Annotated in this window: 61 protein-coding genes; 45 read left to right on the top strand and 16 right to left on the bottom strand. The window is 49.7% G+C overall.

Annotated features, from left to right (window positions below; genetic code table 11):
• The first annotated feature begins 100 nt into the window (after positions 1 to 100).
• From AC5JLB_RS25450 to AC5JLB_RS25420, 7 genes are all read left to right on the top strand, one after another.
• Positions 101 to 2,005, top strand: coding sequence for a hypothetical protein (locus AC5JLB_RS25450; protein ID WP_495876626.1), 1,905 nt, complete (start codon positions 101 to 103; stop codon positions 2,003 to 2,005).
• Between the two features lie 79 nt (positions 2,006 to 2,084).
• Positions 2,085 to 2,348, top strand: coding sequence for a hypothetical protein (locus tag AC5JLB_RS25445; RefSeq protein ID WP_495876625.1), 264 nt, complete (start codon positions 2,085 to 2,087; stop codon positions 2,346 to 2,348).
• Positions 2,345 to 2,818, top strand: a complete 474-nt coding sequence (locus tag AC5JLB_RS25440) for a hypothetical protein (RefSeq protein ID WP_495876624.1) — start codon at positions 2,345 to 2,347, stop codon at positions 2,816 to 2,818. Before AC5JLB_RS25445 ends, AC5JLB_RS25440 begins: the two co-directional genes overlap by 4 nt.
• Positions 2,819 to 2,821: 3 nt before the next feature.
• Positions 2,822 to 3,214 carry a hypothetical protein gene (locus AC5JLB_RS25435; protein ID WP_495876623.1) on the top strand — a complete coding sequence of 131 codons (393 nt, stop codon included), beginning with the start codon at positions 2,822 to 2,824 and terminating at the stop codon, positions 3,212 to 3,214.
• Positions 3,211 to 3,957 (top strand): hypothetical protein, encoded by a 747-nt coding sequence (locus tag AC5JLB_RS25430; protein ID WP_495876622.1) that lies wholly within the window; start codon positions 3,211 to 3,213, stop codon positions 3,955 to 3,957. The genes AC5JLB_RS25435 and AC5JLB_RS25430 overlap by 4 nt, the downstream gene beginning before the upstream one ends.
• Entirely contained in the window at positions 3,947 to 4,345 is a 399-nt protein-coding gene (locus AC5JLB_RS25425; protein WP_495876621.1) for a hypothetical protein, read from the top strand. Before AC5JLB_RS25430 ends, AC5JLB_RS25425 begins: the two co-directional genes overlap by 11 nt.
• 181 nt (positions 4,346 to 4,526) lie before the next feature.
• Positions 4,527 to 4,928, top strand: a complete 402-nt coding sequence (locus AC5JLB_RS25420; protein ID WP_495876620.1) for a hypothetical protein — start codon at positions 4,527 to 4,529, stop codon at positions 4,926 to 4,928.
• Here AC5JLB_RS25420 and AC5JLB_RS25415 read toward each other — a convergent pair.
• On the bottom strand, positions 4,925 to 5,329 hold the full coding sequence (locus AC5JLB_RS25415; protein WP_495876619.1) for a hypothetical protein: 405 nt from the start codon (positions 5,327 to 5,329) through the stop codon (positions 4,925 to 4,927). The genes AC5JLB_RS25420 and AC5JLB_RS25415 overlap by 4 nt on opposite strands.
• Before the next feature lie 98 nt (positions 5,330 to 5,427).
• Between AC5JLB_RS25415 and AC5JLB_RS25410 the strand changes: the two genes are divergently transcribed.
• The 8 genes from AC5JLB_RS25410 to AC5JLB_RS25375 all read left to right on the top strand — a co-directional run bounded on the left by AC5JLB_RS25410 (position 5,428) and on the right by AC5JLB_RS25375 (position 19,671).
• A complete protein-coding gene (locus tag AC5JLB_RS25410; RefSeq protein ID WP_495876618.1) occupies positions 5,428 to 6,135 on the top strand; it encodes a hypothetical protein in 708 nt (235 codons plus the stop codon).
• Positions 6,136 to 6,206: 71 nt separating this feature from the next.
• Positions 6,207 to 6,374 carry a hypothetical protein gene (locus AC5JLB_RS25405; protein WP_495876617.1) on the top strand — a complete coding sequence of 56 codons (168 nt, stop codon included), beginning with the start codon at positions 6,207 to 6,209 and terminating at the stop codon, positions 6,372 to 6,374.
• Positions 6,375 to 6,424: 50 nt separating this feature from the next.
• Positions 6,425 to 7,216, top strand: coding sequence for a hypothetical protein (locus AC5JLB_RS25400; RefSeq protein WP_495876616.1), 792 nt, complete (start codon positions 6,425 to 6,427; stop codon positions 7,214 to 7,216).
• An 83-nt stretch (positions 7,217 to 7,299) separates the two neighbouring features.
• On the top strand, positions 7,300 to 7,740 hold the full coding sequence (locus AC5JLB_RS25395) for a hypothetical protein (RefSeq protein WP_495876615.1): 441 nt from the start codon (positions 7,300 to 7,302) through the stop codon (positions 7,738 to 7,740).
• A gap of 33 nt (positions 7,741 to 7,773) precedes the next feature.
• Positions 7,774 to 8,208 carry a D-Ala-D-Ala carboxypeptidase family metallohydrolase gene (locus AC5JLB_RS25390; protein ID WP_495876614.1) on the top strand — a complete coding sequence of 145 codons (435 nt, stop codon included), beginning with the start codon at positions 7,774 to 7,776 and terminating at the stop codon, positions 8,206 to 8,208.
• Between the two features lie 97 nt (positions 8,209 to 8,305).
• Positions 8,306 to 18,835: a tape measure protein gene (locus tag AC5JLB_RS25385; RefSeq protein WP_495876613.1), complete on the top strand. Its 10,530-nt coding sequence runs from the start codon at positions 8,306 to 8,308 to the stop codon at positions 18,833 to 18,835.
• A 160-nt stretch (positions 18,836 to 18,995) separates the two neighbouring features.
• Positions 18,996 to 19,289 (top strand): type II toxin-antitoxin system HigB family toxin, encoded by a 294-nt coding sequence (locus AC5JLB_RS25380; protein ID WP_495876612.1) that lies wholly within the window; start codon positions 18,996 to 18,998, stop codon positions 19,287 to 19,289.
• Entirely contained in the window at positions 19,273 to 19,671 is a 399-nt protein-coding gene (locus AC5JLB_RS25375; protein ID WP_495876611.1) for a helix-turn-helix domain-containing protein, read from the top strand. Before AC5JLB_RS25380 ends, AC5JLB_RS25375 begins: the two co-directional genes overlap by 17 nt.
• A 70-nt stretch (positions 19,672 to 19,741) precedes the next feature.
• Here the strand turns inward: AC5JLB_RS25375 and AC5JLB_RS25370 are convergent, their stop codons facing one another.
• The 4 genes from AC5JLB_RS25370 to AC5JLB_RS25355 all read right to left on the bottom strand — a co-directional run bounded on the left by AC5JLB_RS25370 (position 19,742) and on the right by AC5JLB_RS25355 (position 22,002).
• A complete protein-coding gene (locus tag AC5JLB_RS25370; RefSeq protein ID WP_495876610.1) occupies positions 19,742 to 20,206 on the bottom strand; it encodes a ribbon-helix-helix domain-containing protein in 465 nt (154 codons plus the stop codon).
• Positions 20,203 to 20,652 carry a DUF6932 family protein gene (locus AC5JLB_RS25365; protein WP_495876609.1) on the bottom strand — a complete coding sequence of 150 codons (450 nt, stop codon included), beginning with the start codon at positions 20,650 to 20,652 and terminating at the stop codon, positions 20,203 to 20,205. Before AC5JLB_RS25365 ends, AC5JLB_RS25370 begins: the two co-directional genes overlap by 4 nt.
• A 199-nt stretch (positions 20,653 to 20,851) precedes the next feature.
• Complete coding sequence (locus AC5JLB_RS25360; protein ID WP_495876608.1) at positions 20,852 to 21,658, bottom strand: DUF3800 domain-containing protein; 807 nt, start codon at positions 21,656 to 21,658, stop codon at positions 20,852 to 20,854.
• Between the two features lie 101 nt (positions 21,659 to 21,759).
• Positions 21,760 to 22,002: a helix-turn-helix domain-containing protein gene (locus AC5JLB_RS25355; protein ID WP_495876607.1), complete on the bottom strand. Its 243-nt coding sequence runs from the start codon at positions 22,000 to 22,002 to the stop codon at positions 21,760 to 21,762.
• A gap of 167 nt (positions 22,003 to 22,169) precedes the next feature.
• On the opposite strand from AC5JLB_RS25355, the gene AC5JLB_RS25350 reads away from it, so the two are divergent.
• The 7 genes from AC5JLB_RS25350 to AC5JLB_RS25320 all read left to right on the top strand — a co-directional run bounded on the left by AC5JLB_RS25350 (position 22,170) and on the right by AC5JLB_RS25320 (position 25,984).
• Entirely contained in the window at positions 22,170 to 22,421 is a 252-nt protein-coding gene (locus tag AC5JLB_RS25350) for a hypothetical protein (protein WP_495876606.1), read from the top strand.
• 80 nt (positions 22,422 to 22,501) lie between these two features.
• On the top strand, positions 22,502 to 22,966 hold the full coding sequence (locus AC5JLB_RS25345; RefSeq protein ID WP_495876605.1) for a hypothetical protein: 465 nt from the start codon (positions 22,502 to 22,504) through the stop codon (positions 22,964 to 22,966).
• 11 nt (positions 22,967 to 22,977) lie between these two features.
• On the top strand, positions 22,978 to 23,265 hold the full coding sequence (locus tag AC5JLB_RS25340; RefSeq protein WP_495876604.1) for a hypothetical protein: 288 nt from the start codon (positions 22,978 to 22,980) through the stop codon (positions 23,263 to 23,265).
• Positions 23,265 to 23,501: a hypothetical protein gene (locus tag AC5JLB_RS25335; RefSeq protein ID WP_495876603.1), complete on the top strand. Its 237-nt coding sequence runs from the start codon at positions 23,265 to 23,267 to the stop codon at positions 23,499 to 23,501. The genes AC5JLB_RS25340 and AC5JLB_RS25335 overlap by 1 nt, the downstream gene beginning before the upstream one ends.
• A 139-nt stretch (positions 23,502 to 23,640) precedes the next feature.
• A complete protein-coding gene (locus AC5JLB_RS25330) occupies positions 23,641 to 24,258 on the top strand; it encodes a hypothetical protein (RefSeq protein WP_495876602.1) in 618 nt (205 codons plus the stop codon).
• A gap of 215 nt (positions 24,259 to 24,473) precedes the next feature.
• On the top strand, positions 24,474 to 24,773 hold the full coding sequence (locus AC5JLB_RS25325) for an HNH endonuclease (protein ID WP_495876601.1): 300 nt from the start codon (positions 24,474 to 24,476) through the stop codon (positions 24,771 to 24,773).
• 284 nt (positions 24,774 to 25,057) lie between these two features.
• Positions 25,058 to 25,984 (top strand): pentapeptide repeat-containing protein, encoded by a 927-nt coding sequence (locus tag AC5JLB_RS25320; protein ID WP_495876600.1) that lies wholly within the window; start codon positions 25,058 to 25,060, stop codon positions 25,982 to 25,984.
• Between the two features lie 25 nt (positions 25,985 to 26,009).
• Here AC5JLB_RS25320 and AC5JLB_RS25315 read toward each other — a convergent pair whose 3' ends face one another.
• Complete coding sequence (locus AC5JLB_RS25315; RefSeq protein ID WP_495876599.1) at positions 26,010 to 26,576, bottom strand: Uma2 family endonuclease; 567 nt, start codon at positions 26,574 to 26,576, stop codon at positions 26,010 to 26,012.
• Positions 26,577 to 26,947: 371 nt separating this feature from the next.
• Between AC5JLB_RS25315 and AC5JLB_RS25310 the strand changes: the two genes are divergently transcribed.
• The 16 genes from AC5JLB_RS25310 (at position 26,948) to AC5JLB_RS25235 (ending at position 40,017) form a co-directional block, all read left to right on the top strand.
• Positions 26,948 to 27,442, top strand: a complete 495-nt coding sequence (locus AC5JLB_RS25310; protein WP_495876598.1) for a hypothetical protein — start codon at positions 26,948 to 26,950, stop codon at positions 27,440 to 27,442.
• Positions 27,439 to 29,817, top strand: coding sequence for a hypothetical protein (locus tag AC5JLB_RS25305; protein WP_495876597.1), 2,379 nt, complete (start codon positions 27,439 to 27,441; stop codon positions 29,815 to 29,817). Before AC5JLB_RS25310 ends, AC5JLB_RS25305 begins: the two co-directional genes overlap by 4 nt.
• 32 nt (positions 29,818 to 29,849) lie before the next feature.
• A complete protein-coding gene (locus AC5JLB_RS25300; protein WP_495876596.1) occupies positions 29,850 to 30,551 on the top strand; it encodes a hypothetical protein in 702 nt (233 codons plus the stop codon).
• Complete coding sequence (locus AC5JLB_RS25295) at positions 30,551 to 31,168, top strand: hypothetical protein (RefSeq protein ID WP_495876595.1); 618 nt, start codon at positions 30,551 to 30,553, stop codon at positions 31,166 to 31,168. The genes AC5JLB_RS25300 and AC5JLB_RS25295 overlap by 1 nt, the downstream gene beginning before the upstream one ends.
• Positions 31,169 to 31,173: 5 nt before the next feature.
• Positions 31,174 to 32,625 carry a hypothetical protein gene (locus AC5JLB_RS25290; protein WP_495876594.1) on the top strand — a complete coding sequence of 484 codons (1,452 nt, stop codon included), beginning with the start codon at positions 31,174 to 31,176 and terminating at the stop codon, positions 32,623 to 32,625.
• A gap of 5 nt (positions 32,626 to 32,630) precedes the next feature.
• On the top strand, positions 32,631 to 32,909 hold the full coding sequence (locus AC5JLB_RS25285; RefSeq protein ID WP_495876593.1) for a hypothetical protein: 279 nt from the start codon (positions 32,631 to 32,633) through the stop codon (positions 32,907 to 32,909).
• A gap of 61 nt (positions 32,910 to 32,970) precedes the next feature.
• Positions 32,971 to 33,423, top strand: a complete 453-nt coding sequence (locus tag AC5JLB_RS25280; RefSeq protein WP_495876592.1) for a hypothetical protein — start codon at positions 32,971 to 32,973, stop codon at positions 33,421 to 33,423.
• Complete coding sequence (locus tag AC5JLB_RS25275) at positions 33,414 to 33,923, top strand: hypothetical protein (protein WP_495876591.1); 510 nt, start codon at positions 33,414 to 33,416, stop codon at positions 33,921 to 33,923. The genes AC5JLB_RS25280 and AC5JLB_RS25275 overlap by 10 nt, the downstream gene beginning before the upstream one ends.
• Positions 33,923 to 34,978: a hypothetical protein gene (locus AC5JLB_RS25270; RefSeq protein WP_495876590.1), complete on the top strand. Its 1,056-nt coding sequence runs from the start codon at positions 33,923 to 33,925 to the stop codon at positions 34,976 to 34,978. Before AC5JLB_RS25275 ends, AC5JLB_RS25270 begins: the two co-directional genes overlap by 1 nt.
• 4 nt (positions 34,979 to 34,982) lie before the next feature.
• A complete protein-coding gene (locus tag AC5JLB_RS25265; RefSeq protein WP_495876589.1) occupies positions 34,983 to 35,567 on the top strand; it encodes a hypothetical protein in 585 nt (194 codons plus the stop codon).
• 390 nt (positions 35,568 to 35,957) lie between these two features.
• The gene (locus AC5JLB_RS25260; RefSeq protein ID WP_495876588.1) at positions 35,958 to 36,227 is read left to right on the top strand and encodes a hypothetical protein; all 270 of its coding nucleotides are present in this window, start codon (positions 35,958 to 35,960) and stop codon (positions 36,225 to 36,227) included.
• Positions 36,228 to 36,280: 53 nt separating this feature from the next.
• Positions 36,281 to 36,466 carry a hypothetical protein gene (locus AC5JLB_RS25255; protein ID WP_495876587.1) on the top strand — a complete coding sequence of 62 codons (186 nt, stop codon included), beginning with the start codon at positions 36,281 to 36,283 and terminating at the stop codon, positions 36,464 to 36,466.
• Positions 36,467 to 36,529: 63 nt separating this feature from the next.
• Entirely contained in the window at positions 36,530 to 38,164 is a 1,635-nt protein-coding gene (locus tag AC5JLB_RS25250) for a cryptochrome/photolyase family protein (protein ID WP_495876586.1), read from the top strand.
• A 156-nt stretch (positions 38,165 to 38,320) separates the two neighbouring features.
• Complete coding sequence (locus AC5JLB_RS25245; RefSeq protein ID WP_495876585.1) at positions 38,321 to 38,644, top strand: hypothetical protein; 324 nt, start codon at positions 38,321 to 38,323, stop codon at positions 38,642 to 38,644.
• 271 nt (positions 38,645 to 38,915) lie between these two features.
• Positions 38,916 to 39,593: a hypothetical protein gene (locus AC5JLB_RS25240; protein WP_495876584.1), complete on the top strand. Its 678-nt coding sequence runs from the start codon at positions 38,916 to 38,918 to the stop codon at positions 39,591 to 39,593.
• On the top strand, positions 39,580 to 40,017 hold the full coding sequence (locus AC5JLB_RS25235; protein ID WP_495876583.1) for a DUF6884 domain-containing protein: 438 nt from the start codon (positions 39,580 to 39,582) through the stop codon (positions 40,015 to 40,017). Before AC5JLB_RS25240 ends, AC5JLB_RS25235 begins: the two co-directional genes overlap by 14 nt.
• Before the next feature lie 43 nt (positions 40,018 to 40,060).
• Here the strand turns inward: AC5JLB_RS25235 and AC5JLB_RS25230 are convergent, their stop codons facing one another.
• The 4 genes from AC5JLB_RS25230 to AC5JLB_RS25215 form a co-directional block, all read right to left on the bottom strand.
• Positions 40,061 to 40,648, bottom strand: a complete 588-nt coding sequence (locus AC5JLB_RS25230; RefSeq protein WP_495876582.1) for a class I SAM-dependent methyltransferase — start codon at positions 40,646 to 40,648, stop codon at positions 40,061 to 40,063.
• Positions 40,649 to 40,650: 2 nt separating this feature from the next.
• Positions 40,651 to 41,739, bottom strand: a complete 1,089-nt coding sequence (locus AC5JLB_RS25225; protein WP_495876581.1) for an HNH endonuclease family protein — start codon at positions 41,737 to 41,739, stop codon at positions 40,651 to 40,653.
• A 41-nt stretch (positions 41,740 to 41,780) separates the two neighbouring features.
• Entirely contained in the window at positions 41,781 to 42,149 is a 369-nt protein-coding gene (locus AC5JLB_RS25220) for a hypothetical protein (RefSeq protein ID WP_495876580.1), read from the bottom strand.
• Positions 42,150 to 42,343: 194 nt separating this feature from the next.
• Positions 42,344 to 42,559, bottom strand: a complete 216-nt coding sequence (locus tag AC5JLB_RS25215) for a hypothetical protein (protein WP_495876579.1) — start codon at positions 42,557 to 42,559, stop codon at positions 42,344 to 42,346.
• A 172-nt stretch (positions 42,560 to 42,731) separates the two neighbouring features.
• Between AC5JLB_RS25215 and AC5JLB_RS25210 the strand changes: the two genes are divergently transcribed.
• A complete protein-coding gene (locus AC5JLB_RS25210) occupies positions 42,732 to 43,349 on the top strand; it encodes a GIY-YIG nuclease family protein (protein WP_495876578.1) in 618 nt (205 codons plus the stop codon).
• A gap of 75 nt (positions 43,350 to 43,424) precedes the next feature.
• Here the strand turns inward: AC5JLB_RS25210 and AC5JLB_RS25205 are convergent, their stop codons facing one another.
• Entirely contained in the window at positions 43,425 to 44,246 is an 822-nt protein-coding gene (locus AC5JLB_RS25205) for an endonuclease domain-containing protein (RefSeq protein ID WP_495876577.1), read from the bottom strand.
• A gap of 47 nt (positions 44,247 to 44,293) precedes the next feature.
• Entirely contained in the window at positions 44,294 to 44,476 is a 183-nt protein-coding gene (locus AC5JLB_RS25200; RefSeq protein ID WP_495876576.1) for a hypothetical protein, read from the bottom strand.
• A gap of 186 nt (positions 44,477 to 44,662) precedes the next feature.
• Here AC5JLB_RS25200 and AC5JLB_RS25195 point away from each other — a divergent pair, with 186 nt between their 5' ends.
• Complete coding sequence (locus AC5JLB_RS25195) at positions 44,663 to 45,451, top strand: hypothetical protein (protein ID WP_495876575.1); 789 nt, start codon at positions 44,663 to 44,665, stop codon at positions 45,449 to 45,451.
• 83 nt (positions 45,452 to 45,534) lie between these two features.
• Positions 45,535 to 45,720, top strand: coding sequence for a hypothetical protein (locus AC5JLB_RS25190; RefSeq protein ID WP_495876574.1), 186 nt, complete (start codon positions 45,535 to 45,537; stop codon positions 45,718 to 45,720).
• 365 nt (positions 45,721 to 46,085) lie between these two features.
• Here AC5JLB_RS25190 and AC5JLB_RS25185 read toward each other — a convergent pair whose 3' ends face one another.
• Together AC5JLB_RS25185 and AC5JLB_RS25180 are read right to left on the bottom strand one after the other, a co-directional pair.
• Positions 46,086 to 46,697, bottom strand: a complete 612-nt coding sequence (locus tag AC5JLB_RS25185; RefSeq protein ID WP_495876573.1) for a thermonuclease family protein — start codon at positions 46,695 to 46,697, stop codon at positions 46,086 to 46,088.
• A 145-nt stretch (positions 46,698 to 46,842) separates the two neighbouring features.
• Positions 46,843 to 47,130, bottom strand: coding sequence for a Mo-dependent nitrogenase C-terminal domain-containing protein (locus tag AC5JLB_RS25180; protein ID WP_495876572.1), 288 nt, complete (start codon positions 47,128 to 47,130; stop codon positions 46,843 to 46,845).
• A 500-nt stretch (positions 47,131 to 47,630) separates the two neighbouring features.
• On the opposite strand from AC5JLB_RS25180, the gene AC5JLB_RS25175 reads away from it, so the two are divergent.
• The 3 genes from AC5JLB_RS25175 (at position 47,631) to AC5JLB_RS25165 (ending at position 49,729) form a co-directional block, all read left to right on the top strand.
• Complete coding sequence (locus AC5JLB_RS25175) at positions 47,631 to 48,533, top strand: GIY-YIG nuclease family protein (protein WP_495876571.1); 903 nt, start codon at positions 47,631 to 47,633, stop codon at positions 48,531 to 48,533.
• A gap of 163 nt (positions 48,534 to 48,696) precedes the next feature.
• Positions 48,697 to 49,053: a tetratricopeptide repeat protein gene (locus AC5JLB_RS25170; RefSeq protein ID WP_495876570.1), complete on the top strand. Its 357-nt coding sequence runs from the start codon at positions 48,697 to 48,699 to the stop codon at positions 49,051 to 49,053.
• 157 nt (positions 49,054 to 49,210) lie between these two features.
• Positions 49,211 to 49,729, top strand: a complete 519-nt coding sequence (locus AC5JLB_RS25165; protein ID WP_495876569.1) for a hypothetical protein — start codon at positions 49,211 to 49,213, stop codon at positions 49,727 to 49,729.
• A gap of 318 nt (positions 49,730 to 50,047) precedes the next feature.
• Here the strand turns inward: AC5JLB_RS25165 and AC5JLB_RS25160 are convergent, their stop codons facing one another.
• Both AC5JLB_RS25160 and AC5JLB_RS25155 read right to left on the bottom strand, forming a co-directional pair.
• On the bottom strand, positions 50,048 to 50,212 hold the full coding sequence (locus AC5JLB_RS25160) for a hypothetical protein (RefSeq protein WP_495876568.1): 165 nt from the start codon (positions 50,210 to 50,212) through the stop codon (positions 50,048 to 50,050).
• Between the two features lie 75 nt (positions 50,213 to 50,287).
• On the bottom strand, positions 50,288 to 50,686 hold the full coding sequence (locus AC5JLB_RS25155) for a hypothetical protein (protein ID WP_495876567.1): 399 nt from the start codon (positions 50,684 to 50,686) through the stop codon (positions 50,288 to 50,290).
• A gap of 452 nt (positions 50,687 to 51,138) precedes the next feature.
• Here AC5JLB_RS25155 and AC5JLB_RS25150 point away from each other — a divergent pair, with 452 nt between their 5' ends.
• Complete coding sequence (locus tag AC5JLB_RS25150) at positions 51,139 to 52,572, top strand: thiol-activated cytolysin C-terminal domain-containing protein (protein ID WP_495876566.1); 1,434 nt, start codon at positions 51,139 to 51,141, stop codon at positions 52,570 to 52,572.
• The last annotated feature ends 354 nt before the right edge of the window (positions 52,573 to 52,926 follow it).

The raw sequence follows: 52,926 nt of genomic DNA, 5'->3' as shown, positions 1-52,926 counted from the left end.
TGGGATGGGCAATGCAATCGTCGATTGGGCCAATATGATTGTCGCTCAACAAGGGGTAATTCACGCTCGGTAAAGGGCAGAGACAGCATCTCTAAACCTTGTGGGAATTCCAACAGCGAACAGCCGCCGCCTGCATTCGCGGGTGCCAGTGGCGACGCTCATTCCCACGGTAGATATGAAACTAAGAAAATCTAGAGAACGCTTTGCAGTCGGAAATGACGCGACCGCTGGCGGAGTGTCCGAAAAAGATGCCATTGCTGCCATTAATCAAGCAAAAGGTTACGGCAAAGACAGCAAGTCCAATGCTGAGAAGCCTGCTGAGTCGGTTCCTCAAACCATTGCAGGCAGTGATACTGCGACCCAACCTGAAGAAGCGCAGCCGGAAGCTGTAGCAGACAGCCAACCCGCTCCAGTTGTCACACTTCAACCTGAAGAACTCAAAGCACTCATTGGTGACGCTGTTTTAACAGCACTTTCTCCAGTGCAAGAGCAACTCGATGCTACCCAAACGCAGCTAGGCGCTACGACTCAAGATCTTGCTGTCACTAAACAGGAATTGCAAACCACACAGACGGACCTACAAACCGCCAAACAAGAACGAGATCGCCTCGCTGGAGTATTTCAAGTGATGGGTAAAGCGACTCCAGTCAATGGTGTAGATCGTGGATTTCCGATGGTGAACAAAGTGACGAGCACTCGAAGCGATCGCGCGATCGGTGCGGCGGCTGACTTCCTGAACATCTACGAGGACTCTAGCCAAACACCAAAATACGCACACGAGAATAGCCAAGGAAATGTTGTTGTCTCCAAAGATTTCACCAACCTGAAACGATTTCTACGCGAGGGAGACAGCCTGCAACATGTTCGCAATGACATGGAAGCCTATGCGAAGGCAAATGGTTTGCTACGGGCTTCCCTTGGCAGAGACAACACGACCAAAGTCACCATTCCTGATGGCTTTTTAGCGTATCTCAGTACTGTCATGCGGATGACACATAACCCCTCGTTCATCTTCTGGCAGTTCATCAAAGTGAAGCTAGACATGGGTAGAGGGCAAGGCGACGCAATCAAGGTGCCTCGCTTTGCCTACAACTCTGCCCCCACAAACAGCAGTGCTCGCTTGCTGAGCGGCAACGGCACCTATGCCCGGATCACAAACTCTCGTCAAGGTCTAACACAGGGCAGTGTTTCGTGCTTGCTGCAAGAGTGGGGTCTAGGTCTAGATGCAAACTCTCCCCCAATTTTGATTCCTCAGTTTGTTTCGGCAAACTCGATTATCGAATTGGAGTCGATTCTGCAACGCAACCTCAACTACGACTACGAATACTGGGAGGATATGAAGATTCGCGAGCTGTGGGCACCCAGCAGCCGCGTGGTCTACAACAGCAAAGGATTTGTGACGGCAACGCCTGCTGATCTCGTTGCGAGTAGCGATGGCACCCTCACTGAATCGTTCATGGACGATCTTTACGGCTACATGCGCGGTTTGCAAATCCCCACCTACGAAGATGGCTGCTATGGTCTAGCCACTCATTCCAAGGGACGCTCTCAAATTCGCAAGAGCTTGAACAATAAGTTCCAGTACACGGGCGAGCAGGGCTTGGAAGAGTTGGTCAACACGCTCAGCGTGGCCACTAACCAAGAAATGGGCAAAGTGTCTGGCTACTTGGGTAAGATCAGCAACTTCCACGTATTTGAAACCAACGCCACCTCAATGGGCGCAGCAGGAACTGAAGGGGTCCAAAACGAAACGTTGGGTGCAGGCAGCAAACTGACTCGGACTTCTTATGCGTTTGGGGCAGATACGATCGGGCGGGGTGTGGGCAGCGAAATGGAAATTCGCCGCTCGAACGATGATGACTTCCAGCGCTCTGACTCCTACATCTGGAGAAGCGAAGAAGGTTTCTGCCCTCTAGATGTTGATCCCACGGGCTACAGCGACGCCAGCACCGTTCCTCAGCAACTCCGCGTGATTAAGGTCAACACCACAGACGTTGCTCTCTAGTTGACTGTATGGAAAATCGGTAGAGGTAGTTATGTCACCTCTGCCGCTCCGCTCCTCTTTTATAGACTGGACCTAAATCATGCCTGAACCCACCAAAGACAAGCCAACTGCTAAGCCCGAAGCTCCTGCACCTGTTGAAGCAGCGAAACAGCCTGAAGTGGATAAAACAGGTTCTGCGCCTGTAGAACCCGAAGTCGTAGAACTCCCTGTCTACCAAACCGAACGCTTTATTGCCTTGGGTATCCCTTACTGCCAGACTTGTGGAGAGCAGTTTCGCACCGGAATGCATGGGGAACGCCTCTGCCCGATCGCAAAAGCTGATTGCGATCGTCATGGAGCATGATGCTCACCTCCGCTGATAAAGCACTCTATTTCCCAGATTTGAACTTATCTGGGAGCTATCTCAATGCCGCGCTCCTGAGAGCACAAGTCATGGCAGAAGGCGCGCTGGGGGCAAATCGTCCTCTATCATTGCAGCAATATACCGAAGTTAAGCCGCTCAATCAACGGCTGCAAACCTGCCAGTTAAGCCGATGCCCGATCGCGGCTGATCCAACTCCCACGATCGAAGCACGGTATGGAAATACGGTTGATGGCTGGGGTCGAACTCATCTGGCAACCCGTTGGCAACTGCTAGAGGCAACGCAGTACACAATTGAGTTTGAAACGGGACGGTTGATGCTGAACGGCAACTTCACGGAAATTCGAGCAACGTATACAAGCGGATTTGACTTCACTCAGGATGACGATCCAAAGGTGCAGGCAATCAAGACGGCTGTGGCGTCAATTCTGCTCTATCAGGCGGGGGTGTAGACTATGTTTACCGATCTGCAAACGGCTTTGGTTCGTGCTCGTGAACGTGCGGCTGCTACAAGCGCAGATGACATATTTCTGACTGAACTACTCGAGCTCTCTGCTGGAACAAGTAGAGCAACAGCCGAAAAAATCTATCGTCCGTTCTATGTGGCGGCTCGGTATCTGCAGCAATCACGCCGTGACCAAACGATTAAACAAGCAGATGGTGCGACGTTTACGGGCCAAGCGATTCCGATCGCGTCACTGCTCGACCTGCAGCGATCGCTCGATGAGTCGCTATTGGTGCCCATTGGGTTTGAGGCGATCGGGCGAATTGAACCGGATGCCAAAGCGCTGAAAGCAACGTATGACGCGGCATTACTCACTTTGAAAAAGTACTCTCCACGGGTATGACCAGCGTATTTCCCACCAACGCGAAGCTCACCTTCCATCTCCCCACAGGACAAACTGTGACTGACCCTGAAACAGGCAATGTCATCTCTGTGCTAGGGGATTTGGATATTGAGTGCTATCTCAAACCGGATGGGGTTCAGTCGAATCGAGGGATCGATGCCTCGCCTGGGGTGCAAACTCCCTCTGAAACCATGAGCGGGCGCATGACGAACCCGATCTATGTGCCTGCCTCGATTCCGGTTTTGGCTGAGGCAGATGCGATCGTGGGGGGACAAGTTGGGAAGTTTCTGATGCGAATCCCGACCCAAGATGTGTGGGGTATTCGCGATGTGTTGGGCGATAAAATCTATGGCACGTTCACTGAGCTTAAGGAGACAACGCCGGTGCCAGTGATTGATAGCGGGTTAGTGTCTGCGATCGCACTTGAGGCAAATCGGCTCGTTGCCGTGGTGAATGGATTGCTGGTCTATGCCGATCAGTCAATTCTCAGTCATGCCTATGCGATCGTCGGGATGACCAAAGCCCCCACCAATCCGAGCCAAGCGGTGGTGTTGCTCTCAGAAGGCGTGATTAGCAGTTCCGGGTGGAATTGGACGCCGGGAGAGCCGTTATTTGTGGGCACAAACGGGCAACTGACCCAAGATGCAGATTCAATTACAACTGGGTTTCTGGCTTCAGCAGGGCGCGTGATTACACCGCAGCAGATTTATCTTGATGTGGAGGAAGATCCTCTTGAGCTTTAAACTAAATGCGGCTGGAATGAAGAAATTGAATGGTGCGATCGCAAAAGCATTTGAAGCAGCCGTCGAAGCATACGGGGATGAATGCAAAGATGCAATTGAGTCTCCGATTTGGAAGTGGGATGGCTACACACTGCGAAAAAACGGAGATTTTATTGGGTCACCACGGGATATTGTTGACACGGGTGAATTACGCGATTCTCAGCAAGAACCCGAATTTGAGGGCAACAAGGCAACCATTGAATGGACGGCTGAACATGCTGGAAACGTCCATGAAGGCTTAGACAGTAATGGCAACCCCATGCCTGCCCGCCCGTGGACAGAAGAAGCTGCACGAAACACCGATTTCGAGGGCATCATGGGCGAAGTCCTGAAACGAGAATTGTCTTGAGCAAGAAACACACCTACGAACTTCAAGGCTCGTCTGATACTATCAGTTTTGAGTTTGACAGCCTGGAAGAGCGCGATTGCTTCCGAGAGAAGCTGAATCGATTGCTAACAATTTATCGGAAACAACTCCTTCAAGAGTTGCAGGGAAAGATGAATGAGCTTGAAGCAATAGAGACACGCTTGTGAACGTTGTAGAACTCCGCACCCAAGTCCAAGAATTGTTAATCGATGAAGTAGGCACTTATGCGCTCACAGGTGGCGTTACAACACCAGCGGTGATTGTGCTCGATAGCGCGGATGTAGTCAGCGATCGCACCGTAACAGGATTAGAGGTGGTCATTCGTCGCAGCCCAATTTCTGATGAAGGCAAACCAACATTCGACTCGGTGAGAGCCGCTAAGGTGTGGCAGATTTTCTTGGTGCAGTGGGGTGGAGCGTATACCCTGGAATCCGCTAAGGACAAGCTGAGACGAAAATTCCCTAACACCCGCGCCATGACCGTAAAGGTCGAGAAAGGCAGCGGGGTTAGGGAACAAGTGTCAATCAGAATTCCAGACGTTGCAGATTTTGACGATTGGCTCTAGAGATTGTCTAGGGTGTCATCTTCTGTTTTGTCTGCCCACGGATCTTCGACAGGCTCAGCTTCAGGAGCAGGCGCTGCTTCAGTAGGGACTTCAGGAGCCGGGGTAGTTGGAGCAACGATCGCGCTAATTTCGTCGTTTAGTGCCTCAACTTGGTGAGCCAGCTCCACAAGGGCAGCTTGCTCTTCGGTTTCTAACCCAGTCTGAAGTTGGGAAATTTGCCCATTCAGGTTCGCGATCGTGGCATCTTTGGATGCTAACAAATCGTTTGCCTCAGCCAGTTGCACCTTGAGTTCTGTCTTCTCAGCTTCCTTGCGATCGACCAAACCCCGAAGGGACTGAACGCTCTTGAGCATCGACGACAAAAGCTGATTGTAAAACTGAATATTGAGTGTGTTCGCCATAGCGATCGACATCCTGTAAAGGTCACCGTTAGCTTTCCCGTTCCTTTCCCGTTCGTAGGAATTCTGGGGCTGATCATCCAGATCTGGAGAGAATTTCAATGGGTAAGAAGTTTCAAGTTGGCAGTGGCGACAAGGTGAAAGTGTATGTTGCACTTTTGCCACTAGGCGATCGCACCGAACCCATCACAATCAATGGCATTGCAACTGCTAGCGGTGGCATTACAGCGAATGCTGTCACAATCAACCTCGGCTCAGCGGTTGGTGGTGTGGGCATTGCTGGAGGCACTCCGCTATTGTTCGCTAACTCAGGCGGTACGAAGGTTAAGGTTTATCTGACTGCTGACGCGAAAGCCGATGACACGGTGCTGCAAATTGAGGCGGCGGCTGCAACCGTTGCTGGAATCTGCACAGCAACTTACGTTCCCAAGCTTCGCCTTTTGGGTGGTACGTCTTCTAGCCCGAAGATTTCCAACAAAACCCAAGAATCCTTGGTGTTTGAAGATGAGCTAGGGTTTGAAGATGGCGTGGTGACATCTGCAAACTGGGAGATTCCGTGGACGGCGAATCTACTGGCTGATGACGATGCTTATCGTCGGATTTATTTTGCCGCCACACACGGCACAAGTGGCCGCGAAGCTTATATCTGGCAGTACGATCCTCCACCTCCTGGCTTCACCACAGGCGATGGCTTGAAGGGCGCGTGTATCGTCGCAGATTTTAGCAAAGATCTTAAGAGCGATGGCATACTCTCGTTCCAAACCAGCTTTAAGGGACAGGGAACGCCGGGAATTCTGCGCTACAGCTAACAAGAAAGCCGAACAGCCTAGAGGAGTTGAGCGAGTAGGCTGTTCGGTCACACAATAGGGATTCCTACGTTATGCCTCGAATTGATTTATTCTCGATCGTCGACTCAATTAAGGGCATTAGTATTTTTCTTGCCCTTCACGCTGACGTTTGCGCCTTCATTTGGGTTTTGATTCACGGGCAGAGCAGAGATGCGATCGCACTGGTGGTGATTTGTTTTTATCTTGGCATCAAGCAGTAACCCCGCGTCGGTGGGAACCTCTAAGGCGATGTTGAGCGAGAAGAACGCCCATGCTACCGTTTAAAACTGCACCGACACGCCAGTACGAAACCGTTGAGGTTGGCAACTCTGAGATTGGAGTTTTAGAGATCAAGAAGTACGAAAACCTCACTCGTGCTGAGTACGGCTTCATTAAAGAGCAAGAATTATTCAACTATCAGTTTCAGCTTGCCACCCTAGCCAAGCGGGTTTCACGGGAGACGGGTGCTCATTTTGCCTACGTCAACGATCGCATCAGTGCTTACGTCTTCGGCGGGGTGATTCAGAACGACATCGTACTAGTTGATGGCGAACAAGGTAAGGTGGTCAAGGTTGAAACGGTTGAAGATACCGAAGGTAAAAAGACCGAATTGATTACGGTTGCGTTTGGTGACGTTGAGGCAATGACCTCGATCGACGACATTGATATTGTCAGCCCCGAGTGGTACGCAGATTACTACGCGGATATCACCGCTTTTATCAATGAGTATGTTGATTCGCTGGCCTACCAAAATTATGTTTATGCCACCGCGATCGTCAGGTTCCGGCTTGACCCCAGTTGGAAGCTCGAAGACACGCAGAACCCAGAGCTAATGGACTATGAGCTAGTCCGTGAAGTGGCATCGTTTGCCTACAAAGAGAAAAACGGCTGGAAGACCGAGGAAGAAGCCGCGAAAGAGCCTTCTACCGATGAAGAATTGGGAAAATCCTCGACGGAGAGCCAGACCCCGACTGGGAAGGCATCTTCTGGCGGATCCAGCGCTACTGGGGACACGACCCCAGATTCAATCACAGAAACTTCGCCTTCCAGCCCATCAGCTTAATTTTCCAAGCCCTAGAGTGGGGGGCAAAGCTGCATCATGAAGAACTGCATCTGCATGAGTTAGGCATTGCTACCCTCTCTAGTTTGTTTGTCAATGCCAACCGAGGCAAAGACAGCGAACCAGCTCAGCCATCTGATTTCTACTATTTCCAGTCTGCGAGCGGGGAGAATATCTCGATTCCTGCTGCTGCGTGTGATGCCTTCTTTAGCTGCGTGCGGGATGGCTTGATGCCTGCGTGGGCAGTGCCGTTATGTCCGATCGATAAACTTCAGTCGGGCAGAGCTAATGGTAGGGTGACTCATCCGAGGGTGTGGGTAGGCGATGGAGTTGTGCTGCTGTTGCCTCGGATTGAGGGCAAACAAGTGATTGCTCCGTTTGCTGTGATTGAAGGGGCAGACGGTGTTGTGGATGTGAATGACCCGGACAGCGACACGTGGTTTGCGATCGATGTTCCGGGTGAAGATTGTTGGATGCTAGAGGCTGAGTTCGCGATCGTGGAGTCGAAAATTATTTTGATCAAGTAGGAATGGTTTGAGTGATGTTTCGCTCATGCGGATATGACTCAAACCATTGACTGGAATAATCCTTCGGCTTCAGTTGGCAAACATTTCACCGTGGCAGAAGTGACCCAAAACGACGATCACAGAATCCCTGCGAGGGGGTCAGATGAGGAAGTCGCCATCCTCAAACTAGCAGTGGAGCTAGACAAAATTCGAGACGCATGGGGCAGCGCGATTGGGGTTACGTCGTGGTATCGCCCCTATGCGATTAATCAAGCTGTGGGCGGCGTTTCTAACTCACAGCACATCTACGGTTCTGCGGCTGATATCTATACGATGGACGATCGCAATGAGGAGTTTGAAGCCTTTCTCGATCGAAATTGGGGCGGCGGACTTGGTTACGGAATTGCCAGCGGTAGGGGCTTCACGCACTTGGATTTGAGAGAAGGCGGCTGGAAATACGGTCCTGGTGAGATTCGCTGGACATACTGAAAACAACCCCTGTTCTCATGGTGAGAGGCGGGGTTACTGTATGACTGCGGCAATTCTAGCTCATAGGAACTCTAGCCCAGATTTTCTGGGTTAGAGCATGACTGAGATTGTAGGGTCGCTTGGGATTGAGCTTGTTCTTGAGCGCGAGACGTTCGATCGCGACCTGAAACAGTTGCAATCCCTCAAGGGTGGTCAGATTGCGTTTGCAGCAACCCTCGACACACGGGCACTGCGACAACAGGTCAACAACCTCTCCCAAATCAAGCCAGTTATTGGGGTTCAAGTTGCGATCGCAAACCTGAACGCAGTTGAATCACAACTCAAAACCCTGACCCGCGATCGCAGCGTTAATCTATCCATCAATCTCAACACGAATGGACTAGAGCAGAAGCTAGGAACGTTAGGGCAAAATCGCACGATTGGGCTAGCGGTTAGCGCTAATTTCAACCCAGTCGAATCACAACTCAAAACCTTAACCCGCGATCGCAGCGTTAACCTTAGCATTGCTCTAAGCGATAACGGCATTGAGCAAAAGTTAGAGAGATTGACCCGCGATCGCACGGTTCGATTTGCGGTTGAGCTGGATAACAATGGCATTGACCAAAAGCTTGCCATCTATCGCAATCGCAGCTTTACGGTGTCGGCAAAGGCTGACGTTTCTGGACTGGACGCGCTCGACAAACGGCTAGCTCAGGTTACGAATCGGACGGTTAATGTTTCTGTGCAGGCGACGGGTACAGGACTGAATGCGCTCGACAGACAGCTTCAGGGGTTTGGAGACCGCACCTTTAAGCTGAGCGCCATTGTCGATGATTCACGACTTACCGATCTCAACAAACATTTAGACCTAAAGCAACGGCACTGGACAGAGACGGTCAATCTATTCCGCTCCAAACCGATTAGCCCAACAGTTGATGATTCAGGACTTACGGCGCTAAATGGGCAGCTTGATAGGACGCAGAAAAACCTGCAAGACACGAGTGCCGCTGCTGCCATCCCGATCGCCGTTCAGACCGACATTTCCCAACTGCTGACAGCGAGAGAGCAAGCCCAAGGGTTCCAATCTGACTTAACCAACATTCAAGCGTTTGCAGGCGCAACGATTCGATTAGAGGCACAACATTTAGTTGATACCTCCAATCTGCAAAATGTCTTCCAGCAGGCAACGAGCGAATTTAGCTCAACTGGGAAACAGATTGGAGAAGACATCTCCAAACAGGTTTCTAACTCTAAGGTCAAAGTTGCCAGCAGTGGGGCGGTATTTTCACCTCTGACCAATATCGTCGGTAGTTTGGGGCAAGGGATCAGCCTTGCGATCGGGCAGAAAATCAGTGCTGGGTTCTCGCAGCAAGCCAATGGGTTTCTCGAAAAAATTGGAGCCAAATCTGAGCAGTATGTGGTTAGCAAAGCCCAATCCTTTGAACGGGTGGCGGCTAAGGATTTTGGGTATGAAGGGGTAGAGGCTCTCCGAAAAGACATCGCTCGCTTGGGTCAGTTTGCCGATGGGTTTATCGACCCAGAGAAGGTAAGGTCGGCGGGTCAACAGTTTGAGCAGCAGCTTTCTAAAATTGCGGTTGACTTCTTCGTTAACCAGAAAGGCGCAAAGCAGATCTTCCAAGAGTTTAGTGCTGAGAATCCGTTGCCACGCGGGGCGTCTGAAGCGGCATTTCGTGTAGCAGGGTATGGATTGCAGCAAGTTGCGCCTGCACTGCGAATCAACAAAGATGTGCAGTTGGCAAAAGCGGCAAAACAAGTTGAAGAACTCGTTCCAACCATCACGATCGACCCGGTTCGCAAACGGGAGATTGAGCGATCGAATGCGGTTCTCTATGCCACTGGAGGATTGAACAACGCAGGCGGCAAATCCGGCGCTCAACTGCTCAAACCTCAATTAGAGCGGATTGCACCGGGTGCATTCATTCAACCACTCTCAAACGAGTATCGCGATTCTAACGCGCCGTTGCTCTCTAAGACGTTTGAGGCACTGCTGCAAAAATCGGGACTTCAGAATGCTATTCCCCAGGACTATCTCAAGTTCATTGATACAGGCGTCTTCTCCGGCGCAACTCCGGAAGTAATCCGGGCAGCAGCAGAGGCAAAAGCCTATCAGCAAGCGACGAACAAGCCCGTCTACAGTGTGGGCTACTCAGCAGGCGGAGCAGATGTTGCTGATTTAGTGCGACTCGGTGAGTTGACCGGAACCAACATCAAAGGCGTCGGCCTGGGCGCTCCAATCACGGGTCTGACGCAGCGACCGAGCGAGAACTTTACCTCGATTCAGGGCGGCAATGACGAGATTGTGCGATCGCTCTTTACCACCTTTACTCCGAAGGAAGGTCGGGGGGCGCAGCCCGGAGACGACTTTACCGAACGGCTGAAGAAGTCGGGATTGCTGGGCGCGTTGGTGGGCAACCCGATTGAGAATACATTTGTGGCTCCGGGTGTGGGGACAGGTCACAGCCTGCGAGACTACCTCTCGGCACCAATTGTTCAAGACAAGTTCCAATCCTTGCTGCCCGGAATTCTGCCTGATCAGTTGATTCCAGAGTATGTAGGCAAGAAAGGTCGGAGCGCTCTATCGTTTGCGTTAGATCAGTCGCAGAAACGACCAGAGAAGGTATTTTCGGCAATTCAAGCCACCCGCGATCGTCCCCCTTCTGAAGCAGGGCTTGATCGCTCGATTGAAGAATTGCGGAAATACGAAAAGGAATACTCTGACCTCAAAGGTAAGACGACTGGCTCGGTCAAAAAAGAAATTGAGCTATTCACCCAATCGATCAGCAAAGCGATCGCAGCATTTGAAGAACTGAAAGCCAGTGGAGGCAGTTATACCGCTCAATACCGAGATTTAATTGCTCAGTCGGATGCGGCGAAAAAGGAATATCAGACGGCAGCAAAAGCCAATCTGCAATCGGGTAAAACCGCCATTTTCGCCAAGCGAGACTTTAAAGAATCGATCGGCGTAGGTGGGACTAAGGTTCAGGAATTAGTTTCGAGCAAGCAAGATAGTGCCTTAGCCAATGCCCAAGCGATCGCGAAAACTGTCACGGTTGACACCTCAGAAGAATTTGCACAGTTTCAGCAAAAGGTTGCCGCCATTGGTGCAGGGCTTGAACCGCTGCTAGCACAAGCCCAGAATATCGATATTTTGCCGACTGATGAAATTGTCAGTCTCTATGAGCAAATTAGTACTCAATTCAATGAGGAAATTGACCAATTAGAGCGACTCACCGATGAATTTGCGAACGAGGTTGAGCGCAAACCTGCAAAGGCACGATCGCAAGTCGCAGAAATTCTGCCCACGCTGAATCGACGTAAAGTCTTAGTGCCGTTGGCGCAAGAGTTTGGCATTGAGAATGCCGACAAGCTGAAAAAGAAAGAGCTAATTGCCTCATTGGGTCAAATCGAAATTGGTGCATTACAGCCCAAAGTGCTAGAGCTGAGCCGCAATCAGGCACAGCAGAGAGTAGTCAGGCAAGAACGCAATGCTGCGATCGCACAGACCGCAGGCAACGTCGCGAGAGGCACGGTTGAGGGAACGGGCACTGCAATTCGAGAAGTGACAGAGGCCAGTAAGAAGGCAGTCAGTGTATTTCGGATTGTTGCCAACTCTGATGCAGCACAGGCATTCATCGGCGGGTTAGGTGGTGCAACGAAAGGTCTGTTTGCGATCGCGAAGACAGGTTACAAAATCGCCTCTATTGCTGAAGGAGTAGCACTAGATGCGTTGCCGTTTGGACGTTTGACCAAGGGAGTGTTGCAGCAAACTGCACTACCAGCCGCTACATTTGCGGCGGCAACTCACTTTCTCCCTGGTGGGCAGATTGCCTCTGAAGGGCTGAGTCACCTTCTGAGTGGGGCAATTACACCGCTCACGGGTGCAGCAGGGGAGGCCGCATCAGCTTCGGCATCGGGGCTAATTGCTCAGGCGATTCCGCAAACAGCAACCCTGTTTGGGCATACCGTCCCGAATGTACTCGCGCCCGCTGCCACCCCGATTACGAGCGCAGTTACGGGAGCGATTCAAAGCCTAACGGCATCTGCGGGTGAAATGGCGGTGCAGGCTGGGACGGTGATTCTTGGCGGTAAGTTGATTCAGGGTACTGTCGGCAAGGCAGGGGAAGCGACCTTAAAAGCGGCATTACCTCAAGATCAGCCCAAAGCATTACCTGCTGCATCGAATAAAGCATTGCCGTCGTCATCCAAAGCGGTTGATGCTCCTGTTCTTGTTCCAACTAAGGTATTACCTGCTCAGAGTAGATCAACTCAAAGCGGAGCGGCTCAAACCGACCTTGCACCTTCGTTTGAGCAATTCACCAACCCTCAGTTGCTGGCTGCCACACGCAAGTTAGGGATTAAGGGAACCAACAGCAAGACCACGAAAGACAACCTGATCGAGCGGCTCAAAGCGTTTCGCAATCAGCCGCAAGTCGATCAGGTCTTAGCGCAAGTTCAAGCCGAAATTAATCGGGATGGTAGCCCGATCGCAGGCTTTGATAAATCGGCTGAGAAAGATGCTCTAAAGCGCCTCTCTAAGGCTGAGAAAGATATCAATAAGCGGTTAGCCCAACTGCAAACGGCAACGGGCAAGAAACGCGAAAAACTCATCAATGAGATTTTGTCTTCATCGCAGAATGAGATCGCAGAGATTGATCAACTTAAGGGTCAAAACCTGTCTGGTGAAACGTTGCGATCGCTGTCTGGAACGCAAGGACGAATCGAAAACACAGTTCGCAATAACCCCAGCCTCAATGCGGCTAGAACTGAGCGAAACGACGCGATCAAGACGGTCACAATCGAGGCTCAGAGCACTCGTGTGAAAGGGCTTGCGAGAGTTGCTCTAGATGATGTTGAGCCTGTAACAGCAACGCTAGGCACAACGCTGAAAGAGGGATTTCGCAAGCTCACCAACTTTGCTGCAAAACAGTTTGAAGTCCAGCCACAGCAAACCATTCAGGGCACATTAGGCGCGATCGCCAAGTCTCCCAGAGCGATCGATCTAGCGGTCAATACAGCCGGATTTGCTGCCTCTCAGATTGGCGCGAAATATGGCATTGTGCCTGAACTGACAGGAGATTTGGTCGGGGCATTAGTTGCACGGCAAGCCATTACACGCGGACGGTCATCTGGCAAAGATCTAACTGGAGACATTGCAGGGTTTGGGGTTGGCAATATTGCCGCCAGATCGCTCAACGCCGGATTAGACGCACTGACGGGCGTGGTTCCAGGTGCTGGAGTGCTGAGAGCGCTTCCGTTTAAGGGTGCGATCGCGGCATCGCTCACGGTTCCCAAGGTTCAAAAAGCAGTTGAGCCATTCCAAGAGCCACCTATTGAGGGACTGGCTAGAGCACAGGCTCCAACGGGAGCGAGGGGGCTGGTAGAGCGGTTTAGGCCACTGCTGCCCAACAACCAAAAGAAAGCTGCCCAAATTCGCAATAACTACGAAGCAATCTACGAAGAGATTGTCAAACTGTCGGGAGCCGCTTACAACCCCAGCAATATTCCAAAGCTGTCGGTTGATGGTAATCGCCTTAAGAAACTAGGGGCACAAGCATTTTTCGACATTGAGCAAAACACGATCGTGATTGATAACACGATCGCTGGCATTCTCTCAAAGCGAACGGAACAACTTCACAGGTATTCAGAGCAACTGAAGTCGCTTACCCATGAAGGACGGCACAGCGTTCAGCTGGATGGTGGCAAGATTGGCCTAGAAGAGGCAGCGTCAGGGCAAAACGTAGACCTGTTGCGGCGTGACTCACTGACTCAGGCCCAGCGATCGCAGGTTGATAAATCAGTAGAAATTGCTCGTCGTGGGGGTGCAAAGGGGACTCAGCTAGGAGCAGTGAAGGCACTTGAAACCGACGCCTACGCTTTTGAAAAGAATACGGGCGGCATTCTTAAAAATGTAGCAGACACACCCCCCGTAAAGGCATCGGCGCAAGCCGCTCAGAAGGGATTACTCAATGAGCTTGGCTCAGCCATCACCGGATTAAAACAGAGGTTCCAGGAAGGGGTTGGTGCAACTGAGATCTTTGGGCTGTCGCTCAATAAGATTGGCGGTTTTGCTAAGACTGCGATCGCAGGGTTTATCGGCTTCCAAGTCCTGTCGAACATTGTCCCGATTATCACCAACTTTGGTAAAGAGTCGGTCAACGCGGCAATTAAGCTTGACAACCTCAAAACCGCCCTCAGTTTCGGCTCTGGTGGGGCAGGTAATGCGGCGAAGGATCTAGCGTTTATCCGAGGCGAGGCAACACGGCTAGGCGTCCCGTTAGGGGCACTGCAAGAGGGATTTGTTAAACTCTCCGCCTCAACTAAAGGAACGGCTCTAGCAGGGCAAGTGACGAAGGATTTAGTCACAGGCTTAGGGCAGGCGTCTACCACGTTGGGGCTGAGTGCTGAAGAATCAGGTGGGGCAATTTTGGCTCTGTCTCAGATTGCCAGTAAGGGCAAGGTCCAGGCTGAGGAGTTGCGGGGTCAACTAGGAGAAAGGATTCCGGGCGCGTTTAGCATTGCTGCCCGTGCGATGGGCGCGACTGAGGCAGAGCTTAATAAGTTTCTCGAAACGGGTTCTGTGACGGCAAACGACTTCTTACCGAAGTTTGCCCGTCAGTTACAGGTTGAGTTTGCGGGCAGTGCTGAAAGTGCCTCACAAAACATTCAAAGTTCGTTCAATCGGTTGGGCAATTCATCTCAGCAACTTCAGGAGAAGTTCGGAAAGCTGTTTACACCGAATGCGTTTGCAGTCGATGGGGCAGCAAAGGGGCTTGATGTGCTGGGCAACAGCCTGAATGTGCTGGTTCCAACCTTTCTAACGTTTGCCACTATTGTCGGTCGCCCGCTACTTGCCCCACTTGCTGCACAGCTTCTACCTGTTGAAAGAATTAAGGCAGGATTAGGGGCTTTAAAGGAGGGTGCTCTCTCTGTTGGAGGCAGCGCTCGCAAACTTGCGCTTGATTTTGGAATAGCAACGATCGCAACCCTCGGCGCGATCGAAGCAGGACGAGCGATCGGAGAAGTGTTCGGACTAGATGAGGAGGGGCAAAAGTTCAAAGCCTTTGCAGACCAGGGCGAGAAGTCCCTCCAACGCATTGCAAAAGCAGCACGGGCGGCTCGTGGTGAAATTGATGATGTCCCCAATAAACCGAGCGAATCGAAGGGATTTGACCTTAGCTTGGGGCTGCTTGGGTTAACAGGATTAGATAAGACAGGGGCTTCATTCAAAACCGACGATGTTCTTAATTTCGCCAACAATATTAATAGTGGGGTAAACCAATTCTTTGGGGCAGACAAAGATTTTGGCAGGCTCACCACTGTTGCAGAGTTGCAGCAACAGAAATCTCAAATCGAGTTTAACAAGGGGTCAGACGCTACAAACAGCCTGTTAAGCCAGATTTATAGCGGCCAAATCGATACTGTAGATGAGAAAGGTAGACGCGGAACTGCCGATATTCGTGAGAGCCTTGCCAAAGCTCAGGGCATTGATCAGCAGGTGTCGGTGCTTCAGGCTCAACGCAATGGCTTAGCCGCTAAGCCTAAAGCAGACAAGACGCGACTGGGCCAGCTTGACGAGCAAATTCAGGCTCTGACCAGCGAACGAGCGAAAGCCACTGCACCGATTACTGAACTACAGTCCAGCATTAAACAACAAATCGATGGGCGCAAAGAACAGCTAAAAAGTGCTAAAACTGACGCCGAAAAAACTCGAATTAGTTCAGAGATTGCAGCCTTAGATAAAGGACAATCCGTTCTGTCCCAGATAGAGAAGAGTTTTGGCACAGCCGCCGATCGCGTTTTGGATCTCAAGGTTGCGCTGGGTGAGATGAATCTCAAACTGGAAGAGGTAGAGCGCAATGCCGATATTCAGTTCAATATCGGCACAGCGAAGGATCTCAAAGCTCAGATAGAAAATTTTGGTAGTGATGTCAATGCAAGTATTAATGCTCCAGTTCAAGCAGCGGGGCAGGAGGATAAGCGGGCAACTGCAAAATTAGAAGGCAATCAAAAGGTTATTGCTGAAATACAGCCCAAGCTTAACGCTGCTGAAATACAAAATACTTTGCAGGGTTTGACTGGCTCGAACGGGAAGCAGATCAGCCTTGATTCGTCGGTTGGGGATCTTCAGTCTGTCAAAACAAATGATGACGGTAAGAAAAAGCTACTAGACGACCTGATCAACTACAAAAAAGCGGTTGACGGGAGGAACGCGCTTGAGGTGGAGGGTTCAAGAACTCGAATCGCCCTCCAGAAAGCCGAAGAATCGGCAAAACTTGCCGAAATTCAGAAAACAACTCAGCAGCGCGAATCGCAGCTTAAACGTGATGCCAACACTGCTCAAATTGGGCTGCTAGAGAAACAAAAGGCTGGCTCGATTTATGAAGCCGATGCCAGTGCTGAAAGTGCCAACCTGCAAGTCACCAAGGGCAAAGCCGAACTCGATAGTACCAAGCAACAATTAGACGGCATTGAGGCGGCATTTGCGGCGGGCACATTGTCTGCCGAAGAATATGAGAAGCAACGGCGGGAGATTGGCGATCGCATCAGTGATCAAGAGGTGCAGAACGCCCAGAATGAAGTAGCTGCTGTCAAAGCAGCCGAAGCCGTGAAACTGGCTGAAATTGAGCGCTCTGCGCGTAAACGTGAAGCCCAAATCAAACAGCAGGAATCGACGGCCACGGTGGGGCTGATTCGACAGAAAATTGGCAAGTCAATTTCTGAGGAAGATGCGGGCATCGCCCAAGCACAAATTGGGCTGAATACCGCTAACGCTCAACAGTCAAGCACTCAATCTCAGTTAGATGAATTAGAGTCAGCGTTTGCCCGTGGCATCGTCAAGAAAGAAGAATATGAAAAGCGGAGTCAAGACCTCAGCAATAGCTTGGCTGATTTGTCTGTACGTCAAGCGGAGCAGGAGCTGGCCCTGCGAGAGGCAATTAACCGCAAGATTATCGAGAAGTTTGAGCGTACTTCTAAGTTGGTGAACGCCAGTATTGATGCTCAGCTCAGCGATCGCAGCATCAATTTCAAATTAGGTGGCCTCGATAGCAGTAGTTTTGTCGGCCTCAAGACTGGGATTGCCTCAGCAACCGCAGAACGTGACGCCGCACAGCAACGCTTTGACCAGCTTGGGAAAGAAGATGCTGAGGTGACACGCCTCAACACGGCTCAAGTCGTGAATCGCCCTGTTGACCCCAGAGAGCAACGGAAATATGAGTTCTTCAAGGATTTGGGGTTTGATATTGACGCTCCTAAGCCAGAACAAGAAACGGTCAAAGTCTTGTCTGATAAGGAGGCAGAAGATCGCAAACTGCAAATTGCTCAGAATTCCAGAGCGCAACGGGATAAGATTGTTGAACTCTCGGCACAGATTGAGCTGAAGAAAATTGCTCAGGTTGCTGAAGCAGAGCAGCGATCGCTCAATAACAAAAAGACGGCACTTGAGACTGAGTTGAAGTTGACGAGCGCGATCGCGGATGCTCGCCAGAGCAGTTTGAAGATTGGCATCGATCGGACAAATGAAAATATTGATGCTGTCAAAGCGTTGCAATCGAAAGAGACAGGCAAGAACCTCAGAGCGGTATTACAGCAGCAGCTTGGGGGCAGTGGAGTGTCAGGCTCTCAGCCAACTGATGTACTGACCTTGACGCAAAATCGTCAGTCATTGGAGTTGGAAGCCGACCGAGAGAAGCTTGCCATCCTAGAGCGGCAACAGCAGCTTGAACGTGAGTCGTTAACCATTCAACTTGAGCTAGAGAAAGTTTCAGCAAGAAAGGCGATCAATGAGGCAAAGTATGCTCAGAATGCGGCACAGCGAAATGTGTTGGACGCTCAGAAGGAATTGCGTTTAGCGAAGAAATCAGGGGATGCAGAGGAGATTTCATCCGCACAAGACTACCTAGCTAACGCGAACAAGGGGTTGGGAATTTCGGATGAAGGACTCAACATTGCTCAGCAGCAAAATAATGAACTCGATAAGCGCATCGCTAAAGAGGAAAAAGTGCAAGCCGTTCAGCAGCAAACGAACCGTGATGCATTGCAGGCAGAAAATGCCAAAAACCAACGGTCGAGGGAGCGTGAGCAAGCACAACTGCAAGACCAACTAGGCGTTGGCGGAGGTGTCACAGGTGGCGCGGGCGGTGCATCGTCGAGCGGGTTAGGTGGTGGCGTTGGTGCATCTGGAGGGCTAACGCTATCGGGCAATGACATTACTGCTTACGATAATGCTCGACGGGCATTCAGCCAAGCCATTACGGGCAACGAATTTCGTGGGCAGGAAGGGCAGAAAGAAGCGATTCTGACAGCATTGAACCTTAGTTCTGGTAGAGAGAAAGAGTTTCTCAGTCTGATTGCCTCTAAGAGCGGGTTTGGAGATGTTGCCGACACTGCCACAAGACTGAATCAAGCAGTGAGCGCTGGAGGCCCGCGATCGATTGAAGTAGCATCGGCAGTGAATAAAGCCGCCTTCAATGGAGGCGATATGCTTGCAGCGCTAAACCGAGTGAGCGATCGGATTGAGAAACTAGCCAACACGCCACGCAGCCTGACGTTCAACAGCCAAACCCCGATCGATGATTATGCCGACTACACAAACCGCAGCGCAGGTTCTAGCCTACGAAATCTTTAATCCTCCCAGACTAACTCTCGTCAAGTGGGAGAAATTAACCGTTGAGCCTGAGGAACTTACTTGACAAACGGTTCTCAAAGTGAGAACATAGGGTCACAGTTTGCGAGTAAGGGTAGTTCCAGTATGCATAAATTAACGGTTATCGAAAGGACAAAGCTTTATGCGCCTCATTGCTATACGCAACCTGCGTTCAGGTGCGACAAAGTATCCAGATGTTAGTAGGAAGATTGGAGCCTGGTATCGGGTTGTCAAACAAGCTTCTTGGAAAAACCTAGAGGAAGTTCGCACCGTGTATCGCGATGCTGAAGCGGTCGGAAATCTCACCGTTTTCAACATCAAAAGCTATCGCCTCATCGTTGGGATCAATTATGAGCGGCAAACGGTGTACTACAAGTATTTTCTAACTCATGCAGACTATGACAAGGGGGTATGGAAAGATGACCCTTACTTTTGACAGAAACAGCTATGGTCAACTCCTAGTAGAGTTTCAGCCTCAAGTGATCAGCTCTGAAGCAGAGTACGATCGAGCGCTTGAGGCTGTAGAGAAGCTGATGGGGTGCAAGGATCACACCCCAGAGCAGGCGGCAATCTTTGATCTTTTGGTTGCTCTGATTGAAACGTATGAAACCGCGAACTATCCAATGGATCCGTCTACTCCTCAGGAGATGCTTGAACATTTGATGGAGTCAGCAGGCACAAGGCAAGCCGATTTAGTTGGAATCCTTGGTTCCAAAGGAGTGGTGTCGGAGGTTGTGAACGGTAAGCGGTCGATCAGCAAGGCACAAGCTAAAGCGTTAGGAGAGTTCTTCCACGTCTCCCCTAGTTTGTTTATTTAACATCACAGCCCAACCCCTTTCTTGATGGGAAACACAAGAGATGAGTCTGTGCCAACGTTAAAAGGATTAATCATAACTTTCCTTCCTTCTTTGCTTGATCGACAGCGTCCTTAGCCATTGTTTCCAGCAAATCGCTGACAGAGCGATTTTGTTTAGCTGCCAGTATTTCTAAATCTTTTTCTAAATCTGCTGTTACTTTGATAAAGATACGCATGGATTGAATTTGTCCAGAGCGCTTGCGCTTGCGCTTGCGATCGCGCTCTGAATAGGTGAGCGTTACCACAATTATTTCGTGTTTAGTAATTATTTCATGTTTAGGTTGAGCCAGTTTGGTCTTAATGTTGCTTTTGTTGTACTCCTCCATTTCTTCGCGCAGATCGCTAAGCTGACTCTCCAAAGCAGAGATTTGGGCTTGCCAAAGCAGGGGATTGGTTTTGCGTTCTTGTTCGGGCGTTTGAAGTATTTGCTCCAAAGCCTTTTCAAACTTCTGAGCTTGAATCTGTGTGACGCGATATTGATGATCGTTTTCAATCACGGCTGCCACCTCTCTAAGTCAATAGCAATAATTCCTTTAGGCCCACCATTTCTATCTATCTGGAAGAAGTCTAGAAATAAAGTTCCGGCAGCATCTGCGGGCACTCCAGCAAAAAATAGCTCTCCGCCATACTCTGCTTTTTGGGCGGCTCGTTGGTTGGAAAAGTCCAATAAGGATGGGGCGATTGAGATTAGTTTTTCTGCATCAACACCTTTGGTTTCCCAGCAGGCGTCGAAATCGCCAGGGATCAACTTATTAGTTACAAAACTGCCATCTATGTAGATGGTGCAACACCCTGCTATCTGTAAGTGTTCCATTGCTTTCTTAAGTCCAGCAATTAGGCTCAAGCGATGTGGTGTGATTCCAAAACGCTCCACAAACTTTTCCCATGTACAACGATGGATGCCAGGTGGTAAGTTGCCGTTAGCACTGAATATTGGAATCATAGCGCTTATCTCTTTAAATCATAAGACATGGCTTACCAGCTTCAAGGTGAAACATTGCGATCGCATCGATTCAGGAATTTAATTGACTTGCGAAGAATCGTGAAATACGATCAAGTAGAGGGCCTAGCCCAGGGGTAGTCGTATGACTGCCGCACCAACCGCCAACTAGTCAAATGACTACGGAGGCGGTTTCAGTGTTTTAAGGGTCTTCAAAGCAATAGTATTTAATTCCCATAGTTGGTAGCTGATCTTCTTGGAGCACAGAATCCACCAATCGCTGATTTTGCCTCAAGGCTTGAAAGGCTGTATTCTCTGATTGATCTTTAGCCCTGACGACAGGATGTAAGCAAAGATCGGCTACCTGAATAAGCAAATTCTGCTTGGTCTTACCCTCTATGCCACAAAGAATATTATCTAGCGTGCCAGGAGAGAGAGGATCATACTTGGCTGAGCCTTCCAAAGCAAACGGATGACCTTCAGAGCGAATGGTGTCAAAGTGCTCTTCCATCAAACGGTCTTCATTCTTTCCTGCTTTCTCGTAGTAGACCATCAATTTTCCATCGTTCTGAGAGGCGTACTTAGCAGATCGTTCAATCAGGATCATGAAAGCGCTCTTCAGCATTTCCCAGGTTTTTTCGCCATATCTCTCGAAATACCTCTTTAAGTAGCCCTGTCTTGAGACAACGCAGGCGTGAACGATTATCGGGCAACATGTAATGGTGTTCGATAAATCGCACAAGAATGCATCTTGTTCCTCTTTTGGCTTCAGACCTAACCAAGCAAAATTTTTCTTACGAGAGCGGATTTCATTACCGTGTAAAGCGGTATTTTCTGAAATTTCCCAACGCCTCTTAAATTCGATGATTTGGTTGGCGATTACCGACTCATCCTGTCGTTTAACCAATACTCCGCCTACTGCAAAGTATGGTGCTGCATCCCTGGGACTGGGTTTGGCACTTCCGCTCTCGTCCATATACAGCGCAAATTCGGTTTTATTGTGAATCACGATTGCTTCTTATAAAAACTCTTTGACGACTTCGAGATCGGTTTCGATGGCTTCAATACGGTTGGCGTCGGTCATGGTGTTTCTCCTATGCGATCGCTGAATCATGCCTTAACGCTCAGCGCTTCAGACTCCCCTATCGATTCTCCATCTGCAATAAAAACAAGGAAGTCTCCAGGCTGGGCATTAAGTGTTCTACATATTGCCTCAACAGTTGCCCTGTCTGGGTAAATATTTCTGTCTCGCCACAGCCGAAAGGCAGTAGCTCTAGGCAACCCTGTCTTTTGCCAAAACTTGTTGGCACTTGGGATTCCTTTCTCTTTTCCAAACTCCTGTATCCGATTCATAAGTCCCATCTAACAAGACTACATCTATCGTAGTCTCATAAATAGTACGTGTCAACGGTTGACACGTCTCATCAAATGGGACTAACATGCAAAACAAGAGAGGGCGGTCGCGCCTAGTAAACGAAAACCACCCTCTTCAAACCCCTAATTAAAGGATTTCTCCAATTATGCCTCAATCATCCGTCCAAGTCCCGATCGCGGGTCACATCTTCGTCGAAACCTTAGCGCCTACACCGCAGATTTACACCCACATCATCACTCTGATAAACCGTCGTACTAGCGATGAGAAGTGCCTCACCGTTGAAACGCTCTCAGACCGCTTTGTTGACGTGATGCGCGAAATCACTCATCAGAAGGTGACGCAGAGGTTGCAGGGTTATGAGGTCTACGAAGTATTGCCAGATTACTTGCCCTTCTAAACACCCCTCACAGGTATCTCGAATCGATTCGAGATACCTCGCTCCCTCTACAGCACTTCACTAGAAACAGGGCTTGAATCATGGCAACTAAAACGGCAACGAGAACTGAAATTGAAAAGTCTAGCGACGACTTCTACGGTTTAACGTGCTTCATCATCAATGGCAAAGAATACGCTGCTTCTAGCGTCCAACAGGCAGAAGTAGCAGCTAGAGAGCTTGCAAAGGAATGCCTTGATCTAATTGACACCCAGTTAGTTTTGAAGCACTCCTGTCTCCCGCCCGAAGCGGCTTCAATCGTTCGCTACGCGCAAGATGGCTTGCGGGGCGGCGGTGATGAGGCTGATCTGTTGCTATCAGTGATTCGTGATCCCGATGCTTTGGTGGATGAAGCGGTTGTAACCTTTGGACGATCGCACTTTCTAGGCGTGTTTGCCAATGGAATTGAACTCTCGCTCGTTCAATTTCCCCACTGGATTGCAACGTTCATTCTGCAAGAACTGGGCTTAGAGAGCGCAGAGCAGGTTTGTGTCCATCAACTCGCGTAATGGAGAGAATCATGACGAAAGCAGCATTAACCAAACTTGAGCAAAAACTCTACACCTATCTGAGCAATCCCACGCCAGAACCAAAATACAAGCTTTGGCAAACCGTCCAGTACAAAGCTAGAGGCGATCGAAAAGGAGAGATTTCCGAGGGCAGAATCTGCGGCTGTCGCTTCACACGGGTCGCGATCGCCTTTGCAGAGAACTGTGATCCTGGATGGGACTACAACATCGAAACTGGAGAGGAAGGGGACGATATCGAGATTATTCACGAAGATCGCATCATTGGAGAGGTGGAGTAATGGCTGCTATCCGTGGACAAGGTTTTACCTTAAAAGATATTCTCGAACACTTTGAGGAGAAATATGACCTCTCTGAAGTTCTAGAGCGCTTAAAAGAGATTATGGCGGCAAAACAGGATCAATGTATTGAGCCACACCGCCGTGAAGCTCTGAGCCAGTTAGTTGAACTACTAGCGCAAGCCACCGATCAAGCCCTAGAACTGGAAATGCAGGGCTTGACATCCCGTGAAATCTAGAATCTAACCTCTCAGCGATCACCGTTGCACTCGATGAATCCGAGATTCTGCAAGAACTGGGGCTAGAGAGTGCAGAGCAGTTTTGTTTGTATCAGCTGGGTTGACGTGTTGACCGTTCACAAATTTAGGAAAGAACAGTATGGCGAATATTCTTAGAGCAAAGATTACAGTGCGTGGTGTCCGTCCCCTGCTCTGGCATCATTTTGGCCCCGATGCGCTACCGCTTGAAAAGCAAGAGAAAACAGGCGTTGCAGGTCATGATCCTGAAGAGTGGAAGAAAACCGTGTTGATGACGGGAGATCGCAGGCTTTACGTCAAGTCGAGCTATCTGTTTGCATCGATTAGAGATGGTGCAAAGCATACCCCACGCAAGCGGGGCACATTGCAGCCGTTCATCTCAGCAACGTTGCAGGTTGAGGAAGACTTTATCTTTATTGAGCGTGATGGTGAGGTGTTGCGAGTTCCAGAGGAACCTGAGCAAAACCCTGAATTGTCTGTGTTCCTGGATGTTCAAGGCGTGAGAAATCCCAGCACACGAGCTAGAAACTTGCGCTATCGAATCGGTGCGTCGTCTGGATGGTCGGCAACATTCCACGTTCAGTGGGATAAAACGATCGTGTCTCGTGGGGAGATGGAGGCGGCGGTACTTGATGCAGGCCGGTTTACGGGCATCGCGGATGGACGGTCAATCGGCTACGGCAGGTTTGAGCTTATGCTGTTTGATGTGGCTGAATTAGCGTCAAAGAAAGCGGCATAAGCTCACGAGGTGTGGCTTGGCTCGTTCTGGCAGGGTGAGGTAAGGCGGGGCAGGGTCAGGTTTGGTAAGGCGAGTTCTGGCAAGGCAAGGCATGGATATACAGAACTCTTATTGAAGCGGCTATAGGTCGCAATTGAGGTCCGGCGTGGCGAGTCGAGGTTAGGTGCGGTGAGTCTAGTTATGGCAAGGCAAGTTAGGGCGAGTTTTGGCAAGGCATGGCAAGGAAACACAAACGACAACCCAGAGAGATCTGGAACCTGACAAGACAACGCATCCACAACCGCGATCGCGCTCAATGCCAACGGTGCAACATAGCCGTTAACCTCAATGAATGCCACATTGACCACAAGATCCCATTAAGCAAAGGAGGGACAAACATCGATGAGAACCTAAGAACGCTGTGCGTCATCTGCCATACACTCAGGGCAGATCGAAGTCATCAAGGGATGGTTGCAAGGGCACTCAGAAAAGGGTTGATTCCTCCCAACTGGCGAGAGTTGGTCTGGGAGGATTAAAGCAAAATACCCGCTGAATCGTAACCCAGCGGGAACCAGTAAGCCAATAAAGCCCAACCTTGATTTCTAAGCGGGGCTTTGGCTGTAGAACTCTCTAAATTGCTCGTGACATTAGCGTGCCAACCTGCTCTAAATCCCTTTCAGTGAAGTCCTTGCCGGTTCATTGGTCTACTCCGGGATGGAAGGGTAGCAGTCTAGTCTGAACATCATTGTTTTAGTGAGAGTGAACTGCGTATCATTTGATGTATGTTCTCAAGAATGCATTCATCCACCCGTAGTCGCAGATGTCAGAACCCAGTCCCAAAAAGTCCCCTTCCTTTACGTATGAGCAGGTCTGTATCAAAGGATATGAGTTATGGAAAAATGGTAAAGACCACTCCTTTGAGGCGGCAGTAAAAGCAGTCGAAGCCGAGAAGCATGATTCCAACTGTTTCAGACGGTTCTGGCGGTGGACAGGATTTGGAGAGAAGAAGGGATGGGACTTTCTACAATTATTGATTGTCCCATTGGTCCTATTAGGGGCAGCTTGGAAGTTTCAACAGGTGGCGAAAGATCAAGACACACAATCAGCTGATAATCGGGCTAAACAAGAGACCCTAGAAAAGTACTTCGACCAAATGACTCAACTGCTAAAAGATAAGTTGCGTCAAGCCAAAACTGACTCTGATGAATTTATTTTGGCTCAGGCGAGAACCACGACCGCTCTACGAGATTTAAATACCGAAAGACAAAACCTGCTTTTTCAGTTTCTGAGAGCGGCTGATCTACTCAATCATGTCCCTGACGCAGAACTTAAGAAGGAAAAACCTGATGAGAAGGAGAGGGGTGGTCTTCTGGAAAAATCTAACCTCGACAGCACTAATCTTAGCAAAACGGAGATTAGCAAAATTCGCCTCAACAAAGCCAGTCTTAAGAACGTTAACCTTAGCGAAGCCAACCTCAGTGAAGCTTATCTCAGTGATGCTGACCTCACCAAAGCCAATCTTAGTAAAGCCAACCTCAAGGGAGCCATTCTCTTTCAGACTAACTTTAGCAATGCCAACCTTAGCGGAGCCGACCTCAGTAAAGCCAACCTCAATAGAGCTATCCTATCAGGTGCACAGATAACAGAGCGAGAACTGAGCCAGGCAAAGCTATGCGATACGCGTCTACCAAGCAATATAACAATTGATCATGATCGCGACTGCAAGGAGCTAGCTCCTAAGAAGTGACTCCTAACGCCCAGATTGGCTCCGCTTACTGCGCTGCTGCAAAGACTTCTGCTGGTGTCAAGATCAGTTGAGGGAAGGTCTCAGAAACAATGGCATCGTTGCCCTTAAACATACCAACGTCACTGTACTTGCTGCCTGCAAGCTTTAAGACTGTAACGGCTTGCTGTTCGGGGTCGATAATCCAATACTCAGGAATGCCTACACGCTCATACTGCTCGCGCTTACTTTTGTAGTCTCGCTCTCGGTTAATCCTACCTGGACTCACGACCTCAACCACCAACTGAGGCGGAGGCATGTCTAACTTGATGGTGAGGCGTTTCTGAGTCAGAGCGAGATGCTCTGGTCTCAACACCACTAAATCGGGGAAACGATTTTGAGTATCGTTCACTTGCAGAACGGGAACTTGAACTTCACAATTGTGACGTTTAATCAGGCGGAACGACAGCCCAATCCCTACTAGCCTGAGAAAGAGATAGTCTACGATCGCGCTGTTCGGTTCAGATTCCGGTGGCAATTCAACTAACTCCCCGTCTACCAACTCATAGCGATTATCTGTCCCGTCATCATAGGACAAATAATCTTCAAAAGTCATTGTTTTCCGGGTGTTTATAGCCATAAGCACGCGTGACCCGAGGATTGCTCCCGACAGAAATCGGAAACTGTGTTGTTAAGTGTTTATGATTTTACAGGCTTATAGATATACGTTGCTATGAGTTTAGTATAGCCATAAACATATGTTTGTGCTAAGTCGTAAAGCAGAAAGCCTTGCGGTCAGGCGATTTGAGCGTTTCCGCTTACCTGTACATTCCGGTTAAAATCCAAGGCATAAACACAAGAGAAGGCTCTCGGAAACTTTCCTGCCCTCTCTCTTTTAACCCACTTCCTCGCCGACTACATGAATAAGGGCGCAGGCTCTAGCTTGCGCTCTCAGTAGGAATTATGGGGCAGTTTGAGCGCTGCCCCATGACCCGAACATTAACCCTGAGCATTGATACCTTCTCGCTGACGTTGGGCGATCGCATCTCCTCACGCTTTGCCCAAGGTGGCTATGAGCGGGTGATTTCATCGACTGGAGAAGTGGAATATTCGTTATTCGGTTCGCCTGTAAGCGATGGCAGCTTGTATGAGGCAAAGTTCGTTTGGACAATTCAAACCTACGTCGGAATTGAGCAGTGGCGTGTACTGTGGGCGATTTTTGCCAGGGCAGAGCGGCATCGGCGCAACCAGCAGGATTCTCAAATCTACCTTTCAGATACGATCCAGCCTTACATTGAGGATGCGATCGCACCCACCAGGCAGACAGCCGGAGACATCACCCCAATTGACGGCGGCGGCATTGCTTACCCTGCTGTATATGCCGTTCGGATGTTTGAGCCAAAGGCGGAGGAGACGGCAAATCTGCAATATCGCTACTTGGCGCGGTTTGTGCTGAAAGAACTAGATCGGGTGGTGGCATGATTAACCTGAGCATTCGCAATTATCAAGCCACGATCGCAGGACTGGACTGCACGCCTGCATTAGTCAGTTTTCGGGGCAGTGACTCGAAACTTGACCAATCTGGCTTGGTCATTTTCACTGGAGAAATTGTTCTAGGGCGTCCAAACGGGTTTGAGAGCTTGGACGACAGGCGCAACAGCCGTTGGAGTCGAGGCAACCCGATCATTGTCCAGATTGCGGATACATCCGGGATATTGCGCCCATCCCCAAGAGGTGGACGACTATTTATTCTTGACAGCGGATTTGATCTGAAGACTCGCAAGCTAACGCTGCAAGTGGGCGATGTATTTGCTCTGCTCAATTTCAAAGAGGGTAAGGGAGACAAATCGGGGATCTGCCTTGGCACAAGCAATTCGCGGGGTGAAATTATTAACCGACTGTTAGCGGCGGCGGGATGCCCAAGCCTCATCGACTCGGTTCCCGGTTCTCTCAATCACCCCTCCCCACGGCTGCTAGAGGGTAACTATCTCCAGCAAGCAGGCGCGATCGCAGCCGCAGCAGGATATTTTCTGTGGGTGGATAGTAACGGCAATGTGCGTGCGAGTAGCATTAATGCCCAGCAATCGGCTCCAATCCTCAGCCTCAATGCGGCGAGTGATTCGGCAGACTATTCACGGCTGGAAGGCGATCAACCCTCAGAAGAGGTGCTGATTCGGGGCAAGGTGACGATCGTTCGCAAAACGGGCGATGTAACCGAGACTCAGAGCGAAGAGTATGGACCTGCATTACTCGCAGGATCATCTTCTGCGGCAGAAATTATCACCAAGCGCACGCGGACGCTCGACCAGTTCGATCGCGCCAAGAAGCTCCGCACGGTGCAAAGCTGGACAGCACAACCTGAAGGACTCGTGTTTCCAATTGATTTTGTACGGGATGTGCCTGCGTTTGGCAGAACTGCCCTAATCGATTCAGAATGTCGGATTGAGACCTTTCAGTATGAGGTCAACGCACCACTGACAGGGAAAGCCGGGGAGAGCAAGTGTAGCCAAGGCAATCAAGGTCGGTTGTTAGAGCATGTGACGCAGATTTATCAATTATTCGACTCAGTGTTTAAAGAGATTCTATCGACCTATCCGAAGGCTCTCGTTCAGAATTTCCCATTGAGAACACTGGCTCTGACCGAAGAAACGCATGTGGTATATCGCTATGAGCTAACGCCTGCGGTGGTGACAACCCCAGCCATTGGTGGAGGCACAACCGATGAGGATGACGACCCTCAAGATATCCCAGAGCTAGAGAAATTGGGCAATGGACCTAAAATCACCACACGCACCTACAAGGCGATCGGGACAGTGATTCCGGCGGATTTTGGCTACAAAGCGTTGCCTGCCAACGTGACGCAATATCGCTCCATGCGATCAATGCATGAGGCAGAGCGGCAAGTGCAGACGTGGCGAGAGCGCACCTTTGGGGAATGGCAGAGCGAGACGCAGGTGCTGAAGGTGATTCCAGTTCTTTATCCGGATCTCACCGATACCTTGAGAGAGAAGCTGATTAAGCAATCGCTGTACTACGATTCGGCGAATTTGATGGTGCTGGTCGATGCCAGCAATACCGTTGTCACGTCCAATTCTGGGCAAGCCCAGCCGCCCGCACCCGATACCTACTCACCGCCGTTTACGACCCAAGACATTACGGTGTCAGGGAAAGGTAAGTTTCCGAGTGATGCGACAAGTCCGTTTCGCCCGCGTCGCAAAGAACTCAGCTTTGAGTATCTCTCGGCAGTTGTGGAGTCGGGCGGGGTGAGTGGGGGCATTGCCAACGCAAAAGCCGAAGCCAGCCGTCTTGCCTCGGCATGGGGCAACATCTTTTGGGGACGTTACAAGGGAGCCAGTATCACGACAGATTTGAATGATGGCTGGTTTGCCTATGCTCCGCTCTCGCGGGGCGATGTGGTTGAACTGGATGGCACAGCAGCATACCTGATGGATGGGTTCGCGATCGCGATGGCAGAGCGGCGATGCGTCATTAGTTTTGATGGGATGTTATTAGGTTTTGTGGATGCGAATAACCCAGCAATTGTTGCTCCGGTCTATCAGCAAACCGATGCAGGGGAGTTGGCACTTGGGTTTAGTTTCACGAGCCGCGATCGCACCTATGACCTCGCTCCCATTGAGGACGCGGGTGAGTTTGCACTTGGGTTTGCGATTCGTCCTCAGCCGGATGTGAGAGCTGGGTTTGCAATGGGATTTAGCTTTGTGGGCTACTCGAACCCAGAGCAGGGCGTGTTTGCCTTTGGATTGGGTAGTGATGGGGTAGGGTCGATCGACTGGGAAGACCTCACTCAAGATCAGTGGGAAGAGATGAGTGGAACGCAGTGGAGCAACCTCCTGTAGGAAATCTACAGCCGATCCTTTGAGGTTGGGCGATGACCAGGCATTTCCATAACGATTGGGTTTCCTATCACTTCATGCTTCCCTTCGGCGGTGGGGCACTGCCAGACCCTGCAAAGTATTACCTTTGCCTAGCAGACACCACGTTATTAACTCGTGCGAGTAGCAGAGCCGATTTTATTAATGCAGAGCTGCTCCAGCAAAATGGCTACGAGCGATCGCAGATCCTATTTTCCAATCCTGGCAGTTTTAGCAACAGCAACAAACGTTATGATGCGCCGTTGGTCACAGGTGATTTTCTGGCAGCAGGTGGAGCGTTGCAATTTCAGACGGTGTTTTTGATTGCCAATGGACACGCCACCGCCAACAAGACACTCACCGATGCGAATGTGAACGCAACCACAAATGTGATCACCGCAACGGCTCACGGACTCGCAACGGGCAATGAGGTGCTGTTTAGCGTGCAGGGTGGATCAACCCTCCCAGATGGTGTTAGCAGCAATGCCATTTACAAAGTGATGTCGGCAGCAACCGATAGCTTCCAAATCTCAAGCGATGGCATCACTCCGATTGACATTACCTCGACCGGATCAGGGACGTTCTATCTGCGCTATGTACCCGCTCACATTGTGTTGCTTGATATTTTGGCTGATCCGAGACTGTTGCAAGATAGCAAACCGTATTCCTATGACCTCTACCTTGCGGGCATGAATGCAAATTATGGGACAGGTGTGTAATGCAGACAGGATATGCCGTCGCCACGGTTGCCGACCTAAGAGCCATTCCTGCCAATCGTCGGGTTAATGGCATGGCGAAGACCATTGTTGCTAAGAAGAAGTGGTATCAGTACGACAGCGCGATCGTTATTGCTGATGATGGAGACAGTGCGATCGTTCCCGATGATGGCGTCGGCGCGTGGACGGTAATGCATCCTCCTAATGCCGATGGTGGTAGCTCAGGCGGTGGTGATGGTGGAACCGCTCTTATAACCGTGCAGAACGGCAAGCCGACGACGATCCCAACGGAGATCGGGCAATTGGTTGCAGATGTGCGTAGCGATCGTAAGAACTTATGGATTGCCGTTGGGACATCGTCAGCGAGCGATTGGCGAATCTGTAGTGGTAGCCCAGTAACCGTGATCTACAGCCCTGGACAATTCAACCCCGGTGCCCCGACTGGTCCTGGCGACGTTCCGATTGATTATCGGGGTCAAAGACTTGTGTTTGGCGCTCAAGACCCTTACGGCGTTACCCTATACGACACTGTTTATGTTGCGGTGCAATATCAAGCGCCATACTACAACGATCCGTTCGATGACACGTTGTACTGGGCTTACGATGCAGGATATCAGTAGGTCTTATGAGCAATCCCCTCGATTTAATTCGCCAAACTCAAGCTCAGAACCGATTGCAGTATGCAGAAGGGCAAGAGCGGCAGCAGAAGTTAGATGTGAATCGCACCCAAGAATGCAGATACGAGGGACGTAACGCGGACACAGGGCAAGCCATTGTCAGCAACGGCAATAACAGCATTACCGTTAATGCAACGAATACGAATGGGTGGATGAAGCCGAATCAATCCGTGAAATACAACCAAGCAGGGAGTGCTAACGCGATAGATTCAATGCCTAGACCCAACAGACCTGATCAGCCTCCCTCTGTGATTGGCAAGGGCAGAGTTAAGGTGCTGTTTACCGTGCGGGAAGAGGGCAGCGTGAGCCTCTACGTGGGCGGCTGGAAGAAGTCACCCGTGAAAATTGCCACCTATGTGGCTGGAGAACTGAACCCTTCTCTAGATCTGGAGATTGACAAGGCCACAATTAATAACTTGGGCGGAGATCGCTGGATTGCTTCTTGGTTAGTCCTCAAAGACGAAATGGTGATCGATTGCGCGGTCAAAACCAATAGCGGCGGCTGGACACTGAAAGAGCTGCACCCAAATGCTGACCTGCGATCGCTCTTCTACACCGCCTATGAATCAGGGTACACCCCAAGCCGAACCTCACCGAACGTGAGAAATTTAGGGTTTGGGCTGTGGACCACGAACAGTAACGAGTTGGAGACTTCGGAATCCATCGTTTCAAACGTTGCCATCACCAATAGAACTGGGGCGCATGGTTACTGGTATCGAGAACAGTTACAGAGTGGAGAATACAATATAAAACGCATGACCGAACCGAATCGCGAACAGATTGAAGCCAGCGGAAAGACTTATGTGCTGCCCGACCGAGCAGAAATATTGTCGACGGTTTCTGACAATACTGGGGACCGATACACCTTCAACGTTCAGGAGTCGGGCGCTTACTTAGTTAATTCAGACCTGTCTCAGTCCTATGGCTTTCGTCGCAACGTCACATCCCAATCAAACAACGCCGTCTATAACGATAGTGGCATTTATTTGTTTAAGCAGTCTGCCTCGAATCAGCGCCTCGACCCACGACCCAGCTTAAATCTCTCGATTTTTATCAGTTTCGCGTATGGGTTTTTCAACCCTAAAACTACAAATTGGATTGGAGAGAAGCTTTATCGAATTTCTCTATTAGCCAGTTCTGAGGCTGAAGCTGAAGGTGACAATTTTAATTTTGCGAGTGTCGCGGGCGTGTTGGATGCCAAATTTAAGAACAGCCAACGGATTGCGATCGAAGAAGCAGAGTTTGGTGAAACGGACCCAGAGCAAACACCCGCGAACGTTTTCGAGAGCGGGCAGAATGGCGTCAAGTCTAAACGAACATTTTCTGAAACGGTCTATCCGCTCAAGCCAGGGACCGACCCAGAGCAAACACGAGTTTTATCGGCGTCCTATCATCCTTAACTGCTATGCCTAATCCATTTCAATTGATTCGTGAACAGCAGGCCAGCAACCGTCTAAGCTATGCCAGAAAGCAGCAGGCGCTGCAAGAGAGCGACGATGCGAAACAACAGCTCACGGGGCAGATTTTAGGCGGCAATGCTGAGCAAGGGGCAACAATGGTGCAGCTCGACGGCGGCGGCATTGTGCCATGCCAGAGCGTCACCAGCGGTGGCTTCAAGGCAGGATCTGCCGCGATCGTTACTCTCAACGGCTCGAAAGCATGGGTTGACGGAATGCCGAATTAATGAGCCTTCATCCTTCATCCTTTCGCCCGTGGGAAATCTCCAGTAGTTTGCTGGATGCCTCATGCCTGAAGGATTTATCAAGCGAGTCGGAAACCGAAAAACGCTGGCCTATCCCACGATCGATGAGATTGCGGGTTTATCTGAGGCGTTGGCATCTGCTCAATCGCAATCGCTTTCAGGAGTTGCCGCGATCGCACTCAGCGCTTTGAGGGTCGTTACTTTAAGCGATACCTATGGACTGATCTACGCCGATAGCAGCATTCGTGATCACGCATTCTCTGTGTTGGCAATTACGAAACAAGCGTTTAGTTCAGGCGCTTCTGCTAGCGCTGTAATTAGTGATCGCATTAGTGACCCGTACTGGAACTGGGATATTCGCAAACCGATTTACTTGGGGCAAAGCGGACAACTAACTCAAACCTTCCCCGCAACTGGATTTGTGCGACCAGTGGCACAAGCACTCAGCCCGACTGAAATTTTATTCTCCCCTGAAGAGGCGATCGTATGGCAGTAAGTAACGTCTTTCTAGGACTGGTTAATAACGTCCGAACCTTTATTACGGCAATCTCTCAAAGCGCGGGCGTAGCAGATGCCAACAAAATTGTTTCGACTGATTCAACCGGAAAACTGCATGTCTCTCTAATGCCAACCGGCGTTCAGGTAGAGGCGATATCAGTACCAACCTCAGAAGTACTTTCCGCAGGCGATTTTGTCAATCTCTACGACGTTTCTGGAACTCTAACTGCCCGCAAAGCAGACGCGAGTAACGGTCGAGCAGCGCGGGGATTTGTTTTGGCGGCGGTAACGTCAGGCATGGCGACGGTCTACCAGGAAGGGTTAAATACTGCTGTTTCTGGGTTGTCTAACGGAGTAAACGTATATCTTGGCGCTGCTGGAGCTGCAACCGCCACAGCACCAAGCTATGTCAGCGGTCAGATTTATCAGGAGTTGGGGTATACAACCTCCACTGCTGCAATTTTCTTCCAGTACTCTAGCCCCATCCCCTTCCAGTAATGGCGACTAGCATTCTCGCCTTAGTCAACAATGTCAAAAGCTGGATCTCTGCGATCGCGGTATCGGCAGGAATTGCTGACGCGAGCAAGGTTCCACTGACAAACGGTAGCGGACTGCTCGATAATTCGTTTGTCAATTGGGCAGCCCCAAGCGCAATCGGGGGCACAGCAGCAAACACGGTTCGAGGCTCTCAATTTACGGTTACAGGCGCATCGGGGAGCACCAAGGATTTTCGTTGGTTTACAGGCAGCGTCCCGTTGTGGAATCTTTTTTCCAATTCGTCCGACAATCTGGTTTTATCCTACTACGATGCGGCGGGGGCTTATTTGGGTGACGCCCTGAACGTCAACAAGTCCACCGGCGTGATCACATTCGGCAAGACGAATATCTTCACGCCGACTCAAACCTTTAGTGCAGGACTGAGCAGTGCAGGCTCGATCACGGTTACAGGTCAGCAAGTTGCTCTTGCTCCTACCACACCTTCGGCAGGTGGGGGATTTAGGTACGATTACACTTCAGGCGCTTCGGTCGCATTGGTCAGTGTTGGTCCCGGGAGCAACCTCCAGTTTGCTCATGCTGCATCTGGCACACCGATGAGCTGCATCTACAATTCCGGTAGTCCACTTGGGTTGCAGGTTAGCAACACAGGCGTAGCTCAGGGCTATGTTTTGGTGGGCACAAACACAGCATTTAGCTCTACAGATCGATTGCAGGTATCGGGCAACATTGCTGCATCTGGAAATGCGTCGATCGGGGGGACGCTCAAAGTTAGCAGTGGTGGATCGACGATTAGCCGCATTCTACTAGCAGTATCTTCAGCACTCGACACAATTAGCTTTGCGGCGACAGAAACAAAGACAGTCACGGTGGCAAGAACGGGCGCAACAGTGGGCGATCAGGTCAACGTTAATCCATCGTCCGCGACGCCAAATACAAATTTTAATGTGTATGGGTATGTGTCCGCCGCAGATGTTGTAACCGTTGTGGCATACAACCGCAACACAACTACATCTCAAATCTTCTCAGGCAACGTTAGAGTCTCAGTAATAGGATAGAAAAATGATTGGAATTATTGATCCGAGCAATGTTCTAGTTGATAGCGTTAATTTCGGTGCTGTCGCAGACACAATCGCCAACAATCCTAAGTTGGCTTCTGCGATTCAAACCGCTTTGCAGCAATGGTGGGAAACAAAGCAACAAGAATTTGAAGCTGAGAAAGCTGAGATTGCAGCCCAGAAGCAGCCAGCGATAGATAGCGCGATCGCAGCTCTGAAGGAACAGCACAATGCTGAAATAGCAGACTACACAACGCAAATCGAATCGTTAACGGCAGAACTAGACGCCCTCAAGAATCCGCCGCCGCCCGTTGAGAATTGGGCTGGCTTGGCAGGTGCGCTGATCAACTCCCCACTGCTCCTAAAAGTTCAACAAGTGGGTATGTCATCAGGAGCCGCAAACATGGGATACACCAGTTTGGGGTTTGTGCTGTTCGGTATTCGCTCCTATGAAAGGTTTGTTGCTACCGTAAACGTGATCCGACTGGCATTGGCAGCAGTGGGTCAAGATTTTACGACGGAAGAATTAGAATTGCTCGATCGGGCACTGGTTGAAAATGGTTTCCCTACACTGGAAATTGTCAACTAATCATAAGCAATTCAAATGGGTAATGAGTGCGATCGCGGGTGATCACTCTCATCACCGTTTAGCGATGTAATCCAAATTTAGTCCTGGACTAAAAACAGCTTATTGAGAATGACTAGAAGTGCTTCTCTGTAATGCTTTGATGTTGGACCATTTGCGTAAAACTCTGCCATCGCAGCAGAAGTCCAAGCAAAAATAACCCAAGCTAGGGTCTGAAATCCTTGATTTCTCGTTAAAGGCTGGTAGTCCAGCAGAGTTTGGACTAGACTGAATTCTCAATAAGCGAATGAGAAGCGATGCTTATTAATAAAAGCAGCCATAAGTTTTAATCTACAGTCGTAGGTTAATATTCCTGCCTCAAAATGTTAATAACTGATTTTGGGCAGAAATCAAATGGGCATCGGAGGATATCGGGAAGGGTCAGGGCGAAAACCAGAATGGAGTTCTCCGGTTGAAAGAATCCGGCTTCCGATCGATCAGCATGAATCGCTTAAAAGAATCGCTAAAGCCATTGACTGTGGTGAAAATCTGATTGTTGTCCCAGAATCGGAATTAGAAAAAGCGATTTCTGACATTCTCAAGACAGTTCCACCAACTAAGCGATCGTCGGTGGCGCGTTTGTTCAATCGATTGAAGGGCGTGATTGGCATGAGCAATAGGTAAGGTCTCCAGAACGGAACCCTCCCGGTACTCCATTCAGTTTGATATTGGAACAGATGTTCACGACCGATGAAAGGATTGATGCCCTCTACGGTTCTTTAGATGAAGCTGTGCTGCGCAGAACGCGCCAGAGTGTTGCCCTAATGTTTTTCTACAGACTGCGACGACAAGACTACATCAAAGCGCAAGAAGATCCCGCCCAATACAAACTTAATCCTGAGCGAGAAGTATCAGCTTCGTGATGTCAGACAGTCCCCAAACGGCGATTCCTTCGTTAGGCTGAAAGGAACCTTCCACTCATCCCTATGAACCGCACGATCGTCTGGTTTCGTCGAGATCTCCGAGTTGCAGATCATGCGCCACTTCATCGGGCAACTCAGCGAGGAGCGGTGATTCCCGTGTTCATTCTGGATCGGGCGTTGCTGCATCATCCTGAAACCGCAGCCGCACGGGTCGCCTTTATGCTGGAAAGCTTGCGATCGCTCGATGCTGACCTGCAAGCGCGAGGAGGACGATTGATTGTACGATCGGGCGATCCTGTCGAAGTGCTACCTCAACTCATTCGGGAAACTCAAGCAGAAGGGATTTACGCCCACATCGACTTTGAGCGCATTTACGGTCGGGTGCGGGATGCCCGTCTCAATCGAGCCTTAACCCAACAGCAACTCAAAATTCGCTGGTTTGAGCCATCGGGCACCGTTTCTGAACTCGTGAGTTCACAGCACTATCGGGAAGTGTGGAACGCCGACATGAAAGCGGCGATCGTTCCCACTCCACTCCAATTTCACGTTCCACCAGAGATATCGAGCGAACTTATTCCCTCCCTCGAAGCAGTCGGACACCTCAATGATGGCAAACCTACTCCGCCTGCCAGCACTCAAGCAGCCCGACACCTGCTGCAACAGTTCATCCAGGAAAAAACAACGCGCTATTACTGGCAGCTTTCTTATCCCAGCGCAGAAGCAACATCGGGGCTAAGTCCGCACATCAAATTCGGGGTCATCTCATTGCGAGAATGCTATCAAACTGTGCAATGCTTGAAGGACAGCCCAGATGAGCGGATTCAGCGCAGTCGCCAGCAGTTTGTCTCTCGCTTACGCTGGAATAGCGGGTTCACGCAGCGATTTCGCTATCTGCCTCAGCTAGAAGTAAGGTCGCTCTACCCAGGGTTTGATGGAGACGAGGAGTTTGATGAGACGTTGTACCAGGCGTGGCAACAAGGACAGACAGGCTTTCCGATAATTGATGCAGCAGCTCGTTGTCTGCTGGCAACGGGTGGATGGCAAACGCTCAACTTCCGAATCCGTGCCTGCTATGCCAGTTTTCTAAGCAATTTGCTGGGTATCAACTGGCGCTATGGGGCGCTTCACTTCATGCGGCATTTGATTGATGGGGACTGTCCGATCGATCACTACCAGTGGGCGATGCAGGCCGGTATTACCGCAGCCCTCAACAAAAGTTGGACGCGCATCTACAACCCTGGGCAAATGGCCGTCGAGCGCTTTGATCCAGAGGGGCAGTTCATCAAAAAGTGGGTGCCAGAACTGAGGCACACTCCGACTGCACATCTGGAGTTACCGCTTCTGGTCAAGAACTATCCTGCGCCCATCGTGGACTATCAACAGGCGAGGATGCGACGAGTCCAGCACCTGAAACAACAGCGGCAGGCGTTTATCGAGCAGGAAAACATTGTTCCTTACCTCACCCGTTTACCCAGGAGCCTCATGCCGTTTGGAGCGGATCGCTATGAGAGCGAAGTCCGTTGGGCAATGCTTCCCGACCACGACCTGTTTCCGGCAGCTCTTGACCTAGATACGTTGGATCTAGAGCAAGCAAAAGCCCTACGAACCTGGTTTACAGTTCCGGGTGGAGTCAATCGTCAGGCAGTTCCTCGTGCCACAGAACCGTCTTTGCAACAGACTCAATTAACCCTGCTGTAGCTCCTCCCTGGACTCTTCTCGAACACTACCACATAGGAGATGTCTGCTTTTCCAAAATCAAATTGTTCTTGATTGCACTGCCAGGAGCGCCCACTGGAGGATGATTCAAACCACTAAGATAGGTGAGATTCCACCCTCTGATATCACGCCCTCATTATGTCTTACTCCTTCAATCGCGATGAAGATGCAACGCTGGTCCAGGCGGTTCAAGAAAACTTACAACAAATGTCAGTGCAACTTGGACAACCGCAGGATGCAGATGCCATTCAACACCTCTATCAAACCGCTCAAGCACTCCTCAGCCATCTTTCTCCTGATCCATTGACGCTAGCGCGAGTCGCTGGAGTGTTGCTGGTCTACCAACTGTCAGACACAGACCCAAGCGAAGAGAAGTGGTTTAAGTCTGAGCTACAAACCTGTTCTGATGGGGAGGCGATCGAAGAGTTAGTGGATTCACTTTCTCGCCCCGATTCTTTATGATGTTCAAGGTTTTATGAGTCGAGAGTCCGCTTCCGTTCAAGTCAGCTCGGTCAGGGAACCGCAAACAGCACGACCCTAGGCTCCCTGGTTCTTCGTGCCTACATCGATCATCATCTCCGACTGGGAGCGTGGAGTGTGCAGTCCCAAATTGACGTTTATACAAACGATTAAGTCCTCGAGGCACAATAGGCAACTGAAAACTGCGAGATAGGTCATCCTGATTGGGAATGCTAGTTAATATGGCAAACGCTAAGCTACCAACACTTTAGATATGTCGCTCATCTTATGGCAGCAATTCTGTAGTGATTACGCTGTTAGAGAAATCGGTGTTCCACTATTCAATACGAGTGAAAACGTTGTTAAAACAATGCCGTATGGTCCCAGTGGACGGCGGTTGCTGCAACGCTCTGCTGATATGGAATCTTTGGTCATTCATGAGGTGGGCAAGGTCCTGCACGATTTTAAGCAGGGTGAGAACGTTTATGAGGGACTGATTTACTTGATGTTCTGGCAGCAGGATCATCAAATTATTCCTCTTTACATTGGCAAGTCTGAAAAACATGGGAAGCAAGGCAGGAACTTGTCGGCTAACATCAAGAATATCGCTGGCAATAAGGCTAAATTTTGCCGTTGGGGTGATGCCTATGCTTATCATATTGGCGACTTAAGTGCGGTGGTCTGCCCTGACCATGCTTCTGAGAGGATGGCTCCAAAATACAAAAAATGGGCCGCGAAGCTGTTTGAGTCTTTTCCCTCCTGTGAGCCAGTCCTGAAGCATGAAATTTACTTCTGGATTCATGCTTGGAAAACAGGAACAATCGGCGTTTGGAAGGAGTTAGGTTCTACTCGTCTGACGTCGTTGGAGTATCAACTGATTGCGATCGCCAGTGCGGCATTTCCTGAATTCCTCCTGAATACAGACGGCGTGAACGGCAATGAGCAGGTGTGAGAGTCTCGCCTTAGTATCGTGTGTGGGCAAGAAGGGCACCCAACCGAGTGCCGCGAAAGACTTATATCAGTCGGATTGGTTCTTCAAGGCGAGAAAATATGTTGAACAGCAAGGCTTGGACTGGTGTATTCTCTCTACGAAGTACGGGCTAGTGCATCGCGATACGGTCATCGAGTCTTATGAACAAACTCTAAAAGTGTTGCCAGCAAATCAACGTCGGCAATGGTCAGAAGATGTCCTGAACCAAATTTTCCAGGATTATTCAGAGGTAAAATTAATTCGTTTGTTTGCTGGTGAATATTACAGGCAGTACTTGGTCACGCGGTTAGAGGAAGCTGGATATACGGTTGAAGTGCCCCTAAAAGGGTTAGGAATCGGTCAGCAGCTATCCTGGTTCAAGTCGCACACCCAAGTCAACGTGTGAAAGACGCGGATGTTGCGTTGTGACTTCATTGTGCCGTCAATCCCTAATGATCAAGCCGTTTCGTCACTAGAGCATTCAACCACCGACCCTGACTCCGATGTCTGCGATCCTCAGTCTGCCATAGGTCGACAATGTTCAGATGGGGATGGGCACTCATTGCTTCGCCTAGACGCGCTTCATCAAAATCATTGAAGAAGCGCCCTTCGTACCACCGTTCGCCGTTGCCTAATTTAAACGACAGATACCACATTCCGTTTGGCTTCAGTGCCCGCTCAAATCGCTGAAAGACCGAATGAATTTGGTTAGAAGAAACATGTAACAACGATGCACATGCCCAAGCTCCATCAAAGCAGTTCTCAAACGCCATGCCCTCAAACGTCATCAGCAGCGTGGTCCGTCCCGTGAACTCTGAACTAAGCTGCACCATTGCTTCTGATGCATCGATCGCACTGACCTGATACCCCAGGTCAAGAAATGCTTTGGTGTCCCGTCCTGAACCACAGCCCGCATCTAGAATATGACTGCCAGGAGCAAGCCAACTCAGAAATGGCTGGTATAGCTCCTGCATATCAAGGTCGACCGTCTGTTCGAAGAAGGCGAGCGCTTGCCGGTTGTAGTAGTCAATGGTCATCTTCAAAATGCAGCAGGATATTCAAACTCTGGCTGCCACGTATGAATGAGAAGCCGCGTCGCCTCATTGTAGTGGGTTTGCAGGAACGATCGTCGCTGGGCTTCATCTCTGCCTGTTTGAGCGATTAGGGTTTCTTTCAGAGGATGTAGGCTCGTAATCAGAAACTCGTTGCGCTGATGCAGCCGTTTTAGCAGATGCAGGGCAGGCACACGATAAAACTTACCTCTTTCGCCACGATTGCAGGTTTGGCAGGCAAGCACAAGATTCCACACCCCATTAATGTTTGGAATTGCACTAACGCGAATCAGGGTGTGCGGTAGGAAGTGATCCACATCGGCTAGGTCAAGCGACCCTTCCTCGATCGAGATTTCATTAAAGCAGTAAAAGCATTTGCCTTTTTGATAGCCGTTTAATCCGCTGCGGCAAGAGGTAACAGACTTACGCCGCATTTTAAGCGTTTCAGGAACAAGCAAGCCATTGAACTCACGGTATTCAACATCGACGAGATGCGTGGACAGGTCTAGCTGCCATGCGGTTTCAACCAGCCGCCAGCGAGCTTCGACTTCATGCGGTAAGTTTTGAAATTGGTACTGCTCAAGAAGCTGGAATAGGCGATCGCTGATATCGATTCCCTTAGCTCCGCGTCTCTTGCCGTGGAAGAAGCGTTCGGGAATCTCACTCGATCCAACGACGTGAAAGGCATCAATGACGTTCTCAAATCCCTGTCGAACGGTAATGTCAATCAGTTGCTGCTGAGTCAATGTGCCACGGTTGAAAGCTCGGCAAGAGTGCAGAAACTGGCTGGATGAACTACTGCCCTGCTTGTCACGTTGCTGCAAATGCTCGGTGATATGTCGGGAGAAGGGACGAGCCAATTCTTCCCAAGTCACGAAGCTCTTGCCGGATGGAGCGAGTTCTAGCAAGGATTTTGCTAGCGCAAACTTATAGGTTGCAGAATTGCGACCAAACAGAATGATGGAACGCCAATAATCTTCAAGGGTTGGGGAGATATTTGTAAACTCAATCATCTCAAAAGTGGCTTGCTTAACCTGTTCTAACAAAATGGGCAGCGATTCATTCGTAACTCTCACTCGTCACTCATTGAGCCTTCTCCCATCGGATTCTCGACTCCTTAAACCGAATCATCTTTCCACCCACATTCCTGACAGTCCCAATGCACTCGTGCTGGAGTGGTTTGAGTCATTGATCGCTCACAATCAGGACAGCGTTCCGTAAACAGGGGATGCCAATCTAGCAGCGCCAGTTGTTGCGCTCTCGTCCATCGTTGAACTGGATCGATCAGGATCTCACCGCCATAATACGCAGCTCCTTCCGGCTCCCACCATTCACCCGCTGGAAGTGAAGTATCTAATTCAAAGTCGGGACATCGAGCATCCTCAATTTTGTGAGGGTGAACGGCGCAAGGCAGATGAGGGTTGCGAGTATTGTACTGACACTGATTGCATTGGAAGGGAAAGTGAGCATCGTTCGGTTCACTCATAAATTTTTATTCTGGTTTCTCAATCATTCGCAGTTCTTGTGTTGCAAAGCCTGGTTCTATTTACCCTTGCTTGTGAGAGGCTAACATCGGCACTCTGGGCAGAAATCAGTACTACGCCCCGCCGCTTACCGCTCCAGGTGTTTCCGGTTTCAGCGAGTGCTAGCCTCGCCCCAATTTTGTCAAATCGCCGCTTGCTACACGTCATTGAGATCGTGCCTCAACTCTAACGCGGCAACCCGCTTCACGAGTGATTCAACTGAGTTAAGGTCAGTGCGCCTCAAATATTGACCAATCGCTTCCTGCACTCCCTCACGTTCACTCTTGCCCGTCGCTTGGCAGATCCCCTCACGTTGATCTTTCCAAGCTTGAGGAATCCTAGCTCCGACCATCGGCTTCTGACCCTTGCCCATGATTTCACTGCGAACTCAGTTAACTCGCTTTGGTTAAGATGCCCACGCGCAAGAAGAAGGTAGCGAGTTGGATTGACGATCGCGCACTACATTCTAAGTTGGGGCAATCTAAGGCAAACGGAATCTAGTTTGCAAAGAGAAGCACAGGGTTATGGGTAGGAGCTACTGGAACGTGATTTACGTTGACAGAGATCCAAACGATCCCTACCAAGGTTGGGGATGGGTAGAAGTCACAACAGAGGACGCTAAACGATTCGGTATTCCTACAGGGTATCCGTATACATACTTGATATCTCGATCTAATCCAATCAACCTTCCTAATAACGGCAACCTTCCGTATAGAGGCAAAGTGGGTGCGAAGAAATTCACACTGAACCTGGATGGAGAACTGGTGACGATCAGAGCGCAAAAGTCTTTAACTATCCCAGCAATCTGTGCCTGGATTAAAACTTGGGCAAGCCCAACCGCAAAACTTGTGACTCCGGGCAACAGAACTCACTCTCTGGATGGCGAGAAGCTAAGCCATCAAACTCACTTCGTTTACTTTATTCTGAACGAAGATAGCCATGCGATTAAGATTGGTCGAGCAACAAATTTGGCAAAACGGATGAGATCACTTCAAACAGCGAGTCCAGCCGAGTTGAAACTGCTGAAGTCAATACAAGTGGATGGAGCTAAAGCAGCTCAAGCGCTAGAACAATCCCTACATCGACAGTTTAGTGACATTCGACTGACTGGTGAGTGGTTCAAAGCTGAAGCCGATCTTCTCCAGTACATTAGCCAGCTTTAACATTTTTTCCACATTTGCTCTTACCTGCGATCGCGCCCTAAATTCTAGTTTTCGGTTTCTCCAACGGGACTGACTCTAAGCCTTACACAACAAAATGGACGAAAACTCTGACACTACTTCATGAGGTCGTTCCAAACAGTCTCTCGCTGTAAAACGCACTGTCGGCACGCCCGCTCGGAGCAGCACCCGATCACGGGCATAGTCTCGAATAGACTGCCCTTCTTCCAAGTGGTGCTGACCATCCACCTCCAAAATCATGCACTTGCCTTGGTAGAACACCATGAAGTCAGCTTCTACTCGCCCAGTGAGCTGGTCGTTGCTAACGACGCTGCCTTGAAGTCCAACTCGTCCACGAACGTTGGCAAAGAATAGCAGTCCGGTTCGGTTGAGGGCCTCTGCAATTCTTACTTCAGCTTCCGAGCGTAAGTACAAGCCACCCCACTCTCTGGTGTAGTTCCCGCTTGCTCCAGTCTCTGCATTTTGCTGCTCAGATCCGGTTTCAGGCACAGTTAAAGACGTTCCTGCAATCAGGGTTTCGATTTGAGGTTTCAGTTGACCTGCACAAAATATCCGCCATTGGTGTTGGGTGTTCGCTCCACCCGGTTGACCGGCATAAGCCAAGTGAAGCAGCTCCCCGACTTCTAAGTAGAATCCAGGGCGGGTTTTGTTATACAGTTTTTGACGAAGCGTTTGCCTGAACTGCCGTCCTTGTTTGGCATCAAGACTTCGGTATCGCGGACTGAAGGCGACAATCACGTCCAAAAGTTTGCCCGTAGACACTTGAAAGCAGTTTGGTAGTTTGCCGCCGATCGCCACTAAAGCATTGCTTTGAGTATTGTGTTCGTTCCCTTCAAGGTCAAGGTTAAAGGTTGTGCCGTTCGAGGTGTTTGAGTGCATGTGTTGTCCCCAGAGCCTTTCTCCAGAGTTCCCACGAGCAGAATTTCTCAAACCGAGAACGTGCAGGAGTCCTTAAGGTGTTCTACGACGAGTGCGATCCTTTGGATCTTGGCAAAGCCAATCGTTGGGTTTGCAAGGTGTGCGATCCTTCGGAACTTGGCAAAGCCAATCGCAGCAACGACCAAACACCAAACCGCTGGCAGACAGCTCACCACGGTGACGACTTCCATAAACAGTTAGGGCTACCACCAAACAAGCCTTAAACCTTGCAGACTGGCTTCGTGTCGATTGACAAAAAATATCTGATCGCGCCTTTTTTTCTTGCGCTTATTGAGAATTGCAGGTGTTCTTGACGAATATCTTGGCCGTGAGAATCATGGGTGAAGTGCGAGACATCGAGTAGTGTGGAGGCGGATATGGCAAGCACCTGGAATACAGAGTATTACGACATTATGAGCTTCTTCTACTGGGAACCCCAGCACCTCGGTAAGAAGGGTTATCCAGAAAGTAAGTACCAGAGCGTCAAAGAGGTAATGGATCATCTCAAGGCTATGGAAGTCAGTCTTAATCATCAGTTCAATCTTTTCTTTCGCCTATTGCCGGAAAGTCTGTATCTGCACTTCTTCCGGTCTGTCATTTCAGGTTTGGTAGAAGAGAACTACCACTATCAAAGTTGTGAAGAGGTGGAAGGTTTGGGACTGAATGATGCCACTCAACCGGATATGCTTTTTGTCGGCAGCAAGTCTATCATTGGTGTTGAGCTCAAGATAAGGGCTAAGACAACCGTTGAGCAAGTCCTGAAGTATGCCATGCTTTTCTACTTTGAACAGAGACACAGTGGATTGGCTAAAGAGTGCAACCTCATCTTCTTTGCTCCTGGAACTTTTGGTGAGTTGTTTAGAGAACCCGTTGTCAGTATTGAGGCGTTGAAGAGCAGTTTTTCGGTCGATATGCTGCCAAATACTACCAGGAAAGGGGGTATCAACTTGATGGCTCATAAGGAGACGATCGTTGAACTGGCTAGATCGATGAGGATTGGGTTTGTCAGCTATTCTGAGGTCTATACTCGTTTGAATGACTTGAAGTTGGGAATAGACAAGCTTTCGCCCTACTCTGATGCACCGCTGAAATTGATTGACGGGATGCTGAACGAACTTGAGATGAGAGGGCTTCATGCTTGTTCAAAGATGGAACCACCGCTTTAGTCGGATAGGGTACGCCTAATCCTGATTTTGCGGTAGCTGAGTCTTACTCATACCTCACCTTCTCGATCGCTTTGGGAACCTTAATGGTGTCCCCTCACCTCTACATGCTGGTGCCTGACGCTGAAACGATTCTCGATGCTACCGATCTTGCTCGTGACGCTGGATTCACGGGTGCAAGCGATCGTCCATTAATTGCGGTAATTTTCTTTGCGCTGCTCTGCCTTGGCTTGTGGCTTGCCACTCAGCAAAAAGAACCTTGGAAGCTCTAACGATGCACTATCGAGATCGGAGCGACATCAATCCATACCAGCATTGCCGCAACAGAACAGTTGTTATTCCTTGTCATGGCTTCCCAAGCACTGCTGTTGCCAGAGCGTAAAAGGAAACCCTGGCTTCTGCCTGTTGATAGTGCGAGAAACTGGGTCTTTGCCTCAATCAGGACACAGGCTCAGCAAAGTTTCGTTTGTTTGCCCAAGCAGTATCAGTACGGGTTGCTACTCCAACAAGCAGAAATGCGATCATCTCTCACAGACCGTTTGATTCACCGTACAGCCATTGCCTATAATCGCTTCGGAGCCAGATAGCGAACCCAGGATAGTCGTATGAGAAAAGTGCGCCAGGGCGATGCTTCATCTTAGAGGCTTTCACAGGGGACTCCATCGCGATCCCCATCGAGACGGAAGGGGTCGCCAGGATAGGCCCGAAATACGGCATCGACCTGCGCTCTGCTCCCAAAGTCAGAGCAGTCACAATCCGAATTGACGCACGCTGGAAATTGTTGTGCTGCTGGCTTCGGCTTTTGTGTCGAGGATGGTGGCTTTTGTCCCCCATTCCCTCGCCGAAACTCCCACGGCATCACTGGGCTCGGTTGATTCCAAAACCCAAGTCTTTGCGATTGCGCGAGTCGTTCAGCTGCCAAATACTGATTTTCGTTGCCTGCACACCCTTTGAGATACTGGCGGTAAACCACAGCCGCACCCGACTGAACTAGGGCCAAATTAATCGATCGAGTGCCGACGAATACTTCTCCCACCGTTCGGTTGTATTGGTCCTTCTCAACCTCATGAATCCGAACTGACTGCCCGATCGGGAGAAGACCTTTCAGTTTAGCGGTCGATTGGGTGCCCCAAGGAGTCTGAGCCTTTTCCGGTGCGTCCACACAGGCGAGTCGGATTATCACCCTGCGGTTGCTTTGCTGCACGGTCAGAGTGTCTCCATCTCCGATCGAGACCACTTTAGCGGTCATGTCTGCTTGTGCAGGGAATTGAAGGGCGAGAAAGTTGGCCAGTATCGCGGCGCTGATAGCAAGTGATGCGCTGGATGTGATGCGTCTCATGCAAGGGTGTGTGAGTCTACAGGACTAGCGTGCCCAAGTTTAAGCTTGATTCACTTTAGCAATAGGCTGCAACATCTTCACCGCACACATCAGCCAAGTAGCAAAGCGCTTTGAACCGCAAACCGACGACTTGCTCATAGAACGGGTTCAGTTTGCACATGGGGGGAATGTGGAGTAGAACCCGACCGAAGCAGCGAATATCGCGCTCAAACGGGCATTGAGCCGGGATGAGACGACAGAAGAAGTGGGCTGTTTCTGAATTGTGGATCTCGATCTCGTCGAGTTTTGCAGCGATGGGCTGAAGGAGGGAAGCGACGAATTTGTTGGAGGTGAGGTGCAACATAATCGGTCTCCTGAATGCTTGTTGTAGAGCAGTGTGGCGTTGTCTGATACTGATTTATACGGTTAGAACTGGAATATTATGCAAGGATTGTAATCTCGTGATGATTTAATCCACACGTTAAGGTCAAGGCATTCCGTGTTGGGAGTGACACTCATGTAACTGGCTGACCGAGGTGAATGAGAGGCTAACAGGCAACTAGATGTCAGTGATTTTTTTGGGAAGACTAAAGAGTCTGTTACATGACACGATCCCCCGACTGTAACGACGAATTCTCCATCACCCCATGCAATCTTCTCAATGCAACTCGGAACCACAAGCATCTGTTAGCAGTGAGAGACTCTGCATGATGCTGAGAAATCAGAGATATAAAAAGAGTTCCTAGATGGGCATTCTTTGTCTGTACATCACTCAATGCCCATCATGCAGAATAAACTCATTGTTGGCAGATTATTCCTGGTAACCTCCTTTCTACCTGCCCTCTCCCAATCTCAAGAATAACGATGAGCAACCACATGGAATGGGCGGACTGGCAGTATGTCTCCTTGAGTAACAGGGAGCGCCTTCCAAACGCCTCTGGCGTATATGTTGTAGTGGATGCTCAAAACTTTGTCTGGTACGTTGGACAGGCTAAAGATCTGAGAATTCGCTGGTCCGGTAGAAACCATCATAGGTATCCTCAACTAATCCGCACAAACCGTAAGCTGGAACACAAGATTTACTGGCATCTTTTTTCAACCGATGAACTGAACGAAAAAGAACAGTTTTATATCAACTTGTTCAACCCCGAACTGAATGGTTGTAAGGTCAAGACTTATCTTCCAAAACAGCCACAGGTTGACCGCGAAATTAAGCGACTGTTTAAGGTGTTGAGTAAAACAACAATGCTTTTTCCTGTGATTCGCTCAATTATTGTGGGTGAATATGAGGATGAAGAGGGTACGTGCTGTATTCTGACTGTCATCAGCCTCAATGATTTCAGCATTCTTGGAAACTCTGCAACTAAACGGAACTCACCTGAAGTCAGAAAAGCTTGGTGCGGTCGCAGAACCTACTGCGGAAGAGATGAGGCGCATTACCACAATCACTCAATCCCCATGTACAGCTTTAAGGGGCAGAAGTTTGAATTTATTGCAGTATTTGAGCTTCTACAGTATCTGGAAAACCCAGATGCCTATGCAGAATGCGTAGAAGTTGTTCAGATGTTTGACACTGAGGTAAAGGCCTTGAGGGACTTAAGCATTCTCGATGCTCTATCTCTAGAGGAGGAATACACCTTCTCCTGCAATGGCAAAAAGACCTTAAAGGATACTGCATATCTCAACTACCGTAAACCGTTGTTGACGTCGCTGCTGAAGCCAGTTGCTCAACCTCGAACAAAGCACGCAGAAATCTACCCTACTTGATCATTAAGCTGGATGTTGCGTAACCCGCCATTGACTGTACAAGTTCAGCACTTTGTAGGAGCTGCTTAAGCTATGCATGCTTTTAAAGAAATAAGCCTAGACCACACGTAAAGCTTAGCCGAGGCCATGAGTTAAACTCAGCATAGTGAGTTGGCTTTTGGCAATGGAACAATCAGATCTTGATCTAGGGTTAGCGGCATTTCAGGCTCAGAATTATGCTGAAGCGCTCCGCTTGTTGACCTCGATCGCACAAGCGGGACATGCCGAGGCTCAGTGCATGATTGGAAATATTTATGATTTAGGACTGGGTGTAGCTCAAGACGTGTCGCAGGCGATGCACTGGTATGAGCAGTCAGCCAAGCAGGGCTACGGCGTCGCGTCGAACAATCTAGGGTCGATCGCGCTTCGAGGCTATGCCGATGTTTCACCTAACCCAGTAGAGGCGGAACGCTTCTTCCGACAAGCAAGAAAGCAGGGATTTGAACACGCGCCTGTTTCTGCCCAGTGTTTGAAGGCATGAAGGTTGAAGGAGAGGTCGAAGAGGTAAGCCACGATCGAGCTACGAATTAACGCTTGTTAAACCACACTTTACTCTTTTTGCCGAAGATTGACTTGCCAAGCTCTAGTGGACTCAGTGAACAGTGCCTTCAGGATTTACGGAACTGCCTCATTCCGTAATGAAGCAACTAGTATCATTGTTAGAATTGCTACATACAGTCACTGTGGATCAGCGTGAAATTGAGCATCATAATCGAGTGCTTCGTGCCTACTTTGAAGGTCGAAACTGGGACAGAAATGGCGAATACGCCCTGAAGCGGAAACTTGTCTTATCTAGCACTCAATTGCTCCCTAACTATTCGTATGTGATTGAGGACGAATGGGAGGTAGAACCTGGTCGAACGGATAAAGGACGTGGAGACCTAGTGTTTACTGACGGGGACGGTTGTTTTGCCGTCGTTGAGGTGAAGTGGATTGACCTTGTGAGTACAGGACGCACTGGTTCAACTAAAAGAGCGAGTAATCGCAAGAAACGACGAGCCGTGGAGGAACAAGCGATCAGCTATGCCAGAATCTACGCAGAACTGGCTTGTAGTGAGCTAGACCCTGTAAAGCGGGTGGAGGCAGTGATGTTTACGAATGAATACGATCGCCCGTTCTTACTACACACAATTAATCTTCAAAAACCATCTCATTAGTAGAGCGTTAAGGTGTTACTCGATTGTGCACACAGACAGATAATCCCAATACAAGTGCCCAACTATCTGCTCTGTTGGAGCAGGAACGCGGGGTGAAGCTGAGCCCAGACCTAATAGCTTACTGATTCAAGAGTGCGGCTCAGCTCACGTCTAGCTGCCGTTTATGATCATGGTCAATACTGTCTTCATTGTTTCCTAGCCCAAGCGCATTCCACCACCGCAGAGGGAACCTGATTTGCCAAATCGATTGCAGTCAGTTGATTACTGATTGCTTCTTGGATGACAGTTTCTGCATACGATCGCGCACCGTCTCAACAGTCAATCGCAGTCGGCTCCATAATGAACCGCCTGCACTTTGGCTTCTGAATTCACATCAGCGCACCATTGCCCGTGATGCAGCCAGACCATAACTGGATGGTAGAAAAGCACGACTGCGATCGCCAGAGCGCTTACTGTGGTGACTGAGATGAGCAGGGCTATCAAAAGCCTCTTCGGGCGAAGTGTAAGGGGTGAGGGGCGTCCGGTCATTGAGGGGATGAGGGGTAAGGAACGGTTTGATTATGCCCTCAATATCGCGGACAAAGCACTAATTCTGAGTTTCCACAAATAGCCGTATCGATTGCGATTCGCCCACGGATCGGCCTTAAATACCTGATAATTGCCGAAATTGTGGGCCCAACCGGGACGATTGGAATGGTGCAAGTCGCATAAGGGAAAGATCTGCCAGAGCGGAATTTCAAACCCTGGTATCGGCAGGCTGTAACCCCACAAAATCGGAATCAATGACAATCCGAAGAGGGAAAATGGAGTAATCAGAATAACAACCAGAGAAATGATTACTACTGGATAGACGATGGGACGCCGTAATAAGCGTGATGAGCATCGGTAGCAGAGGCTGAGCAGCAAACGCACTTGCCACAAGTAAGGGACTTTGCCCATTTTGCCGTCTTGCGCCATTTCTGAGGATGGTAGCGCTTGAGAGCGTTGGGATTGCTAACCCACCCGCCACGTTTCAGAGAGAATGAGCGGCTGTTTAGATTGGGCGCTGATGGTGAGATTTTCTACGAAAAAGGAAAGTTACATCCAATAATTAACTAATAATGTGAGTCATCTTCACACCTGCTCCTTAAAAAGCTCCCTAACTTTCCTTAATTTATGGCCATCGACCCACTTGAGGTGAACGGATAGAGTAAGGGTGTTCTGAAGAACGAAAGGGCAACACCCAATCCACAGGACACTCATAAAGCTTCCAACAACTTAAAACGGCTTTTGCTAACCATCTCGAACTTCATCTACAGCGGTAGTGGATGCTCGCTTTGGTGGCTAGTTTACCCTGCTTAGTTTTGGTTGCTCCAACCTCTTTTCGGACATAAAAACACTTCACCTCTATTGTTTAAGGAGATTCAGACATGAAGACGCATCAAAGAGCTTTAGCTCAAAAAGCATTTCTGGCAAGCTGCATGTTGTTTGGTGTACTGCTGTCAGTTGGGGCACATGTACAAAGCAGTTCAGCCCAAACGAGTGACAATTTCTCGATGATCATCTCATCCGATACCCAATATCCCTGGACAGCCCGGACAGATGCCGAGGATCCAACCGAAACCGAAGAGCAAAAAAAGTCAGGTTCCATCACTGCAAATCAAAATCATCTCGCCAGCATGAATGCGCTAGCACAGCAAGTCGGTAATGTGAAAGGAATGATTTTGAATGGGGACATCACGGCGTACGGTCATGATTGGCAGTTAGATAAGTACAAGGATATTTGGAAAAACCTTTCTGTTCCTATCTATGCGGGGCTTGGCAACCACGATTATGCTAACAACATTAAGGTTGGCAATAGTAACCAGGGCTGCTACCAAAACGGTTGTGGTATCCGCATGGTCGAGTATATCCGGGATGAGATTCGCAAACGCAATGTCCGCAGCTTTGACTATCGAGAGAGTAACAGCTACAAGTTCCCGGAAGTTCGTACCGAATACATTGGTAGCCTTGCGTATTCCTGGGATATTGGCAATGTCCACTTTGTGCAGTTGCACAACTATCCTACCTATCAACAGACGTTTGAGGGCTTTGATGCCAGTGCAGCAAAACGTAAGATTGTTCGAGTTAAGCAAAGCTTAGATTGGCTGGAAGCAGACTTGACTCAGGCCAGAAATGAAGGTAAAGCGATCGTCTTGAACTATCACGATTCTGATGAACACTGGAAAGATGGGTATGACGAGGCTACCAGAGAGTCACTAAAATCCCGTTTCGCGAACATCCTGAAAAAATACGACGTGTCAGCAGTTTTTGTGGGACATTACCATGGAGTGATTGGTAAAGCGAACCCAGGGAATGATTTTGCGACCACGGTTTACGGATCGGTGCCTGTGTTCTATTCCGGTTCAGCTTCTCAGAGCAAATATCTGCTGGCGCGGTTTCAAAACGGACAAATGACGGTAGAAAAAATTAGTAGCGCCAATGGCGGAGTATCCAGCACGAGTGATGGGACATACGCCCTCAAAGCGGGTGCTCCTTCAACACCAATTGCGCCTGCACCAAAATCGGGAGCGCTCACATTTTTCAACGAAGGGGGTTATGTAGCGCGTTATAAGCTGACCTATACATCTGGAGGAAAGGAGCAATCATCCAGTACGGGAAATTTGGCGTTGGGCAATAAGAAATTGTATGAGTTGCCAGCCGATGCTACAAATATCAGTATCCGTGGCGAAGTCAAAACTGGACTTCTTTGGGAACCGTGGCGCGACATCTTCAACAAGAAGATCAATCATCCTCGTGGAGCACAATGCTATAAGACCTATGGCACAACCTTGAATGCTAAATGGAACAATAGCTGTAGCTAACCGGAACAATATTGGTACATAGAAAAAGCGACAAAACGAGACGATTGTTTCAGTCAAACCTCAAACACCGCAGGGATAGCCTTTGCGGCGTTTTCATTTGTAGAGTAACACTGAACCCACTTACGAAACGATGGTTTACATCAGCTCGGTTGCCACGGATGCGGTTTGAACATAACGTGATTTTTCAGCGAACGTGCATAAGCACAAAATTACGAACGTGTTTCTCTTCAGAAGCTGAAAAACATTCGCTCGAACCAGGAGAAACAACATGCTACGTCAAATCGCTCAGGTATCTGCTTTAACCTGAGTTCGGGTTAAGCGGGAAGTAGCAGATTGTGGTCAAGTGCGATGGAC

This window comes from Myxacorys chilensis (assembly GCF_059505265.1).
The sequence above is the reverse complement of the archived record's forward strand: the minus strand, read 5'-3'. Positions and strand labels throughout refer to the sequence as shown.

Bases quoted from the DNA above. Each gene is read 5' to 3' on its own strand.
- AC5JLB_RS25445 (WP_495876625.1), top strand. From the start codon at position 2,085: ATGCCTGAACCCACCAAAGACAAGCCAACTGCTAAGCCCGAAGCTCCT.
- AC5JLB_RS25440 (WP_495876624.1), top strand. From the start codon at position 2,345: ATGATGCTCACCTCCGCTGATAAAGCACTCTATTTCCCAGATTTGAAC.
- AC5JLB_RS25435 (WP_495876623.1), top strand. From the start codon at position 2,822: ATGTTTACCGATCTGCAAACGGCTTTGGTTCGTGCTCGTGAACGTGCG.
- AC5JLB_RS25430 (WP_495876622.1), top strand. From the start codon at position 3,211: ATGACCAGCGTATTTCCCACCAACGCGAAGCTCACCTTCCATCTCCCC.
- AC5JLB_RS25415 (WP_495876619.1), bottom strand. From the start codon at position 5,329: ATGGCGAACACACTCAATATTCAGTTTTACAATCAGCTTTTGTCGTCG.
- AC5JLB_RS25410 (WP_495876618.1), top strand. From the start codon at position 5,428: ATGGGTAAGAAGTTTCAAGTTGGCAGTGGCGACAAGGTGAAAGTGTAT.
- AC5JLB_RS25405 (WP_495876617.1), top strand. From the start codon at position 6,207: ATGCCTCGAATTGATTTATTCTCGATCGTCGACTCAATTAAGGGCATT.
- AC5JLB_RS25400 (WP_495876616.1), top strand. From the start codon at position 6,425: ATGCTACCGTTTAAAACTGCACCGACACGCCAGTACGAAACCGTTGAG.
- AC5JLB_RS25390 (WP_495876614.1), top strand. From the start codon at position 7,774: ATGACTCAAACCATTGACTGGAATAATCCTTCGGCTTCAGTTGGCAAA.
- AC5JLB_RS25385 (WP_495876613.1), top strand. From the start codon at position 8,306: ATGACTGAGATTGTAGGGTCGCTTGGGATTGAGCTTGTTCTTGAGCGC.
- AC5JLB_RS25380 (WP_495876612.1), top strand. From the start codon at position 18,996: ATGCGCCTCATTGCTATACGCAACCTGCGTTCAGGTGCGACAAAGTAT.
- AC5JLB_RS25375 (WP_495876611.1), top strand. From the start codon at position 19,273: ATGACCCTTACTTTTGACAGAAACAGCTATGGTCAACTCCTAGTAGAG.
- AC5JLB_RS25365 (WP_495876609.1), bottom strand. From the start codon at position 20,652: ATGATTCCAATATTCAGTGCTAACGGCAACTTACCACCTGGCATCCAT.
- AC5JLB_RS25355 (WP_495876607.1), bottom strand. From the start codon at position 22,002: ATGAATCGGATACAGGAGTTTGGAAAAGAGAAAGGAATCCCAAGTGCC.
- AC5JLB_RS25350 (WP_495876606.1), top strand. From the start codon at position 22,170: ATGCCTCAATCATCCGTCCAAGTCCCGATCGCGGGTCACATCTTCGTC.
- AC5JLB_RS25345 (WP_495876605.1), top strand. From the start codon at position 22,502: ATGGCAACTAAAACGGCAACGAGAACTGAAATTGAAAAGTCTAGCGAC.
- AC5JLB_RS25340 (WP_495876604.1), top strand. From the start codon at position 22,978: ATGACGAAAGCAGCATTAACCAAACTTGAGCAAAAACTCTACACCTAT.
- AC5JLB_RS25335 (WP_495876603.1), top strand. From the start codon at position 23,265: ATGGCTGCTATCCGTGGACAAGGTTTTACCTTAAAAGATATTCTCGAA.
- AC5JLB_RS25330 (WP_495876602.1), top strand. From the start codon at position 23,641: ATGGCGAATATTCTTAGAGCAAAGATTACAGTGCGTGGTGTCCGTCCC.
- AC5JLB_RS25325 (WP_495876601.1), top strand. From the start codon at position 24,474: ATGGCAAGGAAACACAAACGACAACCCAGAGAGATCTGGAACCTGACA.
- AC5JLB_RS25320 (WP_495876600.1), top strand. From the start codon at position 25,058: ATGTCAGAACCCAGTCCCAAAAAGTCCCCTTCCTTTACGTATGAGCAG.
- AC5JLB_RS25315 (WP_495876599.1), bottom strand. From the start codon at position 26,576: ATGACTTTTGAAGATTATTTGTCCTATGATGACGGGACAGATAATCGC.
- AC5JLB_RS25310 (WP_495876598.1), top strand. From the start codon at position 26,948: ATGACCCGAACATTAACCCTGAGCATTGATACCTTCTCGCTGACGTTG.
- AC5JLB_RS25305 (WP_495876597.1), top strand. From the start codon at position 27,439: ATGATTAACCTGAGCATTCGCAATTATCAAGCCACGATCGCAGGACTG.
- AC5JLB_RS25300 (WP_495876596.1), top strand. From the start codon at position 29,850: ATGACCAGGCATTTCCATAACGATTGGGTTTCCTATCACTTCATGCTT.
- AC5JLB_RS25295 (WP_495876595.1), top strand. From the start codon at position 30,551: ATGCAGACAGGATATGCCGTCGCCACGGTTGCCGACCTAAGAGCCATT.
- AC5JLB_RS25290 (WP_495876594.1), top strand. From the start codon at position 31,174: ATGAGCAATCCCCTCGATTTAATTCGCCAAACTCAAGCTCAGAACCGA.
- AC5JLB_RS25285 (WP_495876593.1), top strand. From the start codon at position 32,631: ATGCCTAATCCATTTCAATTGATTCGTGAACAGCAGGCCAGCAACCGT.
- AC5JLB_RS25280 (WP_495876592.1), top strand. From the start codon at position 32,971: ATGCCTGAAGGATTTATCAAGCGAGTCGGAAACCGAAAAACGCTGGCC.
- AC5JLB_RS25275 (WP_495876591.1), top strand. From the start codon at position 33,414: ATGGCAGTAAGTAACGTCTTTCTAGGACTGGTTAATAACGTCCGAACC.
- AC5JLB_RS25270 (WP_495876590.1), top strand. From the start codon at position 33,923: ATGGCGACTAGCATTCTCGCCTTAGTCAACAATGTCAAAAGCTGGATC.
- AC5JLB_RS25265 (WP_495876589.1), top strand. From the start codon at position 34,983: ATGATTGGAATTATTGATCCGAGCAATGTTCTAGTTGATAGCGTTAAT.
- AC5JLB_RS25260 (WP_495876588.1), top strand. From the start codon at position 35,958: ATGGGCATCGGAGGATATCGGGAAGGGTCAGGGCGAAAACCAGAATGG.
- AC5JLB_RS25255 (WP_495876587.1), top strand. From the start codon at position 36,281: ATGTTCACGACCGATGAAAGGATTGATGCCCTCTACGGTTCTTTAGAT.
- AC5JLB_RS25250 (WP_495876586.1), top strand. From the start codon at position 36,530: ATGAACCGCACGATCGTCTGGTTTCGTCGAGATCTCCGAGTTGCAGAT.
- AC5JLB_RS25245 (WP_495876585.1), top strand. From the start codon at position 38,321: ATGTCTTACTCCTTCAATCGCGATGAAGATGCAACGCTGGTCCAGGCG.
- AC5JLB_RS25240 (WP_495876584.1), top strand. From the start codon at position 38,916: ATGTCGCTCATCTTATGGCAGCAATTCTGTAGTGATTACGCTGTTAGA.
- AC5JLB_RS25235 (WP_495876583.1), top strand. From the start codon at position 39,580: ATGAGCAGGTGTGAGAGTCTCGCCTTAGTATCGTGTGTGGGCAAGAAG.
- AC5JLB_RS25230 (WP_495876582.1), bottom strand. From the start codon at position 40,648: ATGACCATTGACTACTACAACCGGCAAGCGCTCGCCTTCTTCGAACAG.
- AC5JLB_RS25220 (WP_495876580.1), bottom strand. From the start codon at position 42,149: ATGAGTGAACCGAACGATGCTCACTTTCCCTTCCAATGCAATCAGTGT.
- AC5JLB_RS25215 (WP_495876579.1), bottom strand. From the start codon at position 42,559: ATGGGCAAGGGTCAGAAGCCGATGGTCGGAGCTAGGATTCCTCAAGCT.
- AC5JLB_RS25205 (WP_495876577.1), bottom strand. From the start codon at position 44,246: ATGCACTCAAACACCTCGAACGGCACAACCTTTAACCTTGACCTTGAA.
- AC5JLB_RS25200 (WP_495876576.1), bottom strand. From the start codon at position 44,476: ATGGAAGTCGTCACCGTGGTGAGCTGTCTGCCAGCGGTTTGGTGTTTG.
- AC5JLB_RS25195 (WP_495876575.1), top strand. From the start codon at position 44,663: ATGGCAAGCACCTGGAATACAGAGTATTACGACATTATGAGCTTCTTC.
- AC5JLB_RS25190 (WP_495876574.1), top strand. From the start codon at position 45,535: ATGGTGTCCCCTCACCTCTACATGCTGGTGCCTGACGCTGAAACGATT.
- AC5JLB_RS25185 (WP_495876573.1), bottom strand. From the start codon at position 46,697: ATGACCGCTAAAGTGGTCTCGATCGGAGATGGAGACACTCTGACCGTG.
- AC5JLB_RS25180 (WP_495876572.1), bottom strand. From the start codon at position 47,130: ATGTTGCACCTCACCTCCAACAAATTCGTCGCTTCCCTCCTTCAGCCC.
- AC5JLB_RS25175 (WP_495876571.1), top strand. From the start codon at position 47,631: ATGAGCAACCACATGGAATGGGCGGACTGGCAGTATGTCTCCTTGAGT.
- AC5JLB_RS25170 (WP_495876570.1), top strand. From the start codon at position 48,697: ATGGAACAATCAGATCTTGATCTAGGGTTAGCGGCATTTCAGGCTCAG.
- AC5JLB_RS25165 (WP_495876569.1), top strand. From the start codon at position 49,211: ATGAAGCAACTAGTATCATTGTTAGAATTGCTACATACAGTCACTGTG.
- AC5JLB_RS25155 (WP_495876567.1), bottom strand. From the start codon at position 50,686: ATGGCGCAAGACGGCAAAATGGGCAAAGTCCCTTACTTGTGGCAAGTG.
- AC5JLB_RS25150 (WP_495876566.1), top strand. From the start codon at position 51,139: ATGAAGACGCATCAAAGAGCTTTAGCTCAAAAAGCATTTCTGGCAAGC.